Annotated in this window: 48 protein-coding genes (1 of these 48 running past the window's edge); 19 read left to right on the top strand and 29 right to left on the bottom strand. The window is 65.6% G+C overall.

All coding sequences use genetic code 11. The features are described from left to right. The 3 genes in view from EPO50_RS07210 to EPO50_RS07200 are tightly spaced (at most 49 nt apart) and all read left to right on the top strand, a layout consistent with a single transcriptional unit that may run on beyond the window. Positions 1-243 carry the 3' portion of a histidine triad nucleotide-binding protein gene (locus EPO50_RS07210; protein ID WP_296342442.1) on the top strand. 144 nt of this gene lie to the left of the window's left edge, so 243 of the gene's 387 nt are visible here — the last part of the coding sequence; its start codon lies beyond the left edge, outside the window; the stop codon is at positions 241-243. Then, positions 240-1,268, top strand: coding sequence for an alpha/beta fold hydrolase (locus EPO50_RS07205; protein WP_296342439.1), 1,029 nt, complete (start codon positions 240-242; stop codon positions 1,266-1,268). Before EPO50_RS07210 ends, EPO50_RS07205 begins: the two co-directional genes overlap by 4 nt. A 49-nt stretch (positions 1,269-1,317) precedes the next feature. Beyond that, positions 1,318-2,184 carry a TauD/TfdA family dioxygenase gene (locus EPO50_RS07200; protein WP_296342438.1) on the top strand — a complete coding sequence of 289 codons (867 nt, stop codon included), beginning with the start codon at positions 1,318-1,320 and terminating at the stop codon, positions 2,182-2,184. 150 nt (positions 2,185-2,334) lie between these two features. On the opposite strand, the gene EPO50_RS07195 is transcribed toward EPO50_RS07200, so the two are convergent. The 3 genes from EPO50_RS07195 to EPO50_RS07185 all read right to left on the bottom strand — a co-directional run bounded on the left by EPO50_RS07195 (position 2,335) and on the right by EPO50_RS07185 (position 6,072). Beyond that, positions 2,335-2,658: a hypothetical protein gene (locus tag EPO50_RS07195; RefSeq protein WP_296342435.1), complete on the bottom strand. Its 324-nt coding sequence runs from the start codon at positions 2,656-2,658 to the stop codon at positions 2,335-2,337. A gap of 55 nt (positions 2,659-2,713) precedes the next feature. Continuing rightward, on the bottom strand, positions 2,714-3,922 hold the full coding sequence (locus tag EPO50_RS07190) for a hypothetical protein (protein ID WP_296342433.1): 1,209 nt from the start codon (positions 3,920-3,922) through the stop codon (positions 2,714-2,716). 506 nt (positions 3,923-4,428) lie between these two features. Further along, positions 4,429-6,072 carry a YifB family Mg chelatase-like AAA ATPase gene (locus EPO50_RS07185; protein ID WP_296342431.1) on the bottom strand — a complete coding sequence of 548 codons (1,644 nt, stop codon included), beginning with the start codon at positions 6,070-6,072 and terminating at the stop codon, positions 4,429-4,431. A 170-nt stretch (positions 6,073-6,242) separates the two neighbouring features. Between EPO50_RS07185 and EPO50_RS07180 the strand changes: the two genes are divergently transcribed. Continuing rightward, positions 6,243-7,442, top strand: coding sequence for an acyl-CoA dehydrogenase family protein (locus EPO50_RS07180; RefSeq protein WP_296342429.1), 1,200 nt, complete (start codon positions 6,243-6,245; stop codon positions 7,440-7,442). A gap of 9 nt (positions 7,443-7,451) precedes the next feature. On the opposite strand, the gene EPO50_RS07175 is transcribed toward EPO50_RS07180, so the two are convergent. From EPO50_RS07175 to EPO50_RS07140, 8 genes are all read right to left on the bottom strand, one after another. Then, complete coding sequence (locus tag EPO50_RS07175) at positions 7,452-8,456, bottom strand: ABC transporter ATP-binding protein (protein WP_296342427.1); 1,005 nt, start codon at positions 8,454-8,456, stop codon at positions 7,452-7,454. Next, on the bottom strand, positions 8,437-9,420 hold the full coding sequence (locus EPO50_RS07170; protein WP_296342425.1) for an ABC transporter ATP-binding protein: 984 nt from the start codon (positions 9,418-9,420) through the stop codon (positions 8,437-8,439). The genes EPO50_RS07175 and EPO50_RS07170 overlap by 20 nt, the downstream gene beginning before the upstream one ends. A 31-nt stretch (positions 9,421-9,451) precedes the next feature. After that, complete coding sequence (locus EPO50_RS07165) at positions 9,452-11,149, bottom strand: ABC transporter substrate-binding protein (protein WP_296342423.1); 1,698 nt, start codon at positions 11,147-11,149, stop codon at positions 9,452-9,454. A gap of 42 nt (positions 11,150-11,191) precedes the next feature. After that, positions 11,192-12,901 carry an ABC transporter substrate-binding protein gene (locus EPO50_RS07160; RefSeq protein ID WP_296342421.1) on the bottom strand — a complete coding sequence of 570 codons (1,710 nt, stop codon included), beginning with the start codon at positions 12,899-12,901 and terminating at the stop codon, positions 11,192-11,194. Between the two features lie 43 nt (positions 12,902-12,944). Beyond that, complete coding sequence (locus tag EPO50_RS07155; protein WP_296342419.1) at positions 12,945-13,844, bottom strand: ABC transporter permease; 900 nt, start codon at positions 13,842-13,844, stop codon at positions 12,945-12,947. Then, complete coding sequence (locus EPO50_RS07150) at positions 13,844-14,800, bottom strand: ABC transporter permease (RefSeq protein ID WP_296342417.1); 957 nt, start codon at positions 14,798-14,800, stop codon at positions 13,844-13,846. The genes EPO50_RS07155 and EPO50_RS07150 overlap by 1 nt, the downstream gene beginning before the upstream one ends. Further along, positions 14,800-16,503: an AMP-binding protein gene (locus EPO50_RS07145; protein WP_296342415.1), complete on the bottom strand. Its 1,704-nt coding sequence runs from the start codon at positions 16,501-16,503 to the stop codon at positions 14,800-14,802. The genes EPO50_RS07150 and EPO50_RS07145 overlap by 1 nt, the downstream gene beginning before the upstream one ends. A gap of 231 nt (positions 16,504-16,734) precedes the next feature. Then, positions 16,735-17,904, bottom strand: coding sequence for a hypothetical protein (locus EPO50_RS07140; protein ID WP_296342413.1), 1,170 nt, complete (start codon positions 17,902-17,904; stop codon positions 16,735-16,737). A gap of 60 nt (positions 17,905-17,964) precedes the next feature. Between EPO50_RS07140 and EPO50_RS07135 the strand changes: the two genes are divergently transcribed. Then, positions 17,965-19,176 carry a CaiB/BaiF CoA-transferase family protein gene (locus EPO50_RS07135; protein ID WP_296342411.1) on the top strand — a complete coding sequence of 404 codons (1,212 nt, stop codon included), beginning with the start codon at positions 17,965-17,967 and terminating at the stop codon, positions 19,174-19,176. Positions 19,177-19,179: 3 nt separating this feature from the next. On the opposite strand, the gene EPO50_RS07130 is transcribed toward EPO50_RS07135, so the two are convergent. The 5 genes from EPO50_RS07130 to argC form a co-directional block, all read right to left on the bottom strand. Next, complete coding sequence (locus EPO50_RS07130; protein WP_296342410.1) at positions 19,180-19,950, bottom strand: ABC transporter ATP-binding protein; 771 nt, start codon at positions 19,948-19,950, stop codon at positions 19,180-19,182. Continuing rightward, a complete protein-coding gene (locus tag EPO50_RS07125) occupies positions 19,938-20,747 on the bottom strand; it encodes an ABC transporter permease (RefSeq protein ID WP_296342408.1) in 810 nt (269 codons plus the stop codon). The genes EPO50_RS07130 and EPO50_RS07125 overlap by 13 nt, the downstream gene beginning before the upstream one ends. Then, positions 20,747-21,793: an ABC transporter substrate-binding protein gene (locus EPO50_RS07120; protein ID WP_296342406.1), complete on the bottom strand. Its 1,047-nt coding sequence runs from the start codon at positions 21,791-21,793 to the stop codon at positions 20,747-20,749. Before EPO50_RS07120 ends, EPO50_RS07125 begins: the two co-directional genes overlap by 1 nt. 29 nt (positions 21,794-21,822) lie before the next feature. Continuing rightward, a complete protein-coding gene (locus tag EPO50_RS07115; RefSeq protein WP_296342403.1) occupies positions 21,823-22,011 on the bottom strand; it encodes a hypothetical protein in 189 nt (62 codons plus the stop codon). Between the two features lie 324 nt (positions 22,012-22,335). Next, entirely contained in the window at positions 22,336-23,301 is a 966-nt protein-coding gene (argC, locus tag EPO50_RS07110; protein ID WP_296342401.1) for an N-acetyl-gamma-glutamyl-phosphate reductase, read from the bottom strand. A gap of 272 nt (positions 23,302-23,573) precedes the next feature. Between argC and EPO50_RS07105 the strand changes: the two genes are divergently transcribed. Continuing rightward, a complete protein-coding gene (locus EPO50_RS07105) occupies positions 23,574-24,056 on the top strand; it encodes an L-2-amino-thiazoline-4-carboxylic acid hydrolase (protein ID WP_296342399.1) in 483 nt (160 codons plus the stop codon). Positions 24,057-24,068: 12 nt separating this feature from the next. Here the strand turns inward: EPO50_RS07105 and EPO50_RS07100 are convergent, their stop codons facing one another. Continuing rightward, positions 24,069-25,466 carry an alpha/beta fold hydrolase gene (locus tag EPO50_RS07100; protein ID WP_296342397.1) on the bottom strand — a complete coding sequence of 466 codons (1,398 nt, stop codon included), beginning with the start codon at positions 25,464-25,466 and terminating at the stop codon, positions 24,069-24,071. 61 nt (positions 25,467-25,527) lie between these two features. Between EPO50_RS07100 and EPO50_RS07095 the strand changes: the two genes are divergently transcribed. From EPO50_RS07095 to EPO50_RS07080, 4 genes are read left to right on the top strand one after another with little or no spacing between them, the layout of a single operon-like run. Then, a complete protein-coding gene (locus EPO50_RS07095; protein WP_296342395.1) occupies positions 25,528-25,992 on the top strand; it encodes a methylated-DNA--[protein]-cysteine S-methyltransferase in 465 nt (154 codons plus the stop codon). A 46-nt stretch (positions 25,993-26,038) separates the two neighbouring features. Further along, positions 26,039-28,015, top strand: a complete 1,977-nt coding sequence (locus EPO50_RS07090; protein ID WP_296342394.1) for a uroporphyrinogen-III synthase — start codon at positions 26,039-26,041, stop codon at positions 28,013-28,015. A gap of 7 nt (positions 28,016-28,022) precedes the next feature. Continuing rightward, positions 28,023-29,411 (top strand): heme biosynthesis HemY N-terminal domain-containing protein, encoded by a 1,389-nt coding sequence (locus tag EPO50_RS07085; protein WP_296342392.1) that lies wholly within the window; start codon positions 28,023-28,025, stop codon positions 29,409-29,411. After that, complete coding sequence (locus tag EPO50_RS07080) at positions 29,412-30,428, top strand: methionine synthase (protein WP_296342390.1); 1,017 nt, start codon at positions 29,412-29,414, stop codon at positions 30,426-30,428. Here the strand turns inward: EPO50_RS07080 and mutS are convergent, their stop codons facing one another. Continuing rightward, positions 30,429-33,104, bottom strand: a complete 2,676-nt coding sequence (mutS, locus tag EPO50_RS07075; protein ID WP_296342388.1) for a DNA mismatch repair protein MutS — start codon at positions 33,102-33,104, stop codon at positions 30,429-30,431. Positions 33,105-33,279: 175 nt separating this feature from the next. Here mutS and EPO50_RS07070 point away from each other — a divergent pair, with 175 nt between their 5' ends. Next, positions 33,280-35,577 (top strand): NADP-dependent malic enzyme, encoded by a 2,298-nt coding sequence (locus EPO50_RS07070; RefSeq protein ID WP_296342386.1) that lies wholly within the window; start codon positions 33,280-33,282, stop codon positions 35,575-35,577. A 15-nt stretch (positions 35,578-35,592) separates the two neighbouring features. Then, positions 35,593-36,210 carry a LysE family translocator gene (locus EPO50_RS07065; RefSeq protein ID WP_296342384.1) on the top strand — a complete coding sequence of 206 codons (618 nt, stop codon included), beginning with the start codon at positions 35,593-35,595 and terminating at the stop codon, positions 36,208-36,210. Positions 36,211-36,219: 9 nt separating this feature from the next. Here the strand turns inward: EPO50_RS07065 and rnk are convergent, their stop codons facing one another. The 3 genes from rnk to EPO50_RS07050 all read right to left on the bottom strand — a co-directional run bounded on the left by rnk (position 36,220) and on the right by EPO50_RS07050 (position 38,475). Beyond that, a complete protein-coding gene (rnk, locus tag EPO50_RS07060; RefSeq protein ID WP_296342382.1) occupies positions 36,220-36,618 on the bottom strand; it encodes a nucleoside diphosphate kinase regulator in 399 nt (132 codons plus the stop codon). Between the two features lie 232 nt (positions 36,619-36,850). Beyond that, a complete protein-coding gene (gene panE / locus EPO50_RS07055; protein WP_296342380.1) occupies positions 36,851-37,798 on the bottom strand; it encodes a 2-dehydropantoate 2-reductase in 948 nt (315 codons plus the stop codon). After that, the gene (locus tag EPO50_RS07050; RefSeq protein WP_296342378.1) at positions 37,795-38,475 is read right to left on the bottom strand and encodes a pyrimidine 5'-nucleotidase; all 681 of its coding nucleotides are present in this window, start codon (positions 38,473-38,475) and stop codon (positions 37,795-37,797) included. The genes panE and EPO50_RS07050 overlap by 4 nt, the downstream gene beginning before the upstream one ends. Positions 38,476-38,536: 61 nt before the next feature. Between EPO50_RS07050 and EPO50_RS07045 the strand changes: the two genes are divergently transcribed. Continuing rightward, positions 38,537-39,586 carry a DNA recombination protein RmuC gene (locus tag EPO50_RS07045; RefSeq protein ID WP_296342375.1) on the top strand — a complete coding sequence of 350 codons (1,050 nt, stop codon included), beginning with the start codon at positions 38,537-38,539 and terminating at the stop codon, positions 39,584-39,586. A 15-nt stretch (positions 39,587-39,601) separates the two neighbouring features. On the opposite strand, the gene htpX is transcribed toward EPO50_RS07045, so the two are convergent. Continuing rightward, entirely contained in the window at positions 39,602-40,570 is a 969-nt protein-coding gene (htpX, locus tag EPO50_RS07040; RefSeq protein ID WP_296342373.1) for a zinc metalloprotease HtpX, read from the bottom strand. A gap of 59 nt (positions 40,571-40,629) precedes the next feature. On the opposite strand from htpX, the gene EPO50_RS07035 reads away from it, so the two are divergent. From EPO50_RS07035 to purH, 4 genes are read left to right on the top strand one after another with little or no spacing between them, the layout of a single operon-like run. Beyond that, positions 40,630-40,797: a DUF1674 domain-containing protein gene (locus EPO50_RS07035; protein ID WP_296342371.1), complete on the top strand. Its 168-nt coding sequence runs from the start codon at positions 40,630-40,632 to the stop codon at positions 40,795-40,797. Between the two features lies 1 nt (position 40,798). Further along, positions 40,799-42,124, top strand: coding sequence for an FAD-binding oxidoreductase (locus tag EPO50_RS07030; protein ID WP_296342369.1), 1,326 nt, complete (start codon positions 40,799-40,801; stop codon positions 42,122-42,124). Positions 42,125-42,169: 45 nt separating this feature from the next. Next, entirely contained in the window at positions 42,170-43,399 is a 1,230-nt protein-coding gene (locus tag EPO50_RS07025; RefSeq protein WP_296342367.1) for a threonine ammonia-lyase, read from the top strand. A 45-nt stretch (positions 43,400-43,444) separates the two neighbouring features. Then, complete coding sequence (gene purH, locus EPO50_RS07020; RefSeq protein ID WP_296342365.1) at positions 43,445-45,058, top strand: bifunctional phosphoribosylaminoimidazolecarboxamide formyltransferase/IMP cyclohydrolase; 1,614 nt, start codon at positions 43,445-43,447, stop codon at positions 45,056-45,058. Positions 45,059-45,068: 10 nt separating this feature from the next. Here purH and purT read toward each other — a convergent pair whose 3' ends face one another. The 7 genes from purT to EPO50_RS06985 are packed head-to-tail and all read right to left on the bottom strand — an operon-like array spanning position 45,069 to position 54,787. After that, on the bottom strand, positions 45,069-46,256 hold the full coding sequence (gene purT / locus EPO50_RS07015; protein ID WP_296342363.1) for a formate-dependent phosphoribosylglycinamide formyltransferase: 1,188 nt from the start codon (positions 46,254-46,256) through the stop codon (positions 45,069-45,071). Next, positions 46,253-49,378 carry an efflux RND transporter permease subunit gene (locus tag EPO50_RS07010; RefSeq protein WP_296342578.1) on the bottom strand — a complete coding sequence of 1,042 codons (3,126 nt, stop codon included), beginning with the start codon at positions 49,376-49,378 and terminating at the stop codon, positions 46,253-46,255. The genes purT and EPO50_RS07010 overlap by 4 nt, the downstream gene beginning before the upstream one ends. After that, on the bottom strand, positions 49,378-50,571 hold the full coding sequence (locus EPO50_RS07005; protein ID WP_296342362.1) for an efflux RND transporter periplasmic adaptor subunit: 1,194 nt from the start codon (positions 50,569-50,571) through the stop codon (positions 49,378-49,380). The genes EPO50_RS07010 and EPO50_RS07005 overlap by 1 nt, the downstream gene beginning before the upstream one ends. Then, the gene (locus EPO50_RS07000) at positions 50,568-51,500 is read right to left on the bottom strand and encodes a diacylglycerol kinase family protein (RefSeq protein ID WP_296342360.1); all 933 of its coding nucleotides are present in this window, start codon (positions 51,498-51,500) and stop codon (positions 50,568-50,570) included. The genes EPO50_RS07005 and EPO50_RS07000 overlap by 4 nt, the downstream gene beginning before the upstream one ends. 9 nt (positions 51,501-51,509) lie before the next feature. Further along, a complete protein-coding gene (locus EPO50_RS06995) occupies positions 51,510-52,832 on the bottom strand; it encodes an aspartate aminotransferase family protein (protein ID WP_296342359.1) in 1,323 nt (440 codons plus the stop codon). A gap of 11 nt (positions 52,833-52,843) precedes the next feature. Further along, a complete protein-coding gene (locus EPO50_RS06990; protein ID WP_296342357.1) occupies positions 52,844-53,743 on the bottom strand; it encodes a MurR/RpiR family transcriptional regulator in 900 nt (299 codons plus the stop codon). Positions 53,744-53,758: 15 nt separating this feature from the next. Further along, positions 53,759-54,787: an amino acid ABC transporter substrate-binding protein gene (locus EPO50_RS06985; RefSeq protein WP_296342355.1), complete on the bottom strand. Its 1,029-nt coding sequence runs from the start codon at positions 54,785-54,787 to the stop codon at positions 53,759-53,761. 266 nt (positions 54,788-55,053) lie between these two features. On the opposite strand from EPO50_RS06985, the gene EPO50_RS06980 reads away from it, so the two are divergent. Together EPO50_RS06980 and EPO50_RS06975 are read left to right on the top strand one after the other, a co-directional pair. Continuing rightward, positions 55,054-56,196, top strand: coding sequence for an efflux RND transporter periplasmic adaptor subunit (locus tag EPO50_RS06980; RefSeq protein WP_296342354.1), 1,143 nt, complete (start codon positions 55,054-55,056; stop codon positions 56,194-56,196). 25 nt (positions 56,197-56,221) lie between these two features. Then, positions 56,222-57,671: efflux RND transporter permease subunit (locus EPO50_RS06975; RefSeq protein WP_296342353.1), on the top strand; the 1,450-nt coding region annotated here is incomplete at its 3' end.

Below are 57,671 nucleotides of genomic sequence, written 5' to 3'. Positions count from 1 at the left end.
GGCGAGTATGTCAGCCAGGCGGATTTCGGCGCCACCGCTCCGCCGGAAATGATGACCGGCTTCTGGCGTGCCGTTTCGAAAGTCGCGCGCGACCTGGGGCTCGAATCCGAGGGCTATCGCATCGTGGCCAACCACGGGCCGAACGGCGGGCAGCTCGTGTTCCATTTCCATATCCATATCTTCGGCGGCCGGCAGATGAGCCACGGCATGCGCAGCATGCCGAAGCCGGGCCGCGAAGAATGATTCACCGTCGCGCGTTGCTGGCAGCAGGTGCGCTCGCGCCTGTCGCCGCACGCGCCCAGGGTCGCCGGAAGTCCCAGGGATTCTACGAAAGCGGTCGAACCAAGGAACGGACCGTACGCTTTGCAAGCCGCAGCGTGACGCTTGCCGGAACCTTGCTGCTACCACTGATCAGCGAGCTTCAGTATGTGCCGGGTGTCGTGCTGGTCGCCGGCAGCGGGCCGACGGACCGAGACGGCAACAATGCATTGGTGGTGGAACGCATCGATCTCCTGAAGGAGATCGCCGAACTGCTGGGGCGCCACGGCATCGCCTCGCTGCGCTACGACAAGCGCGGCATCGGTCAATCGACACTGAGGCCCCGCGACTCGCTGGCGGCCGAGGAAGCCTTCTTCGCCTGGGACAATTTCGTCGCCGATGTCGAGGCCGCGCATGCCGAGCTGCTGCGCCACAACGAGATCAAGCCCTACGCCACTGCCCTGCTGGGCCACAGCGAAGGCGGGCTCTTATCGCTGGCGGCAGGAAAGGCTCTGGGCAAGAAGGTGCATGCGCTGGTGCTGGCGGCCACGCCCGGCCGCAAGCTCGACGAGATCGTGCGTGCACAGGTCGAGCGCAACGCGCCCGCCCTGCGCGGTCCCGTCGACCATACCATCGCGACCATCCTGGCGAATGGCCGTGTGCCGGCCAGCCTGCCGCGCGAGCTCGACCTTCTGTTCCCACCCTATGCCGGGCCGTTCCTGCAGAAGCTTCTTTCCTTCGACCCTGCCGCGGTGCTGGCGGAGATCCCGACGGCCTGCCTGGTCCTGCAAGGCGGCGCCGACCGACAAGTCGTGCCGATGGGCGATGTGCAGCCGCTGATCGACGCGTTGCGTACGCGCGGCGCGCCGGGCGAGGCCATCGTCTTCCCGCAGGTCAGCCACAATCTCAAGCTTGTCGCGGAGTCCAGCGATCCCGGCTTTGTTGGTCCGCTGGCGCCCACGGTCGCGGAGGCGCTCGTGAAGTGGCTGGCGCAGGCGCTGGGTGCTTGATCGCACGGAGCGGCAGGCCGATCATTGGAGAGAAGACGGAGGAAGAAATATGAGCGTGACGGTACGTCCGGTGACCTCGGCGGTCGGTGCCGAGATTCTCGGAGTCGATCTCAGGAAGCTCAGCGACCAGGATTTCAACACCATCGAACAGGCCTGGTACGCCCATTCGATGATCCTGCTGCGCGGCCAGCAGCTCAGCGACGACGACCTGCTGGCGTTCAGCCGCCGTTTCGGCGAGCTCGATCCGCCGCCCAACCAGGAGCGCGGCCGCATCAGCCCGCCCGGCTATCCCGACATCTATGTCGTCTCGAATGTGCTCGACAAGAAGGGCGAGCCGATCGGCGCGCTGGGCGCCGGCGAAGCGGTCTGGCACACCGACATGAGCTATCTCGACACGCCGCCCGACGCCTCGATGCTCTTCTCGCTCGAGATCCCGCCGAGCGGCGGCAACACGTGGTTCTGCGGCATGCAGGCCGCGTGCGACGCCTTGCCGGCCGATCTCAAGAAGAAGATCGAGGGCCGCCGTATCAAGCACGACGGCACCTACAATTCCGGCGGCTACCTGCGCAAAGGCGTGACCCCGACCGATGATCCGATGGCCGCACCGGGCGCCTGGCATCCGGCGATCCTGCGCCATCCCGCCAACGGGCGCGCCACGCTCTACCTCGGGCGTCGGCGCAACTCTTATGTCGAGGGCTATGCCCGCGAGGAGTCAGATGCCGTTCTCGAAGCGCTGTGGGCGCACGTCACGCAGCCACAGTTCGTCTACGAGCATCACTGGAAGCTGGGCGATCTCGTGATGTGGGACAATCGCTCCACCATGCATCGCCGCGATCCATTCAACGGCGAGGCAAGGCGGGTCATGCATCGCACCCAGATCAAGGGGACGTCCAGGCCGATCGCTTTTGCGGCTTGAGCCAGCAGAAGCAGAGGACATACGGTCGCGAAAACACGATCAAACGCATGAGACGCCGCGAGACATTGCGCGGCACCAGGCGCGAACTCGACTAAGAGGGAACCGGCGTGCCGATCGACTCTTGATAAGGTCACGGATAGCGTAAGGTCTTCAGCGGCGTGGCGGATTGCCCAACGCGTCCACTTCGCCGACGACCCAGCCCATGACGCGAACGCCCTCGATCTGCCGGGGTACCCCGGCAAGCTGCTGCCGGCTTTTCACGCCGACCACGATCGCAGGGCGACCGATTTCATCTTCGCCCTCGCCGACCATCACGACGCCGTCACCTTGCATCAGCTGGTCGTGATTGCGCGCGAGAACCTCCGCGACGGAACCCTCCGCGGATTGCTCCGCAGGCTCCTTACGCCGGGCGTCGTCACGTTGGAGGGCCTCCGGATCCGGCAGTGCGAATTCCTGCTTTGGCGATTGGGCCATGTTCCAGCCTCCCATGAGGTGGGTGGGGACTATCGTCCCCACCCAGCACAGAGCACTAAGTATAGAGGCGAATATCAAGGGCACTCAGAACCCTCGTAATACGATTCGCAAAAGTAGTGCCCCCGCCGCCTGCGTAAAGCAAGCCCACTGCACCCAGCCCGGTCGCCCAATGCCACACGAGAGACCCTGAATCGCCGCCGGCGCTGAAATCGCCGGAGGTTCCACGTATCGCGATCTGGTCCCTGAAATGGCCGACGCGACCGCCGCCGTAGTTCACGTTCACCGAAACATTGATCGCCGTTACGCGACCCGATTTCAGTTGCGTCGTGCGACCTGTCTTTCCGACCAGCATGCCGACAGTCGGCGCGACAGGTGTAGCTCCCGCCCTGAAGTAATGGAGAGTTCCACCCGAGAGGTAGACGAGTTCGCGCCGAACGCGGTCAGGCCAAGCCCAGCCTGTCGCGGCGTCCACGTAGTTTATGCCTCCGCTGAAATTGATGGGCACAAATCTCTCGAGGATCGCGATCTGATCCTGCGGGCACTTGCCGCCATCGAAGGGTCCCGGCTGGCAGATGCAGTCGCCAAGACTTGCAACGTTGCTGTTGGCAAGGACGTGGTTGTTGCTCAACACCATCAGTCGGCTCGTGCGGGGAGCATGAAGGCCGACGGATAGACAGCCCAATGTGCCCGCCGTGATCAGTCGGTGGCCGACGGAAATGCCGCCTGGTGCAGGGCGGGCCCTGAAGCGATGACTGAGGGCATCGACGACCCCGACAGGCACTTGCACAATCGGCACCTCGGAGAGCGCGCGGGTTCCGGCAACCGAGCTTATCTCGCTCATCACCTGACTGTTTTCCTGTCGCTCGATGGTGAAGACGACAAGGCTCATCTCGCCGGGAGGCGGCATCTCTTCACCACCAGGCGCGTCCGGATCGCCATAGCCGAAGCCCACGCCAACGATGTTGCTGCCTTCGACCTCCTGGACGGCGGCAGCGGCGGCCATCGCCCTTGCGTCACCGGCGAGCTTTTTCTCGATCTCGCCCTTCAAGGAGACGATGTCGTCGTCCACCTCCGCTTCGATCGCAGCGGCTTCGTGGTCTACGACAGCAGCACCCAGTTCATCTCCGGATGGCGCTTCAAACGTTTCATCACCTTCGCCGCCCTGCTCTTCGGGGCCAGCGTCGCTTCCAGGGTTTCCGAACTCATCGTCGGAAGAAGAACGAGAAGAGCCTGAACGTGGCGTGGGTTTACTCGGCTTAGCCATTGTATCCCTCCTGTGTATGAACAAGGCAGAAGAACAAAAGCGACGCGAAAAACTCCTTCCCGCGTGACGAGTGTCACGCAGGCACCAGAACTCCGTTCATTGACTGGGGTTTAGAGGGACGTAGATCTCATGAGGTGGCTGAAACCTCCTTCCCAAAACGAGTTTGGTAAGTCGCGCAGATCCGGCACGACGCGTCCACGTATCACAACCATTGGGTGTGTGGCAAGAATTTAAGTTTAGGAATGAAGCACGTATTGCGCGAATCTAGCGATCAATTCGATGTGATGTGCAGATGCATACTATCGAGCAATTGCAATCGGATCTCGAACGATCCGCCACGCGTCCTGCGCGGCCAGTTGGTCAGCAATTGACAACTGTTTTCGCTCACTGTCCTTAAAAGTATCCTCGCGGCGAAAGTGTGCATGCGCGGCGTTCAGCAGTGCAACAACATGAAGTAGAAATACCGAAAGGGTGACTGACCTTTTTCATACAACTTATAGGCATGGTTACGCCGCCAGCGCCGCGCGTGGTTGCGGGCGGCGGTAACTCAGCGCCTCGGCGATGTGCAGGCGGCGCACGGCATCGGATCCGTCGAGGTCGGCCAGGGTGCGCGCGACCTTGAGAGTGCGATGCCAGGCGCGGGCGGAAAGGCCGAGGCGTTCGGCGGCGCGGCTGAGCAGCGCGCGACCCTCGGCATCGGGTTCGGCAATGGTTGCCAAAAGCGCCCCATCCGTGTCGGCGTTGCAGCGGGGTTTGGACCAGTTGCGCGCCCGCTCGCTGAACAGGCCCGCGGCGAGGTCGGCTTCGACGGCAACCAGCTTGCCCTTGCGATCGAGTTCGGCAAGGCGGTCGCGCTGCACGGCGCGCGCGGTGGCCACGCGGGCGGCGATATCGGCCGAGCTTTCGGCCGGCGGCGGCAAGGCAAGGTCCGCAGCGGCGACGGCCGGGACGTCGATCGCGAGATCGATGCGATCGAGCAGCGGACCCGAAAGCTTGCCCTGATAGTCGGCGCCACAGCGCGGAGACCGGCCGCAGGCGCGCGACGGCTCCATCAGATGGCCACAGCGACAAGGGTTCATCGCCGCCACGAGCTGGAAGCGCGCCGGATAGGTCACATGCGCAGCGGCGCGCGCCACCGTCACGCGGCCCGTCTCCAGCGGCTGGCGCAGCGCCTCCAGAGTGGCGCGGCTGAATTCCGGCAGCTCATCGAGAAACAGGACGCCATGATGCGCGAGCGAGACTTCGCCGGGCTTGGCGTAGCGCCCGCCGCCGACCAGTGCCTGCAGGGTCGCCGAATGGTGCGGATCGCGAAAGGTGCGGCGACGGCTGAGCCGGCCCTCGCCGAGATCGCCGGCCAGAGAGCGCACCATCGAGGCTTCCAGCGCTTCCTCTGGTTCCAGCGGCGGCAACAGCCCGGGCAGGCGCGCCGCCAACATTGACTTGCCCGAACCGGGCGGGCCGATCATCAGCAGATTGTGGCCACCGGCGGCCGCCACTTCGAGCACACGCTTGGCGCTCTCCTGTCCTTTGATCTCGGCAAGGTCGGGATAAAGGGCTCGATCGTCGGCCATCAGCGCCTCGGGCGGCGACAAAGCCTGCTTGCCGCGCAGATGGTTGATCAGGGCGAGCAGCGAAGGCGCGGCGATGATCGGCGGCTGGTCGGTACTATCGGTGTCGAGGCCCTCCCTGAATCCGCCTCCCCCGCCGCTCCACGCCGCTTCGCCCCCACACACGGCGGGGCAGATCACGCCGCGCCCCGCCGCCCGAGCGGCAATCGCCGCCGGCAGTACGCCGGGCACTCGGCTCAAGGTCCCGTCGAGCGCCAGCTCGCCTAGTACGACATAGTCGGCGAGGCTGCCCGCTTCGATCACGCCCATGGCGGCCAGCAGGCCAAGTGCAATGGGCAGGTCGTAGTGGCTGCCTTCCTTGGCGAGATCGGCCGGCGAGAGATTGACGGTGACTCTCTGCGGCGGGAGCACCAGACCCATCGCCCGCAACGTGGCGCGCACGCGCTCGCGGCTCTCACCCACCGCCTTGTCAGCCAGCCCCACCATGGCGAAGGCGACATTTCCGGGCGCAATCAGCACCTGAACATCGACCGGCAGGACATCGACGCCCTGGAAAGCCACCGTCCGCACCTTCGCCTGCATGTCTTGCTCCCAACGCCTTGCCGGGAACAATTAAAGAACGAACATAATATAAGTAAAGCACGCGAAAGTTGTATTCCGTTTGACAGACGGGAGATCAGCTCTGCGTTTGTGCACGCCGAGCCTCGACGACGGCGCGTGATAAAGTCCGCGCCGCATTGTGGGAGACGTTTGTGACAGCAACCAAGATCAACGACCTCAACTTCACGCCGCCGGCCGCCGTGACCGATCTTGCCGCCAAGGTGAAAGCCTTCGTGAAGGAGAAAGTCGTGCCCTATGAGACCGACCCGCGCTGGGGCGCGCACGGGCCGAGCGAGGAACTTCGCATCGAGCTGAACGATCTGGCGCGCGCCGTCGGCGTCTTCGCCCCGCAAGTGCCGAAGGAATATGGCGGCGTTGGCCTGAGCCAAGTCGGTCGCGCCTATGTCTTCGAGGCGGCGGGCTATTCGATCCTGGGACCGACGGCGATCCACTGCGCCTCACCCGACGAGGGCAACATCCACTTGCTCGATGTCGTCGCCCGCCCCGACCAGCGCGAGCATTTCCTGCAGCCGCTGGCGACCGGCAAGTACCGCTCCTGCTTCTGCATGACCGAACCAGGCGGCGGCGCCGGCTCCGATCCCAGCCTGATGAAAACCACGGCGCGGCTCGACGGCAACGAATGGGTGATCAACGGCCGCAAGTGGCTGATCACCGGCGCGGGCGGTGCGGGCTTCGCCATCGTCATGGCGAAGATCGACGGTGGCGAGCATGACGGCAAGGCGACCATGTTCCTGGTCGACATGCCCAATCCGGCCATCAAGCACGAGCGCACGCTCGACACGATCGATTCGAGCTTCACGGGCGGCCATGCCGTGCTGAACTTCGACAATCTCCGCCTGCCGGCCGAAGCCGTCCTCGGCGAGATCGGCAAGGGCTTCCGTTACGCCCAGGTACGATTGGCGCCGGCGCGCCTCAGCCACTGCATGCGCTGGCTGGGCTCGGCGGGACGCGCGCAGGAGATCGCGACCGAGTATGCGCGCGAGCGCGTCGCCTTCGGCAAGCGGATCGGCGAACACCAGGGCGTGTCCTTCATGCTGGCCGACAACATGATGGACATCCACATGGCACGGCTCGCCATCTGGCACACCGCCTGGCTGCTCGATCAGGGCGAGCGCGCTTCCAACGAAAGCTCGCTCTCGAAGGTCGTCTGCTCGGAAGCTATCGCCCGCGTAGCCGACCGCTGCCTGCAGATCCTGGGCGGCATGGGCATCACGCGCGACACGGTAGTGGAGCGCATCTTCCGCGACACCCGTGCCTTCCGCATCTACGACGGCCCGTCGGAAGTGCACCGCGCCGTGCTGGGCGAGCGGATCGTCAAGGGAGCGCTCTGATCCCTGCGATCACTGGTGCAGATGGCAGGCGACCGCGCGGCCGCCCTCCATCTCGCGCATTGGCGGATCGACGGTCTTGCAGACATCCATCGCCTGCGGGCAGCGCGTATGGAAGCGGCAACCCGGCGGCGGACGCATCGCCGACGGAACCTCGCCGGTGATGATCTGCTGCGGACGGCCCGCCTCGATCTCCGGGTCGGGGATCGGGATCGCCGCCAGCAGCGCCTGCGTATAGGGATGCAGCGGCCGGGCATAGAGCTCGGCACGCGACGCGATCTCGACGATGCGGCCGAGATACATCACCGCGATGCGATGGCTGATATGGCGCACCACGGCGAGATCGTGGGCGATGAAGACATAGGTGAGGCCGAGCCGCTCCTGCAGCTCCTGGAACAGGTTCACGACCTGCGCCTGGATCGAGACGTCGAGCGCCGACACCGGCTCGTCGCAGAGGATCAACGACGGCTCCAAGGCCAGTGCGCGGGCGATGCCGATGCGCTGGCGCTGGCCGCCCGAGAATTCATGCGGATAGCGGTCGGCCATATCGGGCAACAGGCCCACCATGTCGAGCAGTTTGGCGACCTTCTCGCGGTAGGCAGCGCGTCCGCCGGGGAGCCCATGGACCTCGAACGGTTCACCGACGATCTCCGACACCTTCATGCGCGGGTTCAGCGAACCGAACGGATCCTGGTAGACCATCTGCATGCGTCGCCGGATCGGCCGCATGCGGGCACGGTCGTGATTGGTAATGTCCTCACCCTCGAAGACGACATGGCCCGAGGTGATGTCGAGCATCTTGAGTACGGCGAGGCCGGTCGTGCTCTTGCCGCAACCTGATTCACCCACCAGCCCGAGCGTTTCGCCGCGGCGCACCGTGAACGAGACGCCATCGACGGCCTTCACGCTGCCGACCTGCTTGCGCATCACCGCGCCGGCCATGACCGGGAAATGGACCTTGAGATCACGGACCTCGAGCACGGTCTCGGAGGAGGCGTCAGGCGCTGAGCTGGGCATGGAAATGACAGGCGGAAAGATGTTCGGGGGTTGTCTGCACCAGTGGCGGCCGCTCGCTGCGGCAAATGTCGGCGGCCCGCTGGCAGCGCGGCGCGAAGGCGCAGCCGGGCGGCAGCTTGGCCAAATTGGGCGGCTGGCCCTCGATCGGCACCAGTCGCTGGCCCGCCTCCTGGTCGAGGCGTGGGATCGAAGCCATCAGGCCGATCGTGTAGGGGTGGCGTGGTCGGGCGTAGATCTCGCGTGCCGGCCCTGCCTCGACGATACGCCCGCCGTACATGACACAGACGCGATCGGCATAGCGCGCCACGACACCGAGATCGTGGGTGATCAGGATCAGCGCCGAGTTGGCCGCCCGCGTCACCTCCTTGAGCAGCGCCAGGATCTGCGCCTGGACCGTGACGTCGAGCGCCGTCGTCGGCTCGTCGGCGATGATGAGCTGCGGTTGGCAGGCCAACGCCATGGCGATCATGGCGCGCTGACGCATGCCGCCGGAGAACTGGTGCGGATATGACTTCACACGGCTCTTGGCATCGGGCAGGCGGACGCGGGCCAGCAGCTCGGCCGCCTTGTCCATCGCCGCTGCCCACGGCGTCTTGCGATGCAGGTTGATCGGCTCGGCGATCTGCAGGCCGACCGTGAGCGAAGGATTCAAGGAGCTCATCGGCTCCTGGAAGATCATGGCGATGCGATTGCCGCGGATCGCCCGGATCTCGCTCTCGTCGACCTTCAGCAGGTCCTGGCCGTCGAACACGACCTCACCCGACGTGATGCGACCCGGCGGCTGAGGGATCAGCCGCAGGATCGACATCGCCGTGATGCTCTTGCCGGACCCCGATTCACCCACGATGGCCAGGGTCTCGCCGGCCGCCAGGTCGAAGGACACGTCGTCGACCGCCTTGACCGTTCCGCGCTCGGTGCGGAACTCGGTCGACAGGTTCTTGACGCTCAACAAAGGCGCCCCCATCAGGCACGCCTCCTTACGCGATACAGCATACTCAGTGGCCTAACTTCTTCTTGAGTTCCTGGTCGACCCAGATGCGGGCATAGATCGGGCCTGGGCGCAGCGAGCCCACGCTCATCTCGCCGCCGTAGTTCTTCACCCACGGCCACCACGCTGCATAAACGTAAGGCGTGGGCAGCCAGAGGTAGGGCGCTGCGTCCATGATCTCGACGGTCATCTCGCGCAGGAGCTGCTTGCGCTTGGTCTCGTCGCGGGTCTTGTAGACCTCGTCCATCTTGGCATCGAACTTGGCATTCGTATGCATCGACGGATTCCAGGTCTGACCGCTGACGAAGCTCTTGCGGATCGAGGTCGTGGGATTGGTGTGGCTGCTGTTCATCAGATAGCCCGCCTCGTGCTTGCGCGTCGTCATCGCCGACAGGAACGCACCGTACTCGGTGGGCTTAAGCTCGGCCTTGATGCCGACCTGCTCGAGATAGGCCGCGATGAGAGGCGCCAGCTCGGAATGGTCGGGTGAGCAGGAGCAGAACTGCATCTTGAAGGTGAAGCCGTTGGGATAACCGGCTTCCTTCAGCAGCTCCTTCGCCTTCTTGGGATTGTAGGCATAGAGCTCCTTCACCGAGTCCGGCATCTTGTCGAGCGAATCGTAGTAGCCGTCCCAGTCGGGATACATCGGATAGGCATGCATCTCGGCCTCGCCGGTGTAGTGGGCCTCGATGATCTCCTTCTTGTTGACTGCCATGTTGATGGCACGCCGCACGCGAATGTCGTCGAACGGCTTGGTATCGGTCCGCAGCGCCATGAAGGAACCCAGGATCGACAGACGCTTGGCGAACTGGAGCTGCGGCGCACTCTTCTTCAGCTCGGGGATGTAGCGCGCGTTGATCGTCTCCAGCAGATCGAGTTTGGCCGTGCGGATGGCGGCGAGCTGCGTCGCCTCGTCCTTGATGGTCCGATAGACCAGCTTGTCGACGAACGGCAGCTTGTATTCCTGGCCGCCCAGCTTCTCCTTGTCCCAGTAGATCGGGTTCTTGGTGTAGGTGTTGGAGTTGCCCGCCACGAAATCGGTCAGCATGAACGGCCCGGTGCCGTTGACGTTCTTCCAGTTGTTCGGCCCGGCATCGACCACCTCCTTGGGCGTGATCGTGGTGTAGAAGCCCCAGGCCAGCCGGTAATCCCATTCGGCGTTGTATTCCTTGAAGTTGAACACGACGGTGTACTTGTCGCGCGCCACGACGGAGCCGACGAAGTCGTAGTAGCCGCCGATATGCTTGGGGCTCGAGCGTAGCCGGTTGAAGGCGTAGGCCACGTCTTCGGCAGTGAGTTCGCGCGACGGCATCACGCCCGGCTTCTCGGGGAACATGATGCCCTTGCGCAGGGTGAAGACGACGGAAAGCGGGTTCTCGACCAGCTCCCACTTCTCGGCCAGCTCACCGCGCTGAGCCTCCGTCGCGAGATAGGCGTCGGCGACGAAGGGATGCTTGCCGCCCTTGCGGACGCTCTTGTCGAGATCGCCGGCGATGAGCTGCTCGTAGAACTGGCCGGTATCGTGGTTCAGTTTCCAGTTCCAGTCGTGTGGATCCCATGAGAGGGCCGACAGGGTCACGAACATCGTGCCGACTTCGAGCGTGCCGCCATATTGCGGCTTGGCCACGTCTTGAGCCTGCACTCCGCCCACGCAAAGCAACGCTGCTGCCGCGCCGCTCAGCAGCGCCCGTCTGAAGGTCGTCATACGCGTCCTCCTCTCATGGTCCGCCCCGTTTTGGGGGGATCGTTAGAAGCCCATCTTCTTCTTCATCTCCTGATCGACCCAGATGCGGGCGTAGATCGGCGCCGGGCGCACCGCGCCGGCGCGCAGCTCGCCGTCGTAGTTCTTCACCCACGGCCACCATGCCGCGTAGTTGTAGGGAATCGGCAGCCAGATATAGGGCGCCTTGTCGATGATCTCGGTCGTCATCTCGCGCAGCATCTTCTGGCGCTTGGCCTCGTCGGGCTCGCGATAGACTTCGTCGATCTTTTTGTCGAAGGCCGGATCGGACCAGCCCGACGGGTTCCACATCTGGCCCGTGCCGAAGCTCTTGCGGATGGTCGTGATCGGGTTGGTGTGGCCGTTGTTCATGAAGTAGGCCGGCGTCATGGTCCGCGAACTCATCGCCGACAGGAAGGCGCCATACTCCATGGGCTGGAGCTCAAGCTTCACGCCGACCTGCTCGAGATAGCCCGCCACCAATGGCAGCAGGTCCATATGGTCGGCATTGCACGAGCAGACCTGCACCTTGGTGGTGAAGCCCTTGGGATAGCCTGCTTCGGCCAGCAGCTTCTTGGCCTTGGCGGGGTCGTACTTGAACAGCTCCTGAACCGAGGCCGGTTGCTTGTCGAGCGGCTCGAAATAGCCGGCATAGTCGGGATGCTGCGGATAGGCGAAGAGTTCGGCATTGCCGTTATAGTAGGCCGTGACGATCTCTTGCTTGTTGACGGCGTAGTTCAACGCGCGGCGCACACGGATGTCCTTGAACGGTCCGTCGACGTCGACCCGCATCGCCATGAAGGTGCCGGACTGGTTCAGCCAGCGGTTCCATTTGAGCTGAGGTGCGCTCTTCTTCAATGACTCGACGTTCTGCCAGCGGATGTTCTCCAGCATGTCGAGCTTGCCGGTGCGCAGCGCGGTGACATAAGTCGCCTCATCCTTGATCGTGCGATAGGTCACCTTGTCGACGAACGGCAGCTTGTACTCCTGGCCGCCGATCATCTCCCGGCCCCAGTAGTCGGGGTTCTTCGTGTAGGTGTTGGAGTTACCGGAGATGAAGTCCGTCAGCATGAACGGCCCGGTGCCGTTGACGTTCTTCCAGTTGGTGGCGCCAGCGTCGACCACTTCCTTGGGATGGATCGCCGAGTAGTAGCCCCAGCCGAACTGGTAATCCCATTCAGCGAAGTAGTGCTTCATGTAGAAGACGACGGTGTGGCTGTCCGGTGCTTCGACCTTCTCGACATGATCGAAGTAGCCCAGCAGGCGCTTGGGACTCTTGTTCAGCCGGTTGAAGGTGAAGACGATGTCATCGGAGGTGAACTCGCGCTTCTTCATGACGCCCGGCTTCTCCGGGAAGGTCACGCCCTTGCGTACTTTCATCTCGACGCGCAGCGGGTCCTGCTTCCACTCCCACTTTTCGATCAGCTCGCCGCGGATGGCGTCGGTCGGCAGCCAGGCATCGGGCACGAAGTTGTAGGGCCCGCCCGCTTTCTTGCTCTTGGAGAGATCACCGGCGAAGAGCTGTTCGTAGAACATGCCGGTGTCGTGGTTGAGCTTCCAGTTGAAGTCGGCCGGATCCCACGAAAGCGCGGTCAGGGTGACATAGACCGTGCCGATCTCCAGCGAGCCACCATATTGCGGCTTCTGGCCATTCTCGGCCCGCGCCGCACTGCCGGTGGCGGTCATTCCCGCCAGCGTCATCGCGCCCGCCAGGAGCGCGCTCTTCAGTGTTCTCATCTTCTTCCTCTTCCTCCCAGTCCCCGTTTCCGTTCTTTTTCCCTCAGCGGCTGCCTCGCATGCGCGGATCCAGGAGATCGCGCAGCGCGTCGCCGAACACGTTGATGGCGTAGACCACGATGGTGATGCAGAGGCCGGGTGCCAAAGCGAGCCACGGCGCGAGATACATGAACGAGCGACCCGAGCCCGACAGCATGCCGCCCCAGGTCGGCGCCGGTGGCGGCACGCCGAGACCCAGGAAGGCCAGGCCCGACTCGGCCAGGATCACCGCGCCGACGCGCGTCGTGAAAAGCACGATCACTGGCGCCATGACGTTGGGCAGGATGTGCCGCCACAGGATGCGCGGCAGCGAGGCGCCGGTCGATTGTGCAGCATGGACGTAGGCGTTCTCGCGCACCGACAGCACCGCGCCGCGTATGATGCGGCTGCCGGCGATGCCGTAGAGCAGCCCCAGCAGCACGATCACCGGCCCCATGCCCGGCCCCACGACCGACACCACCACGATCAGGATGATGAGGTCGGGAAAGCTCATCCAGGCGTCGACAAAGCGCTGCATCACCATGTCGAACTTGCCGCCGAGGTAGCCCGAGACGATGCCGATGAAGACCGAAACTACGGTGGCGAGCGCCGCCGCCGACAGGCCGATGATCACCGAGAGCTGCGCGCCATAAAGGCAGCGCGAGAGCATGTCGCGGCCGAGATTGTCGGTGCCCAGCCAGAACCTCTCGCTGGGCGGCTTCAGGCGGTTGATCGGGCTGATCTGGTTGTAGCCGTAAGGCGCCAGCACATCGGCGAAAATCCCGCAGAACAGGAAGATGGCGCAGATGACGAAGCCGAAGGCGCCGAGCGGCTTGTCCCGGAACAGGCGGCCGATGAAGTGGAGCGTGCCGCTGGATGGCCTGCGGCGCGGCGCCTGGACGGTGGTTTCGGCGACGGTAACCATCAGCGGTACCTCACCTTGGGATCGAGCAGCCCGTAGCTGAGGTCGACCAGCAGGTTGATGAAGACGACGGCGACGCCGACGATCAAGAAGACGCCGGTGATGATCGGATAGTCGCGCTGGCCGACCGCTTCGAGCAGCAGCAGGCCCATGCCGGGAATGACGAAGATCTGCTCCATGATGACGGCGCCACCGAACAGCACCGGCGCCTGCAGCCCGACCAGCGTGACCACCGGGATCAACGCATTGCGCAGCGCGTGGCGGATGATGGTGGTGCGTGGCGCCAGTCCCTTGGCGAGTGCGGTGCGGATGTAATCCTGACGCATCACCTCCAGCATCATCGTGCGGGTGAGGCGCATGGTGACGGCCGAGAAGGCCTTGCCGAGGATCAGCGCCGGGATCGCCATCTGGGCGAGGTTCTTCAGCGGATCCTGGCTGAACGGCGTAAATTTCACCTCGGGCGACCAGCCCCACCAGATCGAAGGAAAGACCATCACCAGGGTGCCGACCCAGAAGCCCGGCAGAGCCAGCGCCAGGATGGCGAAGGAGCGTGTGACGTAATCGCCGATCGTGTCCTGCGCGACGGCCGAGTAGACGCCGATCGGAATGCCGACCACCAGCGCCACGATCAGCGCCATGATGCCCAGCTCGAAAGTGATCGGCAGGCGATGCAGGATTTCCTCCATCACCGGCGTGTTCTGCCACAGCGACTTGCCGAGGCTGCCTTCGAACAGGATGGCGCCCACCCACCGGAAGTATTGCGTCACGACAGGCTGGTTGAGACCGAGCGCGGCCTCGAGCTGCTCGCGGCTCTTCTTGTCGGCGCCGATATCGTTGCTCGACAGCATCAGGTCGATGATGTCGCCCGGGATCAGGCGCACGGTGATGAACACGATCAGGCTGGCGAAGATCAGGGTCGGAATCAGCGCCAGCACGCGGCGGATGATGTAGGCCTGCATCAGGCGCTTCCTCCTGCTTGGATTGCCGACGTGATCGCCGCGGGATCGGCCGGCTCGGCGTAGAGCCGCGCCACCTCCGCTGCGCGGGTTTCGAGAACGCGACGGCCGTTGATCGAGCGCTTGTCCGTCACTTCGCCGTCGGCCGAGGACGGCGGCGCCAGGAGCGGCAGCAGACGCAGGACACGCGTGCTGGAACCGGCCGCCCGGCCATTGAACACCGCCAGCAGCCGCGCCAGCGCTGGCCGCCACTGTTCAGGACCGCCCGCTTCGCGGCAGGCCTTCTCGTCGAGCCAGACCAGGGCGCCGAGCCACGGCCTGTCGGGCGCGGCAATCACCAGATCGCGCACGTAAGGCTGCAGCGCATCGATGAGCTGGCTGCGCAAGGTGGTGGCCTGCACCCAGGTCCCCGACGCCAGTTTGAATTCCTCCGACAGGCGGCCGGCAAAGGCGATACCGGCCTCGGGCCGGCTTTCATCGACCCAGCGCGCCGCATCGCCGGTGCGAAAGAAGCCTTCTTCGTCGAAAGCCGCGGCTGTTGCCGCAGCATCGCGATAGTAGCCGGGCGCGACGTTCGGACCCTTTACGCGCAATTCGTAACGGTCGCCGGCCGGCACCAGCTTTGCCAGCATGCCGGGCTGCGGCAGTCCGAGCACACCGGTGCGATCGACATTCCAGTAGACCATCAGGCCGGTGCTGGTCGTTTCCGTCATGCCCCAGCCGCAGTCGAACGGCAGCCGCTCGCCGAGCTGCCGCGTGGCGATGCTCTGCAGCCGATCGAAGCTCTCCTGTGGCAGCAGCGCGCCGCCATAACCGACGCTTTGCATGTTCTTGAAGAACTTGGCGCGCAGGTCGGCGTCCTTTTCCAGCGCATCGAGCAGCAAGGGAAAGGCCGCCGGCACGGTGGCGAAGCTCGACGGCGAAAGCTCGCGCAGGTTCTCGAGCGTTTCCTGAAAGCGACCGTCGACTGGCCGGCCACTATCGATGAAGAGCGATCCCGCGATGCGCACGATGCTGCCGAGAACGGCGTTGCCGCCCCAGGTGTGATGCCAGGGCAGCCAGTCCAGCGCGACGGCGACGTATTGATCGTCGAGCGGTTCACCCACCGCATAGATCATCTCGGCCGAAGCAGCGAGATTGCCGTGGGTGTTCAGCACGCCCTTGGGTGATCCCGTCGAGCCCGACGTCAGCAGGATCTTGGCGGGAGTGGCGGCGGTGATGTGCTGGCGGCGCTCGGCAACGGCAGCATCGATCGAGCAGGTGGCGAGTGCCGCAAAAGCAACCCCTCGCCTGCCGTCGACCGTGACCAGCCGCGCGCCCCTTAGCTCGGCGCGATCGAGGGCAGCAGCATAAGCCTCTGAATCTTGGGCGAAGACCAGCGCCGGTTCGACAATGCCGAGCGCATGATCGAGGCGCGCGAGGTCGGCTGTCTGCGAATAGCCGGGTGAGATCGACGCTACGGTGGCACCTCCTCGCAAGGCGCCGAAGAGAAAGAGCGCATTCTCCAGGCTGTTGTCCGACAGGATCGCGACGGGTGCTGAGTCGGGACCGTAACCCTGAGCGATCAGCCAGGACGCGATTGCCCCCGTCTTGGCCCAAGCCTCGGCATAGGAAAGATGCTTCCAGGTACGGGCCGGGCCGCGGCGCTCCGCAAGGAAAGTGACATCGGGCCGGAGAAGCGCGGCGCGTTCCAGCCAATCGATCATCAACGGCAGATTCTCTGTAAGTGCCTGGCCGGCAGAAAGCACGAGCGTGCCATCGGCTCGACGCTCGACGCACACTGCTGGTTTCGGCCGATTGGGCACGCGCATAGGCGCCAGGTGGCTCACCTGCCTACATCCCTCCGAGTCGTTTCCTCAATTACCCGCTTGGGCGAGTATTCTTGTTAGCGACAAGCTCAGGGATTGCAGTTCGACTGTCAATTAGAACAGACGGACTCAGGGTAACTTGAGTTTCCGGCTCACGGCTCGTGCAACGAGCTCGTTCGTAAAAGCGTTCGGATGACCGTCGTGCGGGATCATGATCTTCGCCGAGTCCATCCTGTCGGTCAGCGTATCGACACGGATCATCGGTGCGTTGAGCGCGCGTACACGGCTAAGCGTCGAGAGCAGGATGGAATGCGCAACGCCCGTATCGCCAACCTCCACCTGTGATTTCTCGTCTGGCCAGGAATAGACGATCACCAAAGGAGCATTGAACTTCTCGCGTGCAAACGATTGCAGTCGCGCCATCATGGCCACGAACAGTTCGCTTTGCTCTTCCTGACGCTGGCGCATGCCGATAGCGTCGATGAAGGTGAACTGCTGGCCGAGCAGATACTTCGCGCCGGCAATGGGATTGCGCCAGCGATACTCGTTGAACGAGCCCGTCCAGCGCAGCACGCCATTTTCCAGCACGTAGCGCGGTGAAGTGCCGAGCCACCCGCCGTCGCCGGTGGTGCGCGCAAGCTGGGCCGGGATGATCCAGGTCACAACCGCCTTGACCTTCTTGTCCTTGTAGCGATCGAGCAAGCCCGCTTCGAAGAGGCGGATCAGATGGTTCGGCGCATATCCCGGCACGCCGAGATTGACGCCCTGCACTTTGAGATTGCTCAGCTTCGTGAACTGCGCTGCGAGCGCCTGATCGTCGGCCAGCCCCTGACCGAAAATGAACGAATCGCCGAGGAAGAGATAAGTGTCGGCGTCGGACTCGGCAGTCGGCGTCACGCGCGCCGCTGTCGCGTCGAAGTGGTAACTGACCCGATAGACCGGCTCGTCGCCGAAGGTCGCGGTCGCGATGACGGTCGAATCGGGCTTGGGCCGGAAGCCAAGGATCGGATCGGAGGGCGGCCACCACTTCGGATCAGTCATCCGCACCAGGCCGCGGCCCATGGGCGTCGGAGAAATGATACCCGCGAACGCATCGAGGAGCGCGAGGCTGATCGAAACGGCGGCCACCAGCAACGCGCCAGTGCGCCAGCGATTGCCCCGGAACAGGACGACGCCCGTAATGGCGAGGAGAGCCGCAGCAACGCACGCCCACACCGCCGATTGCAGCGCTACGGCGACGAGACCAACCGCCAGGAGAAAGGCGCCGGTCAGCCAAATATTACGATACGTGCTGGCCATTGACGTGAAGGCGCTCCGCGGGGGTAGGCTGGGGTGTAGGCGTTCGAAAGGAAAACATCAATGAGCGGGCAGTTGCCGCTGCAAGGTCTTCGGGTACTGGATCTGGCGAGTTTCATCGCTGGTCCAGTGGCCACAACAGTGATGGGGGATTACGGCGCGGAGGTCATCAAGATCGAGCCGCCCGGCGAGGGCGACCCCCAGCGCAAGCTCGGTCAGGCCCACTCGGTTCCACAGCATCCGGTCAATTTCTGCTGGCACCTCGTGAATCGCAACAAGCGCTCGGTCGTGCTCGACCTCAAGCATCCCGATGGCCGCGCAGCCTTCGACCGGCTGCTCGCGACCGCCGATATCATGGTCGTGAACTTTCCTTTGAAGGTCCGCGAACGATTGCGCATGCGCTATGCCGACGTGAAGCACGTCAATCCGCGACTGATCTATGCGTCGATGACAGGCTACGGCGAGAGCGGCCCCGACGCCGAGCAGCCGGGCTTCGACTCGACGGCGTTTTTCGCACGGTCCGGACTACTCGATGGCCTGACCTACGAAGGTGGGCCGCCGGCTTTCTCCCTGCCTGCGCAGGGCGACCAGATGACGGGCATGAACCTCTTCGCCGCCGTCACCATGGCTTTGCTGCACCGTGAACGCACCGGCGAGGGCAGCGAGGTCGGCACCTCGCTGCATGCGAGCGGCCTTTGGTCCAACGCCATCCTGGCACAGGGCGCGCTCCTCGGTTCCTTCGTGGCGCCGCGTCCACCACGCAACAAGCCAAGAAGCGCTCTGGCCAATCAGTACCGCACGTCAGATGGCCGCTGGATTCAGCTCACCATCGTGCGTGAAGACAAGCTCTGGCCCGAGCTCTGCAAGGCGATGGAGCGCACCGACCTCCTGGACGATCCGCGCTTCAAGACTCTGGAGAGCCGACGCGCACACGCGCACGAACTGGCCGCGCTCCTCGATCCGGTGTTCGCCAGCCGGCCGTGGCTCGACTGGCGCGAACGGCTGCGCCGTCACGAGATCACCTTCGGGTTACTCGGTATCCTGCGAGATGTGCCTGACGATGAGCAGGCCGTGGCGAATGGCGCAGTCGTGGCGAGCGCACAGGCTGATATGCCGCGCACCATCTCCGCCCCCATTCGTCTCTCCTTTGCGCCCGAGCCGGCGACACCGGGGCCGGGCCCCGACTATGGCGTGCATACCGACGAAGTGCTGTCCGAACTGGGTTACGCCAGCGACGAGATCGACAAACTGCGCACTGCCCGCGCGATCGGGTAACGCTCAGGCAGCCTCGGCGAGCACGGCGCCTTTGCTGCTGCCGAGATGGCGGCGGACGTCAGCCACGATGGCGGCATCCGCGTCGTCATCGCGGCGACGCGGCCGTGGCGTGTCGATCGCATGGTCGGCGACGGCGCGGCCAGGAGCTCCGGCCAGTACGACGACGCGGTCGGCGAGATAGGTCGCCTCCTCGATGTCGTGCGTGACGAACAGGATGGTCTTGCCCGTCACCTGCCAGATGCGGGTGAGTTCATCCTGCAGGCTCTCGCGCGAGATGGCGTCGAGGGCGGAGAAGGGTTCGTCCATCAGCAGCACCTCGGGCTCGACGGCGAGCGCGCGGGCCAACGCCACGCGCTGACGCTGACCACCCGAAAGCTGGTGCGGCCAGCGGCGGGCGAGATGAGCGAGACCCACGATGCCGAGCGCGTCGAGCGCCTTGGCATGGCGGTCACGCCGCGAGAGGCCACGTCCTTCGAGGCCGAAGGCGACATTGTCGATCACGCGCCGCCACGGCAGCAGGCGTGAATCCTGGAACACCAGCGCGACCGGCTGGCGCTGCGCAGAATGCGTGTCGAGCGTCACCTTGCCGGCGCTCGCCTGGGCCAGACCGATCAGCACGCGCAACAAAGTCGACTTGCCGACGCCGGAAGCTCCGACGATGGCGACGAACGCGCCGCGGGGAATGGCGAGATCGAGCCCGCGCAACACTTCGGTGCGCCGACCATCGCGTTCAAAGGTGAGGCCGAGCCCCTGGATGTCGATTACGCTTTCCATCGCAGCAGCCAGTTCTGGAGGAGCAGGAACAGGGAATCGAGCAGGCCGTAGAGCGCGGCCATGGTCAGCATGTAGACGATGACGATATCCGTCGCGAGCAACGCCGAGGCTTCGATCATGCGGTGACCAAGACCGGGCACGCCGAAGATTTCGGCAGCCACGACCGCCATCCACGCCTGACCAAGCGCGGTGCGCAGGCCGACCAGGATGCCGGGCATCGCCGCCGGCAAATAGATCTTGAAGAGCTTCTCATGCGCGGCGCGAAAGCCAAACGCATCGGCCACTTCGAGCAGGTCGCGGTCGACGGCCCGCACCGCGCCATGGGCCGCGAAGAACACGATCCAGAAGACCGAGATGGTGATGATGAACACCGCGGCCGAGGGCGTGACGCCGAACCAGATGATGGCAAACGGCGCCCAGGCGAGACCGGGGATCGGCCGCAATACACGCACGACCCACGAGGTCAGGTCCTCGGCAACCCGCGACATGCCGGTGAGTACGCCGAGCGCGATGCCCAGCGCCGAACCCACAACGAGGCCCAGCGTGTAGTGACTGAGGCTTCCGGTGACCGCCGTGAGCCACATGCCCGAAGCGAGTTCGCTCTGAAAGGCCGCAGGAATGGCGAGCGGCCCCGGCAGCATCATCGGATTGACGAGGCTGAGCGACGGCACCGCCTGCCAGATCAGCAGGAAGGCGAGCAGACCCGCCGCGCCCAGCCCAACGGAGCTGAACGCGTTCAGCCGGGCACGCCGCGCCGCGGGAGCGACCGGCAGGGCCGCAGTTTCAGTGAGCGCCATCAGCCCGGCCGCCGCGCCTTCTCGAAGAAGCGCACGTCGAACAGGTCATCGAGGTTGGCCGCTTCCTTGAGGGAGCCGAGCTTGACCTGATAGGCCTCCATCGCCTTGGCCGGCGCGATGACCTGACGCGGATCGATGACGAACTTGGTGGCAGGCGACTTGAGCGCCGCCTTGATGATCTCGAGATCGACGATGCCCTTGGCGAGCGTCGCCGCAACGGCGGGCGCCGCACGATCAGGATCGCGCGTCAAAAGATCCCCGGCGCGGACCAGCGAGTCGACCAAGCTCTGGACCGCCACGGGATGCTTGGCGAGGAACGCACCCGACACGCCGACCACCGTGCCGGGTTGCCCCGGAAACAGCTTGTCGCCGACTTCGATCAGTTTGATGCCGGGATTGTTCTTCTGGATGATCGACAGCGCCGGCTCCCGCACCGTGGCGCCTTCGACGACATCAGCCAGCACCGCCTGCTGCGTGGCATCGATGCCCATGGCGACGACCTCGACGTCCTCGCGATTGGCCTTGATCACTTCCCACAGCCAATACTGCAGGGTCGTGTTCGGCACCGAGCCGGCAGGCTGCGTGGCCAGCCGCGCCGCCTTGCCGGTCGCTGCACGATAACGCTTGAACGCCTCGGCCGGCGTAACGCCTTCGGCGAAGTGTTGGGCGAGCCGCGGACTGCCGACGAACACGTTCTCGCCGGTCGCAGTGGCGGCTACCACCTTTACGTCGATGCCACGCGAACGCGCGACACCCAGCGGGGCGATGCCCGCGACGTAGACATCGACGGTGCCCGAGGCCAGCGCCTGGATGGCGTGAGGCCCGGATTGGAAGGTCGTGAAGGCGAGATCGAGCCCCGCTTCCTTCGCCCAGCCCTCCTTGTCGGCGACCAGGATCGGCGCGACGCCGATCACCGGGATGTTGCCGACGCGGACGGGCACGCGAGCTCCCTGGGCCGCCGCGGTCCGCGACAGGATCGCAGGCGCAGCGAGGAGTGACGCGCCGCCGGCCAGGAAGGCACGGCGCTGGACGAAGGTCGGAATCATGATGCTCTTTCCAGATATAAAGGACGGCTTCAGCGAGCGTTCACGCGCGCCGGGCTCAGTCGCGCCGCCGCCAGGCGCGCATGGCCGGGTGTGGTGAACTGCGTGCCGTCCAGCTCGAAGAACGGACGGGCGGTGGCGTGAAAGCGAAAGGCGTTGCCGTCGCGCAGGACGATGCCCGCAGGCTCGCCCCAGATCTCGACGATGAATGGCTCTGACATGACTAACTCCTTCGTGGCCCCTTGCTCAGGGGGCCGGACTCGACTCTGAAAACTGTCGTCTTAGGTCCTGCGGCACATGCCGCATCGACAGGTCGAGCGAAGAAGGAGAGTTGGGCGAGTCATTGTCGTCTCTAGGTAGCAGTCTTGCGACCCTGCTGAAATGCCCTCGATTAGAGGCACAGACAATGGCGGCAGTTACCGTATTTCAGAGCCAAACAGAACGAACCGGGCGTTTCGACCAGCCGCTGGGAAAAATTCTTCTCCCCAATAGAAATGCCCGGTCCTCGCGGACCGGGCATTTGTTCTGGCAGATAGCTTGTAGTGTTAGGCCGCGACGGCGAGGCCCGTCGTTTCGTCGACGCCGGTCTTGAGGTTGATCACCTGCACTGCGGCGCCCGACGCGCCCTTGCCGAGATTGTCGAGCGACGCCACGACCAGGATGTTCTCCTCGGCGTCGTTGCCGTAGACCGCGAGCTCCATCGAGTTCGTGTCGGTCAGCCGGTCGGCCCGCAGGAACCGGTCGCGCTCCAGCCACTTGCGGTCGGCGAGCGGCCGAACGGTGACGAAGGTCTCGCCGGCATAGTGGTCGGCCAGCACCTTGTGTACGTCCTTCGCCGTCACCTTCTTGCCTACGATGTCGCGCGTGATCGGCACCATGACCAGCATGCCCTGGGCATAGTGACCGACCGACGGCACGAAGAGCGGCGCATGCGCCAGGCCGGAATACTTCTGCATCTCCGGCACATGCTTGTGCGTCAGCTCGACACCGTAGACGCCGAACGGCTCGACGTCCGGCGTGCCTTCATGAACCGCGATCAGCTCCTTGCCGCCGCCGGTGTAGCCCGAGACACCGAACACGGCCGGAGTCGCGTCCTTGCGGATGACGCCGGCCTCGACCAGCGGATGCATCAGCGCGATGCCGCCCGTCGAATAGCAACCGGGGTTGCTGATCCGGTTCGAGTCCAGCAGCTTCTGGCGCTGCGTCTTGGTCATCTCCGGAAAGCCGAAGGTCCAGTTGTCGGCGACACGATGCGCCGTGCTAGCGTCGATCACGCAGGTGTCGGCGTCGCCGACGGCAGCCATCAGCTCCTTCACCGCCGCGTCGGGAAGGCAGAGGACGGCGATGTCAGCGGCCTTGGTGATCTCGACCCGCTTGGCCAGATCCTTGCGATCGGCCATCGGCAGTTCGAGCAGTTCGACGTCCGGCCGGTCCTTCAGGCGCTCGTGGATCTTGAGCCCGGTCGTGCCGTGCTGGCCGTCGATGAAAATCTTGGTCTTGTTCGTGCTCATGCTGGGCTTCTTTCTCTCGGATTCAGGGCCTTTGGAAACTCGGCCAACTGGAGAAGAAGGTGATGGGAAGCCGCCTGATCCTCTCCAGCGGCTTCACGATACGGCGCGCCTGTTACGCGCGCGCGTCTTCACGCCGCTTGGAAAAGCGGCGACGTCGCGACCGGAAGAGAGCGGACGGCTGGATCATGGTGGGCCGGATATTTCATCGGGGAGCCCCGATGTCAAGATGGCGGGGACCGGCTAGGTTCTATTCTTCCCTGTTGGAGGCAGCCATGAGCCAGTCCCCCCATCCTGACGGCCTGTCGATGCTCGAGAAGCGAAAGATCGAGGCCGAGATCCTGAAAGAGGTCTACGAGACCCTGAAGGCGAGCCATGGCGAGGTTGTCGCCAAGAAGACCATCGAGGAGTCGGTGCGCCGTTCGGCGATCGAGCAGGCCCGCCAGTTCGCCGCGGCCGCACCAGGCGGCACCTCGCTCAAAGCTTTCCAGGACGTGATGCCGCTCTGGACCAAGGGCGGGGCGCTCGAGATCGAGGTCAAGGAACAGAGCGAAAGCAGTTTCACCTTCAATGTCGTGCGCTGCCGCTACGCCGAGACCTACAAGGCGATGGGCCTGGGCGAGATCGGCCATCTCCTCTCCTGCAATCGCGACGGCGCCTTTTGCGAAGGCTACGATCCCAAGCTCAAGCTCGAACGCACGCAGACCATCATGCAGGGCGCCAGCCACTGCAACTTCCACTACACGTACGAGAAGTAGAGCACCGGGGGCTCAGTTCAGGAACTCGGCCACCACGATGTGGCCGTCCTTGGCGGGCCAGGTGCGGGTCGGCACGGTCTCGTTGTTGAACACCGCCACGACCGTGCGCGCTGGCGAAGCTTCGAAGGCAAGCCTGCCTGTCGATGTACCCGGCACGCCATCGTTGATGCCGGGCGGCACCTTGCCGTCGAGCGTGAACTTGTCGCGACCGACGCCGAAATAGCCGCGCGGCCGGCTCATGATCGTCACGGCGCCGGCGCCTTCGTCCACCTTGGTGAAGGGTTGCGGCCGGAGATGCACGACATCGCTCGACCGCAGGAACGGCGAACGATAGGTGTGCGTCGTCGGCTGGCCCGGCATGTAGAGCACGAACTCGTAGTAGGCGTCCGAGCGGCCAATGAAGGGCCCCCACACGCCGTCTTCATCGGTGGTCTTGCGATGCAGCGCCACCGCGCTCAGCCGGTCACCGGTGCGGCTGTCGATTTCGAAGATCTCGACCTCGGCGCCGCTCGCGGCGACGTTGGTATAGGCGCCTTCAGCGATGCCGGTGACCTTGCCGTTCAGCACCGGCCGCGGCTCCTGCGCGATGAACATGCTGCCGGGCGCCTTGCCCGTGATGTGTTCGTACATCGCCGCAAAAGCGAGTTTGTGGAACGCGACCTCGCGATGGTCGAGTCCCTCGAGAATCACGTTCTTGGCGCCGCGCAGCTCGGACGCGTCGTAGCCGACGCCGGTCGGCTTGCCGGGGGCGCCGACGAAGCGGCCGTCGGGCTGGGAATATTTGTCGTTCCTGTCGGAGCGGATCGCCATCAGCTCGACACCGGGGATGAGATCGTCGGCGCCGGCATTCAGCCCTTTCAGGAACGGAAAGGCGCCGTTGAACTCGCTGCCGGGCAGTATGGTCTCGGATATCACTATGCCCCTGTTGGGCGTGCCGCAGAGCACGGCGTGGCTCACCTGCTCCGCGCCGCCGCCGTTCTTCAGGAAGCTGCGGATTGCATTGCCGCCGCGCGACGAACCGACAAGCGCCACCTTGCGCCGGCGCGTGGCCTTCAGGACTTGCGCCACAAATGTCGCCAGCTCCTTCATCTGGTCTTCGGATGAAGACCGGAATGGCTGCGGCTTGGAATCGTCGCTGCGGGCGTTGGGGTAGGCGAAGTCGATGGCGAAGAGCTGGTTGCGCTTGTAGCCGTTGGCCTCGAACCGCCAGATATTGTTGATCCAGAGCGCACTCGAATCGCCATTGCCGTGCACGAACACGACCGGCGGCGGTCCGGCTTCGGCCGGCGCCTGGCGGCGTGGTGCGCCCTGCGTTTGGGCGAGCGCCACCGAAGGCAGCAGCAAGCTCGCGCCGCCCAGGAACGCGCGTCGGTTGGGGCCCCCAAACGAGGATCGCAGGCCCTTGCTCATCACTCCCCCTGACATTCACCCTATGTTGGCAAATGCCGGCGCCCGACGCTACGCTCGCAACATGTCAATTTGTTACGTCACGAGCCCGGTCGGCCGACTGGCGATCGAGGCCGATCACGATGCCTTGACCGGCTTACGCTGGGCGAGTGACGGCGAGCGGGCGCGGGACCAGGGCATGAATCCCGTACTGAAAGAGGCTATGCGCCAGCTCGAACGCTACTTCGCCCGCCAGCTCAAACGCTTTGAGCTGCCACTCGCTGCACGCGGCACTGATTTCCAGAAGAGCGTGTGGAGGATGATGAGCGAGATTCCCTACGGCGAGACTGCGACCTATGGCGGCATGGCGATGGCGCTGAGCTCCGGGCCACGGGCGATCGGCATGGCGTGCGGGCGCAATCCCATCCCGATCATCGTGCCCTGCCATCGTGTCCTGGGCAGCGGCGGCAAGGAAGGCGGCTTCTCCGGCGGACAGGGCTTGCCGACCAAACGCAAATTGCTGGCGCTGGAAGGCGTCGTCCTCCTGTAGCTTCTCTGTCGTTGCGTCGGCGGGAAGCCCCGGCTACGGAGACGTCATGCGCGTGCTGATCACCCGGCCGGAACGCGAGGCGACAACGCTGGCGGCAGCGCTAGGCGAGCGCGGCCATGCGCCCGTGATCGCACCGTTGTTTCATCTGCAGATTCTGCGGCCACCTGCAGGGTTCTCCGCAGCGCTCTCGGCCGCCCAGGCGGTTCTGCTGACCAGCGCCAATGGCGCGCGGGCGCTCGCCGAGGCAAGCGATCAACGCGGCCGGCCGATCCTTGCCGTCGGCGACACCACTGCTTCGACAGCCGAAGGGTTGGGCTTCAGCGCCGTTGCCTCGGCATCAGGCGATGGTCTGGCGCTCGCCGATTTGGTCCGGGAGAAGCTTGATCCCAAATCGGGACCGCTGGTGCACGTGTCGGGCGCCGACATCGCCCTCGACTTTGCGGAGGCACTGAAGCCCGACGGCTTCGAGGTCCGCCGTTTCGCGCTCTACGATGCGCGCAAGGAAACCGCCCTGCCCGATTCGGCGCGTGCCGCGATCGAAGGCCGCGCCCTCGATGCCGCGACCTTCTTCTCGCCGCGCGCCGCCGACCTGTTCGTGCGGCTGGTGCAGGAGGCGGGCGTGTCGAGCGCGCTCACCGGTGTCACGGCCATCGCCATCAGCCCGACCGCGGCCGCTCCCTTGAAAACATTGCCGTTCAAGACGGTCGTGGCGGCGACACGACCGACCCGTCAGGCCGTTCTCGACGAAATCGACCGACTTGCCGCCACCGGCGTAGAAGGACCGAGCACCATGAGCGACACACCTTCTTCTCCCGATCGCGCTTCTGCCGATCCCGAGCCGCCCATTGCCTCCACTGCTCCTCCACCTGTCCAGACGCGCCGCGGCATCGGCGTGGTGGGCGCCTTCTTCACCGGCATCGTGTCGTCCTGCCTCGTGCTGGCAGGGGCATTGGTTTCATTGCCCTACTGGCCCGCCGAGATCCGTAACCTGTGGCGCGGCGAGGCCGCCGTGCCGGCGCCGACGCCCGCGCTAGACCTTCAGGCCGTCCGTCAGGATGCTGCCGCGGCCGCCACGGCGACAGTCACGGCCGCACGCGCTGAAATGATGGTCAAGCTCGACGACCTCGAGAAGCGTCTGCGTGCGCTGTCGACGACGGTAGCCGAGCGACCTGCCGCGGCTCCATCTCCGCCATCGGCGCCGGATCCCGCCATCGCCGAGTTGCGTCGCAAGGTCGAGGCGCTTGAAAGCCGCCCTGCGTCTGCACCGGCCCCCGACCCCGCTCCGCCAGCGGCCAGTGTGGCCGCGCCGAACCCGGACCAAGAGAGGGAGATCTCGACGCTGAAGCTCGAGATCGCCACGTTGCGCAATGCCCTGCAGTCGCTCGACCAGGCGGTGTCCGGTCAACGCGATCAGGCCAAGGTGCTGGCCGATGCCGTCGACAAGGCGCGCAGCGAAGCGAGCGCACGCGGCGCCGGCGAGCAGAAAGCCCTGGCCGCCGCCAACGCCTCGGCCGTGATCGGCATTGCGGCCCGGCTGAATGCCGCCCTCGACTCCGGCCTGCCCTTCGCCGCCGACCTCAAACTACTGGCGCCGCTGGCACAAAGCGACGCCAAGCTCGGCGAAGTCGTCACGGCCCTGCAGCCCTATGCCCAGTCCGGCGTCAGTTCGCGTGCCGCTCTCGCGGCCGCCTTTCCGGCGATGGCCAAGGCGGCCCTGGCCGACGATGTCGCCGACGATTCGTTCGGCGAACGGCTCATGGGCAAGGTGCGCAACCTCGTCTCGCTGCGCCGTGTCGGCGCCGACGTCCAGGGTGACAGCGTCGAGGCCAAGCTGGCCCGCGCCGAAGCGGCCGTCGAAGCCGGCGATCTCGGCAAGGCGGCAGAGCTGGTGAAGTCGATGCCGCCCCAGACCGCACGGGCAACGACGGGATGGCTATCGCGCGCCGAGGATCATCTAGCGGCTAAGCGCGCGATCGATCAGCTCGCGGCACAGGCCGTGGCGCTCCTCGGCGCGACGCGGTAAGCGGCCAATGACCACCCTCCGCACGCTCATCTGGTTCGTCGTTGCCGCGGTCGCCATGTTGGGCGCGGTGTGGCTCGCCGAACGGCCGGGCAGCCTGACGGCCGAATGGCAAGGCTGGCGCCTCGATACCAGCGTCGGCGCCTTGCTGGTCACCGTCGTCGTGCTGATCCTGGTCAGCATCGGCGCGTGGTTGCTCTATCGCTGGATCGTCGGCGCACCCGGCGCCCTGCTGGAGGGCTGGGGCGAAAGCCGACGCCGTCGCGGCTATCGCGAACTGACCCAGGGCCTCGCCGCCGTAGCCGCAGGCGATGGCGCAGAGGCACAGAAGCACGCGCGCAAGGCCGAGCAACTTCTGTCGGAACCGGCCTTGACCCTACTGCTGTCGGCGCAAGCCGCACAGCTCACCGGCGATCGCGACGGCGCCCAGCGTGCCTTCAACGCCATGCTCGAAGACGAGCAGATGGCCTTCCTCGGCCTGCGTGGCCTGATCGGGCAAGCACTGCGCGATGGCGACCAGTCCAAGGCGCTGGCGCTGGCCGAGCGCGCCTTCAAGCTCCGGCCGCAGACGCCGTGGGTCGTGCATTCGCTGTTCGACATGCAGGCCCAGACCGGCCAGTGGAGGGCGGCGCAAGAGACGCTGGAGTCGGGCATCCGCCGCAAGGTGGTGACCCAGGACAAGGGCCGGGCGCTGAAGGCGCTACTCGAAGTCGAGCGCAGCCGCGAAGCCGAACGCGAGGGTCGCACGAGCGACGCGCTTGCTTTGGCGCGTGAGGCATTTGGTCTGGCGCCCGAGCGCATCGCGGCCACGCAGCGGCTGGCCGAACTGCAGATCAAGACCGGCGACAAGAAGAAGGCGATGCGCACGATCGAGCGCGGGTGGGCCGTGGCGCCGCATCCCGATCTCGTGCCGCTCTACCTCGAAGCGTCAGACGAAAGCGAGGCGCTGAAGCGCATTGGTGTGGTGCGGAAGCTGGCCGGCCAGAATCCGGCCGACATCGAAAGTCACATTGCGCTGGCGCAGGCCTCGCTCGACGCGGGCCTGTGGGGCGAGGCGCGGCGTCACCTCGAAACCGCCGCCGGCACCAACCCGCCGGTGCGCGTCTGCCGTCTCATGGCCGAGGTCGAGGAGCGCGCGCAGTCCGATCCGGCGAAGGTCCACGACTGGCTGGCGAGGGTCGCCGACGCGCCGGCCGACCGCAGCTGGCGGTGCGGCTCGTGCGGTGCGCATCACGAAGCCTGGCGGCCGGTCTGCGAGAGCTGCGGCGCCTTCGGCACGCTGCAGTGGCGCGCGCCGGGCACCTATGGCCATATCCTGCCGCCGGAAGCGCAGCCCGCGCCCGCTCTTTCCCCTCCGACGCCAACGTCGCCGATGCCCTCTCCTACTACGGGGTCATAGATGTTCGAGACCACTCTCGCCGGCAGCCTGCCCAAGCCAGCCTGGCTCGCCACACCGAACGTTCTGTGGGCGCCCTGGACGCTCTCCGGCGCGCCCCTCTTCGAAGCCAAGGACGACGCGACGTTCCTGGCGATCCGCCGCCAGGAAGAGGCCGGGCTCGACATCGTCAGCGACGGCGAGCAGGCGCGGCAACATTTCGTGCACGGCTTCCTGGCTGAGGTCGACGGTGTCGACTTCGACAAGAAGGTGCGCATGGGCATCCGCAACAACCGCTACGATGCCGATTGCCCGACCGTGACCGCGCCGCTCAAGCGTCGCCGGTTCGTGCACGAGCGCGAGGCGCGGGTCGCGCGTGCCGCCACGTCGCGCAAGCTCAAGTTCACCTTGCCCGGCCCAATGACGCTGATCGACACGCTGGCCGACGGCTACTACGGCGATCGCGTGAAGATGGCCTTCGCCTTCGCCGAACTCCTGAACCAGGAAGCGAAGGAGCTGGAGAAAATCGGCGTCGACGTCATCCAGTTCGATGAGCCTGCCTTCAACGTCTACCTGAAGGAGACGGTGGACTGGGGCGTGCCGGCGCTGGAGAAGGCGGCCGAGGGCCTGAAATGCACCACGGCCGTCCACATCTGCTACGGCTACGGCATCGAAGCCAACATCAAGTGGAAGGAAACGCTGGGCGAAAGCTGGCGCCAGTACGAAGAGACCTTCCCGGCGCTCGATCGCAGCTCGATCCAGCAAGTGTCGCTCGAATGCCGCGAGAGCCACGTGCCGCCGGAGCTGATGAAGCTGCTCAAGACCAAGACCGTGCTGGTCGGCGCCATCGACGTCGCCTCGGATAAAGTCGAGACACCCGAGCAGGTCGCCGAAACGCTGAAGCTCGCCACGAAGTTCGTCGATCCCGAGCGCATCCAGGCCTGCACCAACTGCGGCATGGCGCCGATGACGCTGGGCGTCGCCTACGGCAAGCTGCGCGCTCTCGCCGAGGGTGCCGCGCTGGCGCGAAAGGCTTTCTAGCTAAGGCGTACGCGGAAGCCGCTGGCGGAGCGCATAGAGCATCTCCAACGCCTCGCGCGGCGAGAGTTCGTCGGGATTGACCTCGGCCAGCGCCTTCTCGACTTCCGATTCTTTCTGCTTGCCCGAACCGCCAGCCGGTCGCGCGGGTGCGGCGGCAAAGAGCGGCAGATCGTCGGCGAGCTTGGTCACCGCACCCGACTGCTCGCCCTTCTCCAGCACCGCCAGCACTTCCTCCGCGCGCGTTACGACGGCGGCCGGCAGACCGGCGAGCTGGGCGACGTGGATGCCATAGGACCGATCGGCGGCGCCCGGCGCCACTTCGTGCAGGAACACGACCTCGTTCTGCCACTCCTTCACGCGCATCGTGTAGGGCGCTAGAGCGGCGAGCCGTTCCTTGAGCGCGCCCAGCTCGTGATAGTGCGTGGCGAACAGGGCGCGGCTTCGATTGATGTCGTGCAGATGTTCGAGCGTCGCCCAGGCGATCGACAGACCATCGAAGGTCGCCGTGCCACGGCCGATCTCGTCGAGGATGACGAGGCTCCTCGCCGTCGCCTGGTTCAGGATGGCCGCGGTCTCGACCATCTCGACCATGAAGGTGGAACGACCGCGCGCCAGATCGTCGGCAGCGCCAACACGGCTGAACAAGCGATCGACGATGCCGATGGTCGCCGTCTTGGCCGGCACGAACGAACCGGCCTGCGCCATCACCGTGATCAATGCGTTCTGGCGGAGGAAGGTCGACTTGCCGGCCATGTTGGGACCGGTCAGCAGCCACAGCCGCCGCTCGGTGCCGAGGTCACAATCGTTGGGCACGAACCCTGAGCCGCCCTGCTTGGAGAGCGCCGCCTCGACCACGGGATGCCGCCCGCCTTCGATGGCGAAGGATGGTTCGTCGGTGAGCAGCGGCCGCACATAGTTGCTGGAGGCAGCAAGCTCCGCCATCGCCGCGGCGACATCGAGGGTGGCGAGCGCGCGACCGGCCGCCGCGATGGCCGTCGACACCACCAACACCTTGGCGACCAGCTCCTCGAAGATCGCGAGTTCCAGCGCCAGTGCCTGATCGGCAGCACGGCCGATGCGGGTCTCCAGATCGGCAAGCTCGGCGGTGCTGTAGCGCGTGGCATTCGACATCGACTGCCGGCGCGAGAAACCGAGGGCCGCGATATCGAGCTTGTCGGCATGCGTCGCCGTCACCTCGATGTGGTAGCCGATCATGTTGTTGTGGCGGATCTTCAGCGAGGGGACGCCGGTCGAAGTCCGATACTTGGCTTCCAGTGCCGCGACGGTCTTGCGGCTGTCGTCGCGCAGGGTGCGTTGTTCGTCGAGCTCGGTGCGATAGCCCTGGCGTACGAAGCCGCCGTCGCGCGTCAGAAGCGGCGGTTCGTCCGCCAGCGCTTCAGTGAGAGCCGCGACCGTAGCCCGATGGCCCGAGCAGTCCGCCACGATGCCGGCGAGCGGCGCGGGCGGCGGCGCCAAGGCTTCAGGTTCCGCCTTCAACGACTCCGCCAGCGTCTCGCCTGATTCCAGCCCATCGCGCAACGCTGCGAGATCGCGCGGACCGCCGCGACCGACACTGAGCCGCTGCAACGCACGCTCGACATCGGGCGTGCGCCGCAGCGCCTCGCGGACACGCTCGCGCACGGCCGGCCGCTCGACGAAGAGCTGCACCAGGTCGAGGCGACGTTCGATCTCGGGACGTTCGGTCAGTGGCGCGGCGATACGCTCGGCCAGCAGACGCGCGCCTGGACCTGTGAGCGTGCGGTCGATGGTGGCGAGCAGGCTGCCGTCACGCCGGCCATCGAGGCTGCGCACCAGTTCAAGGTTACGCCGCGTCGCCGGATCGATCTCCATCGTGCCGTCGGCGCGCTCGCGGCGCGGCGGCGAGAGTGCGGGTCGCTTGCCGGCCTGGGTCAGCTCGACATAGTCGAGCAGGGCGCCGCAGGCCGCGATCTCGGCGCGCGAGAAGCTGCCGAAACTGTCGAGGGCAGCGACATTGAACGCCGCCTGCAGGCGCTTGCGGGCATTGTCGCTGTCGAACCGCGCCGAGGGCAGCGGCGTCAGGACGGAATTCCATTCCTCCAGCACCGTCTTCAGGGGTTCGCGCGCCAGCAGCCGGTCGGGCACCAGCAATTCGCCCGGCGCCAACCGCGCCAGCGCGGCCGCGACCTGGCCCGGCTGTAGCGGCTGGGCTGCGAAATCGGCCGTCGACAGGTCGAGCCAGCCCAGCGCCAGTTCGCCCTGCGCCTCGGCGAGGGCGGCGAGGTAGTTGTGGCTGCGGGCATCGAGCAGCGCGTCCTCGGTCAGTGTGCCCGGCGTGATGACGCGCACCACGGCGCGCTCGACCACCGACTTGGCGCCGCGCTTCTTGGCTTCGGCCGGATCCTCGACCTGCTCGCATACTGCAACTTTGAAGCCCTGGCGGATCAGTCGCGACAGGTAGGCTTCGTGGCTGTGCACCGGCACGCCGCACATCTTGATGTCTTCGCCGAGATGCTGACCACGCTTGGTGAGCGCAATATCGAGCGCCGCCGAGGCCTTCACCGCGTCGTCGAAGAACAGCTCGTAGAAATCGCCCATCCGGTAGAAAACCAGATGGTCCGGATGCGCAGCCTTGATCGCCAGATACTGGCGCATCATCGGCGTGGCGTCGGCGGGAATGGCGGAACTGTCCGGCACGAAACTCCTCCGAGCCCGGTCTAGCACAGGCGACCGGGCGGGCCATGTGGACGAGAGGTGGACGATATCTGGGGACCGGATACCGACATGAAAGGCGGCGTTGCAGCGCGGCATGGCCTGCTGGCACAGGTCTTGGATTGCCGCCAATATGACGCCTCAACCGGGAGAGAAACGAATGGCGAGCAGCGGCTCGGAAGCAATGGTCAATGAAATGGGCGATCTCGACGGCGATTCGCTGCGCATGCACCGCGAGGGGCGGCCCGGGAAGATCGAGATCATTGCGACCAAGCCCCTGGTCACGCAGCGCGACCTGGCGCTGGCCTATTCGCCTGGCGTTGCCGCCCCGTGCCTGGAGATCGCGAAGAACCCGGACACGGCATATGACTATACGGCCAAGGGCAATCTGGTCGCGGTGATCTCCAACGGCACCGCCGTGCTGGGCCTGGGCGACCTGGGTGCGCTCGGCGGCAAGCCGGTGATGGAGGGCAAGGCCGTCCTCTTCAAACGCTTCGCCGACGTCGACTGCATCGACCTCGAAGTCGACACCAGAGACGTCGACGAGTTCGTGAACTGCGTGCGCTATCTCGGGCCGACCTTCGGCGGCATCAACCTCGAGGACATCAAGGCGCCGGAGTGCTTCATCATCGAGCAGCGCCTGCGCGAGTTGATGGACATCCCGATCTTCCACGACGACCAGCACGGGACGGCGATCGTCTCGGCCGCCGGCCTGATCAACGCGCTGCACCTCACCGGTCGCAACATCAAGGACATCAAGATGGTGGTGAACGGCGCGGGCGCCGCCTCCATCGCCTGCATCGAGCTGGTCAAGGCCATGGGCCTGCCACACGACAACGCCATCCTATGCGACACCAAGGGCGTCATCTACCAGGGCCGCACCGAGGGCATGAACCAGTGGAAGAGCGCGCACGCGGTGAAGACCAAGGCGCGCACCCTGGAAGAGGCCATGAAGGGTGCCGACGTCTTCTTCGGCCTTTCGGTCAAGGGCGCGGTGACCAAGGAGATGGTCCAGTCGATGGCGGCCAAGCCGATCATCTTCGCCATGGCCAATCCCGATCCCGAGATCACGCCCGAGGACGTGAAGTCGGTGCGCGCCGACGCCATCATCGCCACCGGCCGCAGCGACTACGCCAACCAGATCAATAACGTGCTGGGCTTCCCCTACATCTTCCGTGGCGCGCTCGACGTGCGGGCGCGCACCATCAACGAAGAGATGAAGATCGCCGCCGCCGAGGCGCTGGCCAAGCTCGCCCGTGAGGACGTGCCCGACGAGGTCGACCGCGCCTATTCCGGTCGTCGCCTGCGCTACGGGTCGGATTATGTCGTGCCAGTGCCGTTCGATCCGCGCCTGATTTCCTTCGTCTCCTGTGCGGTGGCGCAGGCTGCTATGGATTCCGGCGTGGCCCGCAAGCCGATCCCCGACATGGCGGAATACCGTCGCTCCCTGTCGGGCCGACTCGATCCGACCAGTCACTGGCTGCAAAGCCTGTTCGAGCAGGTGAAGGCCAATCCGCGACGCATCGTCTTCGCCGAGGGTGAGGAGGAGCGCACCATCCGCGCCGCCGTCATGTTCCGCGACAACGGCTACGGCACGCCGATCCTGATCGGCCGCGAGGAGCAGGTGCGCGAGACCATGAAGACGCTCGGCATAAACAATGCAGCGGGCATGGAAATTCACAACGCGCGGCTCTCGACCCGGAACGCGCCCTACACCGACATGGTCTACAAGCGGCTGCAACGCGATGGCTTCCTGCATCGCGACGTGCAGCGCATGGTCAACCAGGGCCGCAACGTGTTCGGTGCCTGCATGGTGGCGATGGGCGACGCTGACGGCATGGTGACCGGCATCACGCGGCGCTTCCCGGAGTGCTACGGCGACGTCAAGCGTGTGATCGACATCGAGCCCAACAAGGTGCCGATCGGCTACTCGATCATCGTCTCGCGCCAGGGCACGGTGTTCCTGGCCGATACGTCGATCAACGAGACGCCCACCCCCGAACAGCTCGCGACCATCGCCAAGCAGATGGCGAAGAATGTGCGGATCATGGGCCACGATCCGCGCGTCGCGTTCCTGTCGTTCTCCAACTTCGGCAGCCGCGAGATCGAGCGCATCGACCGCATCCGCAAGGCGATCCGCCTGCTCGACGCCGAGGAGGTCGACTTCGAGTACGACGGCGAGATGCAGGCCGACATGGCGCTCGACTACGAGCTGCTGCGCTCGACCTACCCGTTCTGCCGCCTCACCGGGCCGGCCAACGTGCTGGTGATGCCGGGCCTGCACTCCGCCCACATCTCCTCGCGGCTGATGCAGTCGCTGGGCGGCGTGACGGTGATCGGCCCGGTGATCGACGGGCTGCAGAAGCCGGTGCAGATCGTGCAGATGGGCGCCACGGTGAGCGACCTGGTGAACCACGCCGCTCTCGCCGCCTACGGCGCGCTCAGCAACGGCCGCTAGGCGCGATCAGCAGCAATGGCGCTGGAGACCTGGTGGCTCTATCTCGGCGCCGTCGTGCTGATCGCCAGCACGCCGGGACCGAACGTGCTCTACGTTACCACCCGAAGCATCCGCTTCGGGCTGGGACCGGCCTTCGTCGGCATGACGGGCTGTCTCCTGGCGCTCGTGCTGATGCTCACGGGTTCGGTCGCCGGACTGAGCGCGCTCCTGCTGGCGCTGCCGACCGCCTTCGATGTCCTGAAGATCGCGGGCGCCGCCTACCTGGCCTATCTCGGCATTCAGCTCTGGCGTGAGCCGGTTGAACCCGACGCCGCGCCACTGCCGACAGGCACGTCGAAGACAGCGCTGTTTCGCGACGGTTTCCTGGTGGGCATCAGCAATCCCAAGCTGCTGATCTTCGCGGCGGCCTTCTTCCCGCAGTTCATCGACCCCACGACGGCGTGGATGCCGCAGTTTGCGCTGATGGTCGCGACCTTCGTGGGTGTCGAGCTGTTCTTCTATTCGATCTACGCGCTCTCCGGCCGCAAGCTGGCGGACCGGCTGATGCACGGGATCTGGCGGCGCCGATTGAACCGGGCCAGCGGCCTGGTCTTCATCGGGTTTGGCGCCGCCCTGCTCCGCTACAAGCCCTGATAGCGGAGGCTACTGCTTCACCTTCACGACGGTGAGCTGATGCTTGCGGCCGTCGCGCGCTGTCCAGGAAATCGACTGGCCCACGGCAAGCCCGATCAGCGCGGCGCCGACCGGCGTCATCACCGAGATCTTGTGCGCGTCGCTGTCTTCGTCGACCGGATAGACCAGCGTCTCCGTCAGCTCGCGACCATCGTCGGACCGGAACGTCACCGTCGAGCCCATGCGCACGACATCGTCCGGCACGCTGCCGTCTTTCACGACCTTGGCGCGTTCCATTTCGGACAGCAGCTCTTCCGCGACCTCAGGCAAACGCTCGAGAGAAGCAGTGGCGAGATCGGTCAGCCGCTCATAGTCGGCGGTGCTTACGATGATGTTGGGAACCGACCGGTTCCGCACGACTGCGGGCATCGCGGATGCTCCTGCTATTGAAAACACAAAAATGAAAGAACTGTCGGCAATCGCGCATGGCGATCGGGTGCCCCGACGCCGGGACACGATGGGCCGGCTCGGGGACTACGCTTCCGCGATCGGATGGTTCCGCCGCGGCACCAGGGAAAGGACTGCCGAGAAGTTCATACCTAAGAGGTAAGCCCGCGCGCACAGGCTTTCAAGCCCGTTTACACGGCAGCCGCAGCCGACGTTACTTGGTCGGCTTGCCGAGCCCACCGCGCTCGCGCCGCGCCTCGTAGGCCTGGACAACCGCATAGGCCGTGCGCAGATGTGGTGCTGCGATGCCGTATTTGCGCGCCCGACCCAGCATGTCGCCGATCACGTGGCGGCCTTCGATCTGGCCGCCTTTTTCGAGGTCGCCCAGCATCGAGGCGGCAAAGCCCGAGCCGCGCTGCGTGAGATAGGTCTTGAGGTTGGCGATGCCCTTGTCGCCCGGATCGAACCCTTCGGCCGCGGCAACCTTGCGGCATTCCTCGACAGTCTCGACCATCAGCGCCTCGCCGTCATCGGCCGCCATGATGTCGCCGGTCGTGCCACGCAACGTGCAGCACATCGCGGCGAGCGAGGTCAGCATGATCCACTTGTCCCAGAGATCCTGGTTGATCTTCTCGTTCAGGCCACCGTCGATGCCGGCCTTCTTGCAGGCGGCGTCGAGATCCTTCAGCGACTGACGCGCCGGCTGGCCGGAGCGTTCACCGAAGGAAACACCGGCGAACGGGCTGGTGTGCAGCACCTCGCCGTTGGGACCCAGCATGCCGCCGATGCGCGCCAGACCGCCGGCAATCTTGTCGGCGCCGAACTTGGCATCGAGCACGCCGAAATGCGCGTGGCCGTTCAGCATCGGCACGATAGTGGTGTTGGCGCCTACCGCCGGCGCGATCGACTCGATCGCCGAGTCGAGGTCGTAGGCCTTGCAGGCGAGGATGATGAGGTCGTACGGGCCTCCGTCGCTGCCCTTGGTGACGACCTTGACCGGCAGCACCGCGTCGCCCTTGGGGCTCTTGATGACCAGGCCCTCGGCCTTGACCTTGGCAGCGCGCTTCTCGCGCAGCAGGAACGTCACGTCCGCGCCGGCCTGATGGAGACGCGCGCCGAAATAACCGCCGACCGCGCCGGCACCGAGGATAAGGATCTTCACGACTTCGAACTCCTTTCGGCCAGCCAGTCCGCGAGCCATGTCGCGAGATCGTCGGTCTGGTGGTGGATGTGGCTGAGATCGGTATCGGCCGCGCGCTTCACGCTTTCGTCGGTGCGGATCCACACCGTGCGCATGCCCATGTCGGCGGCAGGTTTGAGATTGACCGAGATGTCATCGGCAAAGGCGGCGCGCGTCGGGTCGACGTTGTGCTGCTTCACGAGCTTCTCGTAGATCTGCTTGTGTGGCTTCGGCCAATAGTCGCCGGCTGCGATGTCGAAGATCGCCTCGAAGTGATGCGCCACGCCCAACCGCTCCATGACCCTCTCGGCGTGCGGCACGTCGCCGGCCGTGAAGATGAGCTTGCGGCCCGGCAGCGCGCGCAACGACGCTTCGAGCGCGGGATTGGCCTCGACCGGCGAATAGTCGATGTCGTGGACGTAATCGAGATAATGCTTCGGGTCGACGCCATGCAGGCTCATCATGCCGCGCATCGACGTGCCGTGATCGCGCCAGTATTCCTTCTGAACCCGCCGCGCTTCCTCGGCGTCGACCTTCAGCCAGTCCGAGATATAGCGGCCGATGCGCACGTCGATCTGGGCGAACAGGTTGCAGCGCGCCGGATACAGCGTGTTGTCGAGATCGAAAAGCCAGACGTCGGGATCATGTTTGGGAGGCATGGCAGGGCTGGCTTAGCCGCCAGCCGTGCGCTTGTCGAGGCGGTGGATTATAAGGAAGGCAATGGATACGCTGACGATCGTCCTCCTCGCCGCCGTCGCGCTGCTGGTGCTGCTTCTCCTCGTGATCCTGCTGCGCCAGGGCAGCAGCAGCCGCGATGCAGAGCAGATGCGTCATCAGCTCGGCCTGGCGCTCAGCCAGCAGGCCGACACCGTGCAGCGGGTCGAACGTTCGCTACGCGAGCAGGAACAGGCGCTGAGCAAGGTCGTCCACGAACGGCTGGACCGCACCGAGAAGGCCACCGGCCAGATCGTCACCGACCTGCGCGAGCGGCTGGTCCGCATCGACGAGGCGCAGAAGAAGATTGGCGAGCTGTCGACCCAGGTCGTGAGCCTGCAGGAAGTGCTCTCCAACAAGCAGGCGCGCGGCGCCTTCGGCGAAGTGCAGCTGAACGACCTGGTATCGAGCGCCCTGCCTCCCTCGGCCTACGCCTTCCAGGTGACGCTCTCTTCGGGCGTGCGCGCCGACTGTCTCCTGAAGCTGCCGCATCCGCCGGGACCGATTGCCATCGACGCCAAGTTCCCGCTGGAGAGTTATCGCGCGCTGCGCGCGGTGGCGCCGGGCGACACCGCGGCTCTGCAGGCCGCGCAACGCGCCTTCCAGCAGGCGATGCGCAAGCATATCGGCGACATTCGCGAGAAGTATGTCGGCGTGCCGGGCGAGACCGCCGAGTCGGCGCTGATGTTCCTGCCGTCGGAAGCGGTCTATGCCGAACTGCACGCCAACTTCACGGCAATCGTCGAGGAATCCTACAAGGCGCGTGTCTGGATCGTCTCGCCCACGACCATGATGGCCACGCTCAACACCGTGCGCGCCGTCCTCAAGGACGTGCGCATGCGCGAGCAGGCAGGCGAGATCCAGAAGACGGTCGGCCTGCTGCTTGACGACGTGAAACGTCTCGACGAGCGGGTCGAGAAGCTCAAGTCACACTTTGCGATGGCTGAGAAGGACCTGCGCGACGTCGACATCTCGGCTGACCGCATCACCAAGCGCGGTCAGCGCATCCTCGACGTCGATCTTGGCGACGATCCGCCGTCCTTACCGAAGCTTTAGGCTCAGCCCCCGAGCTTAGCCCCAGGGACCGCGGCCCGAGTCCCGCGGTGCGGAGCCCCAGGGGCTGTTGCCCGTCTGCGGGATGCTCGACCGCGCCGGACGCGACGTGCCGGCCGGCTGCGGACTGTAACCGCCCGTCGACGCCATCGCCTGCAGGCGCGCAATGCGCTCTTCCATCGGCGGATGGGTCGAGAACAGGCTCGACATGCCACCGGCAGCGGCCAGCGGGTTGGCGATGTACATATGCGCCGTCGCCGGATTGCGCTCCGCCGCCTGGTTATGGATCTGCTGCGTGCCGGCATGCAGCTTGGCCAGCGCCGAGGCAAGCCACATCGGCTGGCCGCAAATCTCCGCGCCCATGCGATCGGCTTCGTATTCGCGGCCACGGCTGATCGCCATCTGGACCAGCATGGCGGCCATCGGCGCTAGGATCATCGCGGCAATAGCCACGATCGGGTTCACCATCGGCCGGCCTTCCGAATCGCGGCCGCCGCCCATCAAGCCGCCGAAACTCGCCAGCATGCCAATGGCACCCGAGAGCGTCGCCGCGACCGTCATGATCAGGGTGTCGCGATGGCGGACATGGCTCAGCTCGTGCGCCATCACGCCCGCGATCTCCTCGCGCGAAAGGTTGCGCAGCAGGCCGGTCGTGGCCGCAACGGCGGCATGTTCGGGGTCGCGGCCGGTCGCGAAGGCGTTCGGCTGGTCCTCGTCGATCAGGTAGACCTTCGGCATCGGCAGGTTGGCGCGCTGGGCGAGCTGCTGGACAATGCCGAAGAGCTCGGGCGCGGTCTCCGGCCCGACCTCCTGCGCGTTGCTCATGCGCAGCACCATCTTGTCGCTGTTCCAGTAGGCAAACACGTTCATGCCCAGCGCCACGACGAGCGCAAGCACAAGGCCGGATTGGCCACCCAACAGATAGCCCACGACCAGGAAGAAGCCTGTCAGTCCGGCCAGGAGAAGGGCAGTCTTGAAGTAGTTCATGGCGGGAAAGATGGTTTCAAACTGTGGCGAAACAAGGCGTGCGCAGGCATCATGACAGTATGACCGAGCCCAAGACACCTGCGCCGCCGGAGCCAGCCAAGGCAGAACCGGCCGCCCCCGTCCCGCCCGAGAAGCCGAAGAAGGTCGAGGAGATCGGCGGCCCGCCCGGTCCCGAACCGACGCGCTACGGCGACTGGCAGTTCAACGGCAAGGTGACGGACTTCTAAAATGCGCACCGACATCTTCCACCCCGAGTTCAAGGCACAACCCTGGTGGTGGGAGGCGTGGACGCCGAACAACGCCCTGTCGCAGGATCCGCCGGCCCGCACCGACGTGGTGATCGTAGGTGCGGGTTATGGCGGCCTCTCGACGGCGCTGGAACTGCGGCGCAACGGGGTCGGCGCCGTCGTGCTGGAGCGCGGCGACTTCGGTATCGGGGCGTCGACGCGCAACGGCGGCATGATCTCAGGCGGCACCAATCTCGGCAAAGGGCTGGGCGGCAAGAGCCCCATCGCCGAGGAATTCGAGCGCCTGAAAGCCGAGCTGATGGGTGCCGGTGCCGACTCGCTCAGCGTGCTGGAAGACATCATCGCGCGCGAGAAGATCGAGTGCGGCCTGCATCGCAACGGCCGCTTCGTCGGCGCCTGGACGCCACGCCACTACGACGACCTCGCGACCAAAGTCGAAACCTACAACAAATACGCCAATGCCGGCGCCGAGATGATCCCGCGCGAGCGCCAGCGCGAGATGATCGCGTCGGACTACTACTTCGGCGGCATGCATGCCACGCGCGCCGGCCATCTGCACCCCGCGCTCTACTACAAGGGCTTGCTGGAAGCCGCGCATCGCGCCGGCGCGATCCTCTGCGCCAAGGTCGAGGCGGAGCGGCTGGAGAAGGTCACGAACGGCTGGCGCGTACTGACCCCGAAGGGACCGATCGAGTGCCGCGAGGTCGTGGTCGCGACCAACGGGTATACCGGCGATCTGACGCCGCGGCTGAAGCGCCGCGTCGTGCCGGTGGCGAGCCACATCATCGCGACGGAAGAGCTGCCCGAGCCCGCAAGCAAGCTGATCCCCGAGATGCGGGCGATCGGGGACACCAAGCGCGTGCTGACCTACTACAGGCCCTCGCCCGACGGCACGCGGCTGATCTTCGGTGGCCGCGCACGCTTCACCGCGGCGCCCCCGGAAGTCAGTGCGCCGGCGCTCTACCAGTACATGATCGACCGCTTCCCGCAGCTCGACGGCATCCGCATCACCCATGTCTGGACGGGCAATGTCGCCTTCGCCCTCGATTACATGCCGCACATGGGTACCGACGAGGGCGTGCACTATCTGCTGGCCTGCAACGGCAACGGCGTCGCCATGATGACCTATCTCGGCACCGAAACTGCGCGGAAGATCGCCGGTGGTCGCAACGTGCCAGTCAATCCGCTGGATGGCCGCGATTTCCCCGAACACGCGCTCTACAACGGCGATCCTTCGTGGTTCCTGCCGATCGTCGGCGCCTGGTATCGCACGCGCGACTGGCTCGATCGCCGGATGGCCGCCTAGAGCGTTTGCTTGCGAGGCGGCCGGGGCCGGGGCAAGACTAGTCGCGTGACCCAAGCTCTTCCCGTCTCTCTCGCCGATATCCGTGCCGCGGCTTCCCGCATCGCCGGCGCGGTCGTCCACACGCCCTGCCTGCGCAGCGAGACGCTGTCGCGCATCGCCAAGGCCGACGTCTGGGTGAAGTTCGAGAACCTGCAGTTTACGGCCTCGTTCAAGGAGCGCGGCGCGCTCAACACGCTGCTGCAGCTCACCGCAGAAGAACGCAAACGCGGCGTCATCGCCATGTCGGCCGGCAACCATGCGCAGGGCGTCGCCTACCACGCCGGGCGGCTGGGCATTCCCGCCACCATCGTGATGCCGTCCTTCACCCCCAACAACAAGGTGAAGCACACGCGCGACCACGGTGCGCGCGTCGTGTTGAAAGGCGACACGCTGTCGGAGTCGGCGGCCGAGGCCCATCGTCTGGCCGACGCCGAGAAGCTGGTCTTCGTCCATCCTTACGATGACCCGCGCATCATCGCAGGCCAGGGCACGATCGCGCTGGAAATGCTCGAAGACGTGCCCGAGCTCGACACCTTGGTGGTGCCGGTGGGTGGCGGCGGCATGATCGCCGGCTGCGCCGTCGCAGCGCGCGGGCTCAGGCCCGACGTGAAGGTGATCGGTGTCGAATCGGCGGGCTATTCGGCGATGCGCCAGCTCCTGGCCGGCGACGAGGTCACGGTGGGCGGCGACACCATCGCCGAAGGCATCGCCGTCCGCGACATCGGCAAGGCGCCGCTCGCCATCGCCCGCGCCCTGGTCGATCGCGTGTTGGCGGTGGACGAGGTGGCCATCGAACGCGCCATCGCTCTGTTCCTCGAAGTCGAAAAGACGGTGGCCGAAGGCGCCGGCGCGGCCGGCCTAGCCGCCCTGCTGGCGCATCCGGAGCATTTCACCGGCCGCAAGGTTGGCCTCGTCCTCTGCGGCGGCAATATCGACACGCGCCTGCTCGCGTCCGTGCTGTTGCGCGGCCTGGTGCGCGATGGCCGGATCGTGCGGCTGCGGCTGATGATCGGCGACCTACCGGGCCAACTCGCCCGCGTCGCCGGCCTGATCGGCGGCGCCGGCGGCAACATCGTGGAAGTGCAGCACCAGCGCCTTTTCGGCAGTGTCGTCGCCAAGGCCACGGAGCTCGATGTCACCGTCGAAACCCGCGACCGCAGCCATGCCCGGGAGTTGGTTTCGGCGCTGGAGGCCGAAGGCTTTAAGGTGCGGGTGCTCGAGGGCGTGGACGCGTAAATCCGCCGCTTTGCCCCCACTGGGGCGCGGGCTAAAAGACCGGCCATGTCCGCCTCGACCCAATACGTCCCCTCGCCCACGCCCGACCTCGCCAAGATCGAGCGGGCGCTGATCTCCGTCTCCGACAAGGAGGGCCTGGTCGAACTGGGCAAGGCGCTGGCCGCCCATGGGGTCGAAATCCTCTCGACCGGAGGCTCGGCCAAGGCGCTGCGCGACGCCGGACTCAAGGTGACCGAGGTCAGCGACCACACAGGCTTCCCCGAGATCATGGATGGCCGCGTGAAGACGCTGCAGCCCTCGATCCACGGCGGCATCCTCGCCCGCCGCACCGACGCCGGCCACAGGAAGGCGATGAGCGATCACAAGATCGCCGGCATCGACCTCGTGGTGGTGAACCTCTACCCGTTCGAAGCCACAGTGGCGCGCGGTGCGGACTTCCCGACCTGCGTCGAGAATATCGACATCGGCGGCCCCGCCCTGATCCGCGCCTCGGCCAAGAACCACGACTTCGTCACGGTGGTGGTCGATCCGGCCGACTACAAATCCGTTCTCGACGAGCTGCAGGCCCACAAGGGCGCCACGACGCTCGGCCTGCGCCGCAAGCTCGCGGCCAAGGCCTATGCCCGTACCGCTTCCTACGATTCGGCTATCGCCAACTGGTTCGCACAGCAGGAAGGCGAAACCTTCCCCGAGCGGTTGACCTTGTCGGCGGCGCGCGTGCAGACCCTCCGATACGGCGAGAACCCGCACCAGAAGGCCGCCTTCTACAGCGACGGCAGCAATCGGCCGGGCGTCGCCACGGCACGCATCGTCCAGGGCAAGGAGCTTTCCTACAACAACATCGGCGATACCGAAGCGGCCTACGAATGCGTGGCCGAATTCAAGGAGCCGGCGGTCGTCGTGGTGAAGCATGCCAACCCGTGCGGTGTCGCTGTCGCCAAGAACCAGTACGACGCCTACCTCAAGGCCTATGCTTGCGATCCGGTCTCGATCTTCGGCGGCATCGTCGCGGTCAACACGACGCTCGAGGCGAAGACGGCCGAGGATCTGTCGAAGCTCTTCCTCGAGGTCGTGATCGCGCCCGACGCAACGCCCGAGGCGCTGGCGATCTTCGCCAAGAAGAAGAACGTGCGCGTGCTGCTGGCCGGCACTCTGCCTGACCCGACCACCGCCGGCATGACCCTGAAGAGCGTGGCCGGCGGCTATCTCTTTCAGACCCGCGACAACGGCCACGTGAAGAAGAGCGACCTCAAGGTCGTGACCAAGCGGTCGCCGACGGCGCAGGAGCTCGACGATCTCCTGTTTGCCTTCACTGTCTGCAAGCACGTGAAGTCGAACGCCATCGTCTATGCCAAGGGCGGCGCCACCGTGGGTGTCGGCGCGGGCCAGATGAACCGTCGCGACTCCTCGCGCATCGCCGCCATCCGCGCCGCCGAATCGGGCGAGATGGCCAAGCTGGCAGAGAGCCCGGCGATTGGCAGCGTAGTTGCCTCCGATGCCTTCTTCCCCTTCGCCGACGGCCTGCTGGCTGCTGCCGAAGCCGGCGCCACGGCAATCATTCAGCCGGGCGGCTCAATGCGCGACCAGGAAGTCATCGACGCTGCCGACGAGAAAGGCCTCGCCATGGTCTTCACTGGCATGCGGCACTTCCGGCACTGACGCTTCCGATTTAACGCACCTTCAACTGCTTGGCCGACGCCATCGCCTTACGGCGGGCTTCGGCAACACTGCGGCCGGTCGCCAGTGCCACGGCCATGCGGCGATGGCCTTTGACCTCCGGCTTGCCGAAGATGCGCACCGACGTGCCGGGCTGAGTCAGTGCCCGGGCAAGGCCGGTGTAGGTCGGATCTGAAATATTACCATCGGCCAGCACGGGCACCGACGCGCCAGGAACGCAGGTGACCTTGGGAATCGGCAGGCCGAGGATGGCGCGCACATGCAGCTCCATCTCGCTCATGTTCTGCGACACCATCGTCACCATGCCGGTGTCATGTGGCCGGGGTGAAAGCTCCGAGAACCAGACCTTGTCGCCCTTCACGAACAGCTCGACGCCGAACAGGCCGCGGCCCTTGGCGCCGCAAAGCTCGTTCACGACCTTCTTGGCGATGTCGCGGGACTTCTTCAGCGCCACCGTCGACATGGCGTGCGGCTGCCAGCTTTCGCGATAGTCGCCATCGACCTGGATATGGCCAATCGGGTCACAGAAGGCGAGCCCGCCCTCATGGCGCACCGTGAGCTGCGTGATCTCGTAGTCGAAGTCGATGGCGCCCTCGACGATCACCAGGCCGGTGGCCGCGCGCGTGCCTTCGATCGCGTATTTCCAGCTCTTGGCGATATCGGCCGGCTTGCGCGCCACGCTCTGGCCATGACCCGACGACGACATCGTGGGCTTGATGAAGCAGGGGAAGCCCACGGCCTCGGCGCCGGCACGCAGCTCTTCGAGGCTACCGGCAAAGCGATAGGGAGAAGTCGGCAGCTTGAGCTTTTCGGCGGCGAGCTTGCGGATGCCGCGGCGATCCATGGTGAGCTGCGCCGCACGGGCGGTCGGGATGACCGTCCATCCCTCCTTCTCCAGCTCAACGAGCGTGTCGGTGGCGATGGCTTCGATCTCGGGCACGATGAAGTCGGGCCGGACCTTCTCGACGATGCGCCGGACCTGCTTGCCGTCGCGCATGTTGAAGACATGGGCGCTGTTGGCCACCAGCATCGCGGGTGCGGCGGCGTAGCGGTCGCAGGCGATGACCTCGACGCCGAACCGCATCGCCTCGATGGCGACTTCCTTTCCGAGCTCGCCCGAGCCCAGCAGCATGATCTTGATCGAAGAGGGTTTGAGCGGCGTGCCGAATGTCTTTTTCATGACTCCATATTAGCAGGATTAGTAGGCGGCTCCGCCTTGCGGCGACGGGTCAGCAACTTGAAGAACAGCGGCACGAACAGGATGGCGATGAAAGTCGCAGCCAGCATGCCGCCGATCACGCCCGTGCCGATCGAATGCCGGCTGGCCGATCCAGCGCCGGTGCTGGTGGCCAGCGGCAGCACGCCCAGGATGAAGGCGAGCGAGGTCATCACGATGGGCCGGAAGCGGAGCCGCGCCGCTTCCATCGCTGCGTCGTAGGCGGAGAGCCCGTCCTGATAGCGCTGCGAGGCGAACTCGACGATCAGGATGGCGTTCTTGGCGGCGAGGCCGATCAGGGTCACCAGCCCGATCTGGAAATAGACATCGTTCTCCAGGCCGCGCAGCCAGACGGCGAGCAAAGCGCCGAACACCGCAAAAGGCACCGCCGTGATGACGGCAAGCGGCAGCGACCAGCGCTCGTACTGGGCGGCCAGGATCAGGAACACCATGACGAGGCCGAATACGAACCCCAGCCGGCCCGAGCCCTGGGTCGCAAGCTCCTGATAGGCCGAGCCGGTCCAGCCGATCGTGTAATCATTGGGCAGAGTCGCTGCCACAACCTGCTGCATGGCCGCGATCGCCTGCCCCGAGGAGTAGCCCGGCGCCGGCCCGCCCAGGATCTTGGCTGATGGAAAGATATTGAAGCGATCGACCGTGTCGGGACCGACGACACGCGTCACGGAGACCAGTTCGTTCAGCGGCACCATGACGTTGCGGTCGGAGCGCACGAAGACCTGTCGCAGATCATCCGGCTTCTCCCGGAAGTCGGGCTCCGAGGACAGGCTGACGCGATAGGTGCGGCCGAACAGGGTGAAGTCGTTGACATAGAAGCTGCCGAACGAGGCCTGCATCGTGTCGAAGATCGTGTTGATCGGGATTCCGATCGCCTTGGCCTTTTCGCGATCGACGTCGATCCGGTACTGCGGCACCGCCGTGGTGAAGGTCGTCGAGACACCTCTCAGCTCGGGCCGCTGAGCCGCCGCCTGCACGACCTTGTTGGCAGCCTCGGACAGGCTCGCCAGCGACCCGCCCGACCGGTCCTGCAGGTAGAACTCGAACCCGCCTGTCGTGCTCATGCCCAGGATCGGCGGCGGATTGAAACCGATCACCACGCCATCCTTGAAATTGGCATTCAGCGCCGAGAGGGACGGTGCCAGATTGCGCGCATCCTGCTTCGGGTCCTTGCGCTCCGACCAGTCCTTCAGGGTGACGAAGGAGATGCCCGAGTTGGTCTTCTGCGCCAGCGACAGGAGGTCGAAGCCCGAGAAGGTGACGACATTGGCGACCGCCGGATTTTGACTGAGCGCCTCGCTCGCCTTCGCGGTCACCTCGCGGGTGCGCGCCAGCGAAGCCGCGGGCGGCAGCGCCGTCACCAGAAAGACGTAACCCTGATCCTCGTTGGGCACGAGGCCACCTGGCACGCGCTGATAGAGCGCCACCGCCAGCCCGACGATGATCAACGACCCGGCGATGCCGACCACCGCGCGTTTCAGCAGGAAGGAGACGCCACCGGCATAGCGATCGCTCAGCCACTCGAAGCCCGTGTTGAACTTGGCGAAGGGCCACCAGGGCTTGCTATGTCCCGGCTTCAGGATCAGCGCCGCGAGCGCGGGCGTCAGCGTCAGGGCGACGATGCCCGAAATCACCACCGAGACCGCAATGGTGACGGCGAACTGGCGATAGAGTTCGCCCGCCAGGCCTCCCAGGAAGGAGACCGGCACGAACACCGCGCAAAGCACCAGCACGATGGCGATGACCGGGCCCGTCACCTGCTGCATGGCCTTGATGGCGGCGGCGCGCGGCGACAATCCCTCGGTCGCCATGATGCGCTCGACGTTCTCCAGCACGACGATCGCATCGTCGACCACGATGCCAATCGCCAGCACGAGGCCGAACAAGGTGAGCATGTTGATCGAGAAGCCCAGCATGTACATGCCGGCGAAGGTGCCGATGATCGACACCGGAATGGCGATGACCGGGATGATCATCGCCCGCACGCTCTGCAGGAAGAGGAACACCACCAGGACCACGAGCGCGATCGCCTCGATGAAGGTGATCACCACCTCCTCGATCGACACCTCCACGAAGCGCGTGGTGTTGAAAGGGATGTCGTAGCGCAGCCCCTCGGGAAACCGCTTGGAGATGCGCTGCATGGCATCCTTGACCGACTGCGCCACTTCCAGCGCGTTGGCGCCGGGCTGCAGGTAGACGCCGATTGGCACGGCCGGCGCACCGTTGAAGATCGCCGAAAACCCGTAGGTAAGTGCTCCTAGCTCGACCCGCGCCACGTCCTTCAGCCGCAGCGCGCCACCGATCTCGTCGGAACGGATGATGATGTCCTCGAACTGCGAGGGATCGACCAGCCGCGCAGGCGTCGTCGCCGAATAGGTGAAGGTCTGCGGGTTCTTCATCGGCTCGTCGCCGAAGCGGCCGGCCGCGAACTGCGAATTCTGCTCGCGGATCACCGCGGCGACATCGCCCGGCGTGAGATTGAACTGCGCGAGCTTGTCCGGCCGCAGCCAGATGCGCATGGAATAGTCAGAGGCGCCGAACAGCGCCGCATCGCCGACGCCCGGCAGGCGGCGCAGCTCGTCGATCACGTTGACCAGCGCGTAGTTGCTGATGAACACCGTGTCGTAGCGCCGCTCGGGCGACGACATGGTCATCACCATCAGGATCGAGGTCGAACGCTTCTGCACCACGACGCCCTGGCGCGCCACCTCGGCCGGCAGCAACGGCAGGGCGCGTTGCACCCGGTTGTTGACGTTGATCGCGTTCTGATCGGGATTGGTGCCGATCTCGAAGCTGATGGTGATGCTCATCGTGCCCGAGCCGGTCGAGGTCGAGCGCATGTAGAGCATGCGCTCCACGCCGTTGATCTGCTGCTCGAGCGGCGCCGCCACGGTCGAGGCAATGGTCTCGGCGGTGGCGCCGGGATAGTTGGCCGTGACTACGACATCCGGCGGCACGATCTGCGGATACTGCGAGATCGGCAGCGCCCGCATGGCCACCAGACCCGCTAGCACAATGACAATCGACAGGACGCTGGCAAAAACCGGCCGGTCGATGAAGAACTTTGAGATCACTTCCGAGCCCCTGCCGGTGCTCCACCCGCCGGCGGCGCGGCTGCGGGAACCGGCCGGACCTTGATTCCCGTGCGGACTCGGATGACGCCATCGGCGACCACGGTTTCACCGGGCTGAAGACCACTCTTCACAATCCAGCCGCGCCCAACTTCACGATCGAGCGTGACCGGACGGGCCGTCGCCACGTCGTCGGCACCAACGACATAGACGATGGCACCCTGCGGGCCCTGCACGATAGCGGTCTGCGGCACCACGATGGCGTTGGGCATGGTGACGCCCACGATGTTGACCCGCACGAACTGACCCGGCAGCAGGCCGCTCTTCTCGTTGGGGAACACAGCGCGGACCTGCACCGTGCCGGTGCGCGGATCGACGATGCCCGAACTGCTGTCGATCTTGCCGTCGATCGGGTGGCGGTCGCCGTTGCCGAACTGGAGCTGCACCGTGACGTCTTCCGGCTTCAGCGGCTGGGCACGCTTCTCGTTCACTTCGCGCAGCTCGCGCTGCTCGCTGTCGGTGGTCGTGAAATAGACATAGGCCGGGTCGAGCTGCGTGATTCGGGTCAGCAGCGTCTGCTGCGGCTGGATCAGCGTGCCTTCCGGCGGCGAGGCTTCAATGCTGGTGAGGCCCGAGATCGGGGCGCGGATCACCGTGTATTCGAGGTTGAGTTCGGCGGTCTGCACATCGGCCTTGGCCGAGGCCAGCGCCGCCGTCGCCTGCTCACGGGCCGCCGTCGCATCTTCCAGGGCCTTCTGCGTCGAGACTTTCTGTGCCGCCAAACCCTGGATGCGCTGATAATTCTCGGTCGCCTGGGTGAGTGTGGCCTGCGCCTGCGCGACCTGCGCCTTGGCGCGCGCAAGGGCCGCCTCGAAGCTGCGCGGATCGATGCGGAACAGCACGTCGCCCGCCTTCACCGGCTCGCCATCGACGAATTCACGCTTCTGCAGCAAGCCGCCGACCTGTGCGCGGATCTCGACGACGCGAAAGCCTGCGACCCGGCCGGAATAGTGCAGCGGCAGGGGCACGTCGGCCACCTTCACCTGCACGACGCCGACTTCGGGTGGGGGCGGTGCAGCGGCGACCGGTGGCGCCTTGGCCTCGCGAAAGGCGAACCAGTAGACCGCGCCAGCCGCGATCGCGAGCACGAGGATGGCCGCTACCATGCGGCCAGCAAAACCGCTGCTTTTCATTGTAGCGATCCGACGGAAAAGGCCTGCGGCAATACGCTGACGTCGAGCGGCAGGCGTCCGATGGTTTCGCCATCGAGATCGACCAGGGTGTCGCCGTCGGCTTCGAAGTGGAACGAGCGGCCACGGCTCATCTTCACCAGAGGATGGCGAATGTGCCCGCCGCTGTAGGTCTTCGGCAGGATGCTAAAAAGGACTGCAGATTTCGACACGTCACCCAGTTCCACGAGATCGAGCACACCATCGTCGAACGCCGCCCCCGGCGCCAGCTTCATGCCACCACCGCCGTTCTCGGTATTGGCCACCATCGCCGTGAACAGACGCCTTTTGCCCATATCGACGCCATCCACGGCAATCGCGACCTCCCTGTTGCGATAACCCAGAGTGACCACGGGCGTCATCAGCAGGTAGGCGACCTCGCCGAACTTCTTGGCCCAGCGCGACTGCGATGTGCGATGGCTAATCGACGCGGCGGCGCCGAGCGAGACGATCAGATAGCCGAAACGCTCCATCGGCCGGCCATCGAGGCCCGTGCAACGGACGCGCAGCAAGTCGATCGCCTGGCGGCCGGTGGCGACCGCGGAGTCATAGGCAAGCTCTGGCCGGGCGAGGTGGCCCAGTGCACGGCAAAGCTCGTTGGCTGTGCCGGCCGGCACCGGGCAGAGCACGGTGTCGGGCGCGTTGAGCTTGCCGGAGGAATCGAGCAGGCCGTTCAGGGTCTCGTTCACGGTGCCGTCACCGCCAACGGCCACGAAGCGGCGCACACCCTCGGCCAGTGCGGCGCGGGCAAGCGATGTCGCGTGGCCTGGGGCTTCGGTGAAGGACGGCTCGAGCGGACCCAGACGCTTCTCGAGCTCGACCTTGATCGCGGGCCAGCGCCTGGCAGCGCTGCCTTTGTTGGCCATGCGGTTGACGATAACCGCTGTCTTCATTCCGGAAGACTAGGCCAACGCGTCGTCTATCGCACTCCCCAGACGGTCCACGATCTCGCCGATCTGGTCGGCCGTGACGATGAACGGCGGCGCCAGCAGCACATGATCACCGCGCTGGCCGTCGATCGTGCCGCCCATGGGGTAGACCATGAGCCCGCGCGCCATCGCCGCTTTCTTGACCTTCGCGTGGAGCTTGCGTGCTGGATCGAACGGCTCCTTGGTCGAGCGATCCTCGACTAGCTCGACGGCTTGGAACAGGCCGCGGCCGCGAATGTCGCCGACATGCGGATGATTGCCGAAGCGCTCGCCGAGCCGCCGCTGCAGTAACGCGCCCATGGTGCGAACATTGGCCAGAAGATTGTCGCGCCGGATGGTCTCCTGCACGGCAAGACCTGCGGCGCAGGCCAATGGATGAGCCATGTAGGTGTGGCCGTGCTGGAAGAAGCCGCTGCCACCGGCGAAGGCATCGTAGATGTGCCGGCCGAGCAGCACGGCGCCGATCGGCTCGTAACCGCCGCCCAGGCCCTTGGCGATCGTCATCAGGTCGGGCGAGATGCCCTCCTGCTCGCAGGCATGCAGGGTGCCGGTGCGGCCCATGCCGCACATCACCTCGTCGAGGATCAGCAGCACGCCATGGCGGTCGCAGATTTCGCGGATGCGCTTGAAGTAGCCGGCCACTGGCGGCACCGCGCCAGCCGTGGCGCCAACCACCGTCTCAGCGACGAAGGCCATCACCGTCCCGGCGCCGAGGTCGAGGATCTTGGCCTCCAGCGCATTGGCGGCGCGCCGGCCATAGTCCTCTTCCGATTCACCCGGCCGCTGGAAACGATAGGCGAAACAGGGATCGATATGGTGCGTCTCGATCAGGAGCGGCGAGAAAGGCGCGCGACGCCATTCGTTGCCGCCCGCCGCCAGCGCCCCCAGCGTGTTGCCGTGATAGCTCTGGCGGCGCGCGATGACGTGGCGGCGTTGTTTCTCGCCGCGCTCGGTAAAGTATTGCCGCGCCATCTTGAGCGCGGCTTCGACTGCCTCGGAGCCGCCGCTCACCAGATAGACGTGGCTCATGCCTTTGGGGGCGTCTGCAATCAGCCGATCGCCGAGCTTCTCGGCCACGTCGGTAGTGAAGAAGCCCGTATGGGCATAGGCCAGCTTGTCGAGCTGTTCGTGCAGCGCTGCCGTGACGGCGGGATGGCCATGGCCGAGACAGGAGACGGCCGCGCCGCCCGAGGCATCGAGGTAGCGCTTGCCCGTTGCATCGACGATTTCGATACCGGCACCGCCGGCGGCAACGGGGAGGGTGCCGCCGATCTGGCGGTGGAGAATATGAGTCATGACTTGGGCTCCTATGGGGCTCCTTTGGCGCCGCGACGCGGCAGGTGGACACCGAACGCGGAGAGCTGTGTCTCGGTCCGCTGCAGCGCCTCCAGCGCCTTGTGGCCACTTCGGCCCGCCACCAGAGCCGCGAGGATTTCGGCCACGGCGAGCAGCGGCGTCACCGTGTGAAAGAAGGATGGGCTTTCAGTCGGCACGAGGATGACCGTGCTGGCCAAACGCGCGAGCGGCGAAACCTCGCTGTCCGTCAACGCCACCAGCGGCACGCCCTCGGTCGCCGCATAACGCGCCGCCTCGATGGTGGCGCGCGCATAGGGCTCGACGCTGGCGGCCAGCACGACATCGTCGCGGCCGGCGTCGCGGATCGCATCGAGGCCGGTGCCGCCGGCATCGTCCAGCATCACCGTTTTGTCGCCGAGCAGCGACAGCATGTAGTGGAAGTGCCAGGCCGCCGCGTGACAGGCGCGCAGGCCGAGACAATAGACGCGACGCGCGCGGTGCAGCCGGCCCGCGGCGTCGGCCAAATGGTCCAGTGCCTCGGGCTCGGCCAGCCGCGCGATCTGGCGCGACAAGGCCAACGCCATGTCGGCCGCCAGCGCCCGTTCGCCGCGCAGATTCTGCTGCTGGACCTGGGCGCCGGCCTTGCCGGCAAAGCCCAGCGCGCCCATTGCGCCGGCGCGCACGGCGCCAGCGTAGAGCGCGCGCACCGCGTCATAGCCGTCGAGGCCGAGACGCTTAGCCAGCCGCGTCATGGTCGCGGCCGGCACGCCCGCCCGGCGGGCCTGTTCACGCATCGACAGCAGAGCCACATCGTCGGGCCGATCGAGGACATAGCGCGCTGCCGCCTGAAGTTGCGGCGGCATCGCCTCGAAGACCTCGACGATGGTCGCGTTGAGCGGCCCCGCTGTCATTGCCTGCTCGTCAGATCAACGCAGCGGGATCGGGTACATCAATCCGCCCTTGGTCCATAGCGCATTGGCGCCGCGGTCGAGCTTGAGCGGGCTGCCCTGGCCGACATTGCGCTCGAAGCTTTCGCCGTAGTTCCCAATCTGCTTGATGATGTTGTAGGCCCAGTTCTCCTCGAGTTGCAGGGCCTTGCCGTTGCCCGGCGTGACACCCAGCAGGCGCTGCACCGTCGCGTCAGTCGACTTGAGCTGCTCGTCGACATTGGCCTTGGTGATGCCGCGCTCCTCGGCTTCGAGCATGGCGAACAGCGACCAGCGCACGACGGCGTTCCAGACGTCGTCGCCACGGCGGACGAACGGCCCCAGCGGCTCCTTGGAGATGAGTTCCGGCAAGGTCATGTAGTCGGCCTGCTTGCCGCGCGTGGCCAGCGCCGAGGCGAGCGCCGAGGAGTCCTGGGTCATGGCATCGCAACGGCCGCTGAAGAACGCCTCGTACATGACGTCCTGGCTTTCGAAGACGACCGTCTTGATCTGGAGGTTCCGCGCCCGGAACCAGCTCGCCATGTTGAACTCGTGCGTCGTGCCCTGGGCCACGCAGATCGTGGCGCCGGCCAGCTCGGCGAGGCCCTTCACGCCCAGCTTCTTCGACACCATGAAGGCCTGGCCGTCGTAGAAATTGATTCCTGAATACTGAATACCGAGTCCAGCATCACGCTGGAGCGTGATCGTCGAGTTGCGCAACAGGACGTCGATCTCGCCGGACTGCAGGGCCAGGAAGCGCTGCTGGGCGGAGAGCGGCACATACTTGGCCTTGGTCGCATCGCCCAGCACGGCGGCGGCGACGGCGTTGCACATGTCGATGTCGAGGCCGGCCCACTTGCCCTGGCTGTCCGGCAGAGAGAAGCCGCCGAGGCCGACATTGACCCCGCAGATGATGTGGCCGCGCTTCTTCACGGTCTCCAGGGTCGATTGGGCGAAGGCGGCGGAAGCAACAAGAAGCGAGAGGCTGGCGGCGGCGCCGACAGCGAGGACTCGTTTAAGGTCGAGCATCAATTCCCCCACGGAAAGTAACGGTCATTAGGGGTACCGCGCGGCACCCCCTCTCGCAACATTTGAATCTCTATGCCAGATAGTGATCCGTTTGGATCATTTTCCCTTAGAATAACTAGGGCGAAAATGCCTGCATTGAGAGCACGTTGCTCGCTGGTGTGGGCGCTATGACATAGCGCGTAATCAATGCCGGCACGCAATTGACAGACGGCCGGCGGGCAACCACATCTCGCCCTCGCGCCGCAAAATTTCTCGCGGGAGTTCCCTTGTCCCTTCATCGCCGCTTGCTGGCAGCCGCCGGCCTATTCTTCGTTGCTTCGTCGGTGGCTTTTGCCCAGGGCGGACCTCCTGCCATGCCGGTCGGCGTCGCCGAGCCGGTGGCCAAGCGCGTCACCCAGTGGGACGAATTCTCTGGCCGCTTCGAGGCGCTGGCTTCGGTCGAGGTACGGGCCCGTGTCTCGGGCTTCATCGACAAACTGCATTTCCGTGACGGTCAGATCGTCAAAGCCGGCGACCCGCTCTTCACCATCGACCAGCGGCCGTTCCAGATCGCCGTCGAAAGCGCACAGGCCGAAGTCGCGCGCACCAAGGCGCAAGTCGACCTGGCTGAGCTGCAGGTCGATCGTGGTGCCTCACTGATCAAATCGAAGACCATCACCGACCAGGATTTCGACACCCGCAAAGCCAACCTGAGCATTGCGAGCGCCCAGCTGAAGTCGGCCGAAGCAGGCCTCAAGACCGCCGAACTCAACCTCGAATGGACCGAGGTGCGGGCGCCGATCAGTGGCCGCATCTCCGATCGCAAGGTCGATGCCGGTAACCTGATCTCCGGCGGCCAGACGGGCGCGACCCTGCTCGCCACCATCGTGACCCTCGATCCGATCCGCTTCGTGTTCGATATCTCCGAGGCCGATCACCTGCGCTACACGCGTCTCGTCCTGTCGGGCGGGCTTGCCTCGTCACGTGACGGCGACAACCCGGTCCGCATTCGCCTGGCCGACGAAACCGAGTGGACCCGCAAGGGCAAGATGGACTTCGTCGACAATGCGATGACCGCGCGTTCGGGCACGATCCGCGGCCGCGCCCTGGTCGACAACAAGGATCAGCTCCTCACGCCCGGCATCTTCGGTCGCCTGCAGCTCTTCGGCGGCGAGTACGACGCGCTTCTGATCCCCGACTCCGCGATCATCTCCGATCAGTCGCGCAAGATCGTGTTCACTGTCGGTAAGGACGACGTCGTCCAGGCAAAGCCCGTGACCCTGGGCCCGATCGTCGACGGGCTGCGCGTGATCCGCAGCGGCTTGCAGTCGACCGACAGGGTCGTGCTCGACGGCCTCGCCAACCCCATGGTGAGGCCCGGCGCTAAGGTCGTCCCGCAGAAGTCCGAGATCGTCGCCAAAGCCGGTTAAGGCCACCTCACTTCAGAGTCAGCCCATGCGTTTCTCGCACTTCTTCATCGACCGGCCGATCTTCGCTTCGGTGCTGTCTGTCATCATCGTGATCGTGGGCTTCATCGCCCAGCGCGGCCTGCCGGTAGCGGAATATCCCGACATCGCGCCGCCGACGGTCAACATCACCGCGACTTATCCCGGCGCCTCGGCCGAGGTGATCGCGGAAACCGTCGCCACGCCGATCGAACTCGAGGTCAACGGCGTCGACGACATGCTCTACATCGAGTCGCAGTCGACCGGTGACGGGCGCCTTTCGATCAATGTCGTGTTCAAGCCCGGCGTCAACATCGACCAGGCGCAGGTGCTGGTGCAGAACCGCGTCGCCGTCGCTCAGCCGCGACTGCCCGAGGATGTGCAGCGGCTCGGCATCGTCGTGCGCAAGGCGTCGCCCGACCTGATGATGGTCGTGCACATGTCGTCGCCCGACGGCAGCCGCGACCAGCAATACATCTCCAACTACGCCACGCTCTACGTGAAGGACGTGCTGACCCGCGTCGACGGTGTCGGCAACGTGCTGGTGTTCGGTGGCCGCGACTACTCGATGCGCGTCTGGCTGGATCCGGCCCGCGTCGCCGCACGCAACCTGACGGCCGGCGAAGTGGTTCTGGCGCTGCGGGCGGCCAACCTTCAGGTTGCCGCCGGCGCCGTGAACCAGGCGCCAGCCGTATCACCGGGCGCCTTCACCCTGTCCGTGCGCACGCTCGGCCGGCTGAGTTCACCGGACGAATTCGAGAACATCGTGATCCGCGCCGAGCCCGACGGTTCGGTGACGCGCCTGCGCGACATCGCCCGCGTTGAACTGGGCGCGCAGGACTACACGCAGAATTCCTATCTCGACAACAAGCCGGCGGTGGCGCTCGGCATCTTCCAGCGCCCCGGCTCGAACGCGCTCAAGACCTCGGACGCGATCATCGCCGAAATGGATCGGCTCAAGAAGAGCTTCCCGGCCGGCATCGACTATTCGATCGTCTATAACCCGACCACCTTCATCCAGGCCTCGATCGACGCCGTCATGACGACGCTGTTCGAAGCGGTGATCCTGGTCGTCATCGTCGTGATCGTGTTCCTGCAGACATGGCGGGCGGCGATCATCCCCATCCTCGCCATCCCGGTGTCGCTGATCGGCGCCTTCGCGGTGATGGCCGCCGTCGGCGTCTCGTTCAACACGCTCTCGCTGTTCGGCCTGGTGCTGGCCATCGGCATCGTGGTCGACGACGCCATCGTCGTGGTCGAGAACGTCGAGCGCTACCTCACCCAGGGCATGTCGCCCAAGGAGGCTGCGCACAAGACCATGGACGAGGTCGGCGGCGCGTTGATCGCGATCTCGCTGGTGCTGATCGCGGTGTTCCTGCCGACCGCCTTCATCACCGGCCTGCAGGGCACCTTCTACAAGCAGTTCGCCATCACCATCGCCGCCTCGACCGCGATCTCGG

It is taken from the genome of Reyranella sp. (assembly GCF_004297405.1).
GTDB lineage: Bacteria > Pseudomonadota > Alphaproteobacteria > Reyranellales > Reyranellaceae > Reyranella.
Note: the sequence above shows the minus strand (reverse complement) of the source record. Positions and strands in the feature narration are given on the sequence as shown.

Excerpts from the sequence above, each read along its gene's own strand:
- EPO50_RS06995 (WP_296342359.1), bottom strand. The coding sequence starts at position 52,832 with ATGACTCATATTCTCCACCGCCAGATCGGCGGCACCCTCCCCGTTGCC.
- EPO50_RS07035 (WP_296342371.1), top strand. The coding sequence starts at position 40,630 with ATGACCGAGCCCAAGACACCTGCGCCGCCGGAGCCAGCCAAGGCAGAA.
- EPO50_RS07185 (WP_296342431.1), bottom strand. The coding sequence starts at position 6,072 with ATGCAGGCGAAGGTGCGGACGGTGGCTTTCCAGGGCGTCGATGTCCTG.
- EPO50_RS07045 (WP_296342375.1), top strand. The coding sequence starts at position 38,537 with ATGGATACGCTGACGATCGTCCTCCTCGCCGCCGTCGCGCTGCTGGTG.
- EPO50_RS07005 (WP_296342362.1), bottom strand. The coding sequence starts at position 50,571 with ATGAAAAGCAGCGGTTTTGCTGGCCGCATGGTAGCGGCCATCCTCGTG.
- EPO50_RS07195 (WP_296342435.1), bottom strand. The coding sequence starts at position 2,658 with ATGGCCCAATCGCCAAAGCAGGAATTCGCACTGCCGGATCCGGAGGCC.
- EPO50_RS07125 (WP_296342408.1), bottom strand. The coding sequence starts at position 20,747 with ATGGCGCTCACTGAAACTGCGGCCCTGCCGGTCGCTCCCGCGGCGCGG.
- argC (WP_296342401.1), bottom strand. The coding sequence starts at position 23,301 with ATGAGCACGAACAAGACCAAGATTTTCATCGACGGCCAGCACGGCACG.
- EPO50_RS07190 (WP_296342433.1), bottom strand. The coding sequence starts at position 3,922 with ATGGCTAAGCCGAGTAAACCCACGCCACGTTCAGGCTCTTCTCGTTCT.
- purT (WP_296342363.1), bottom strand. The coding sequence starts at position 46,256 with ATGAAAAAGACATTCGGCACGCCGCTCAAACCCTCTTCGATCAAGATC.
- EPO50_RS07115 (WP_296342403.1), bottom strand. The coding sequence starts at position 22,011 with ATGTCAGAGCCATTCATCGTCGAGATCTGGGGCGAGCCTGCGGGCATC.
- EPO50_RS07030 (WP_296342369.1), top strand. The coding sequence starts at position 40,799 with ATGCGCACCGACATCTTCCACCCCGAGTTCAAGGCACAACCCTGGTGG.
- EPO50_RS07080 (WP_296342390.1), top strand. The coding sequence starts at position 29,412 with ATGTTCGAGACCACTCTCGCCGGCAGCCTGCCCAAGCCAGCCTGGCTC.
- EPO50_RS07065 (WP_296342384.1), top strand. The coding sequence starts at position 35,593 with ATGGCGCTGGAGACCTGGTGGCTCTATCTCGGCGCCGTCGTGCTGATC.
- EPO50_RS07155 (WP_296342419.1), bottom strand. The coding sequence starts at position 13,844 with ATGGTTACCGTCGCCGAAACCACCGTCCAGGCGCCGCGCCGCAGGCCA.
- EPO50_RS07085 (WP_296342392.1), top strand. The coding sequence starts at position 28,023 with ATGACCACCCTCCGCACGCTCATCTGGTTCGTCGTTGCCGCGGTCGCC.
- rnk (WP_296342382.1), bottom strand. The coding sequence starts at position 36,618 with ATGCCCGCAGTCGTGCGGAACCGGTCGGTTCCCAACATCATCGTAAGC.
- EPO50_RS07170 (WP_296342425.1), bottom strand. The coding sequence starts at position 9,420 with ATGGGGGCGCCTTTGTTGAGCGTCAAGAACCTGTCGACCGAGTTCCGC.
- EPO50_RS07090 (WP_296342394.1), top strand. The coding sequence starts at position 26,039 with ATGCGCGTGCTGATCACCCGGCCGGAACGCGAGGCGACAACGCTGGCG.
- EPO50_RS07140 (WP_296342413.1), bottom strand. The coding sequence starts at position 17,904 with ATGGCCAGCACGTATCGTAATATTTGGCTGACCGGCGCCTTTCTCCTG.
- EPO50_RS07070 (WP_296342386.1), top strand. The coding sequence starts at position 33,280 with ATGGCGAGCAGCGGCTCGGAAGCAATGGTCAATGAAATGGGCGATCTC.
- htpX (WP_296342373.1), bottom strand. The coding sequence starts at position 40,570 with ATGAACTACTTCAAGACTGCCCTTCTCCTGGCCGGACTGACAGGCTTC.
- EPO50_RS07120 (WP_296342406.1), bottom strand. The coding sequence starts at position 21,793 with ATGATTCCGACCTTCGTCCAGCGCCGTGCCTTCCTGGCCGGCGGCGCG.
- EPO50_RS07050 (WP_296342378.1), bottom strand. The coding sequence starts at position 38,475 with ATGCCTCCCAAACATGATCCCGACGTCTGGCTTTTCGATCTCGACAAC.
- EPO50_RS07200 (WP_296342438.1), top strand. The coding sequence starts at position 1,318 with ATGAGCGTGACGGTACGTCCGGTGACCTCGGCGGTCGGTGCCGAGATT.
- EPO50_RS07000 (WP_296342360.1), bottom strand. The coding sequence starts at position 51,500 with ATGAAGACAGCGGTTATCGTCAACCGCATGGCCAACAAAGGCAGCGCT.
- purH (WP_296342365.1), top strand. The coding sequence starts at position 43,445 with ATGTCCGCCTCGACCCAATACGTCCCCTCGCCCACGCCCGACCTCGCC.
- EPO50_RS07135 (WP_296342411.1), top strand. The coding sequence starts at position 17,965 with ATGAGCGGGCAGTTGCCGCTGCAAGGTCTTCGGGTACTGGATCTGGCG.
- EPO50_RS07145 (WP_296342415.1), bottom strand. The coding sequence starts at position 16,503 with ATGATCGATTGGCTGGAACGCGCCGCGCTTCTCCGGCCCGATGTCACT.
- EPO50_RS07175 (WP_296342427.1), bottom strand. The coding sequence starts at position 8,456 with ATGCCCAGCTCAGCGCCTGACGCCTCCTCCGAGACCGTGCTCGAGGTC.
- EPO50_RS06990 (WP_296342357.1), bottom strand. The coding sequence starts at position 53,743 with ATGACAGCGGGGCCGCTCAACGCGACCATCGTCGAGGTCTTCGAGGCG.
- EPO50_RS07105 (WP_296342399.1), top strand. The coding sequence starts at position 23,574 with ATGAGCCAGTCCCCCCATCCTGACGGCCTGTCGATGCTCGAGAAGCGA.
- EPO50_RS07165 (WP_296342423.1), bottom strand. The coding sequence starts at position 11,149 with ATGACGACCTTCAGACGGGCGCTGCTGAGCGGCGCGGCAGCAGCGTTG.
- EPO50_RS06985 (WP_296342355.1), bottom strand. The coding sequence starts at position 54,787 with ATGCTCGACCTTAAACGAGTCCTCGCTGTCGGCGCCGCCGCCAGCCTC.
- EPO50_RS07130 (WP_296342410.1), bottom strand. The coding sequence starts at position 19,950 with ATGGAAAGCGTAATCGACATCCAGGGGCTCGGCCTCACCTTTGAACGC.
- EPO50_RS07095 (WP_296342395.1), top strand. The coding sequence starts at position 25,528 with ATGTCAATTTGTTACGTCACGAGCCCGGTCGGCCGACTGGCGATCGAG.
- EPO50_RS07160 (WP_296342421.1), bottom strand. The coding sequence starts at position 12,901 with ATGAGAACACTGAAGAGCGCGCTCCTGGCGGGCGCGATGACGCTGGCG.
- EPO50_RS07150 (WP_296342417.1), bottom strand. The coding sequence starts at position 14,800 with ATGCAGGCCTACATCATCCGCCGCGTGCTGGCGCTGATTCCGACCCTG.
- EPO50_RS07100 (WP_296342397.1), bottom strand. The coding sequence starts at position 25,466 with ATGAGCAAGGGCCTGCGATCCTCGTTTGGGGGCCCCAACCGACGCGCG.
- EPO50_RS07205 (WP_296342439.1), top strand. The coding sequence starts at position 240 with ATGATTCACCGTCGCGCGTTGCTGGCAGCAGGTGCGCTCGCGCCTGTC.